Genomic DNA, 57,671 nt, shown 5'->3' with positions numbered 1-57,671 from the left:
CAGATTCTATGTATGTCTGCAAATTGGACGTTATATTATTGATGGTTTTATTGACCTCTTCCGGAATATTTTCCTGGTTCGCCTGCCAGTACATGATAAGCTCCTGAACACCGTCAACCATTTCAGGAATGCTTTCAACTAATTTGGACACCTGTTTTTGGGCAATTGGAGCAATATATGTAACTGCTAAATATCCAAATAAAATAAGCAGTAAAAATACAATAATAATGGAAATAATCCGGTTAATTTTGTATTTTTCCAAAAGATGCATAACTGGCCGGGTTAAATAATAAAGGACACCCGCTCCAATAATTGGGATTGCGACCGCACCTACATATTTAAAAATCGGATCAAAGATAAAATCAGTTGCTGAAATCAGCAGTATCAGTAAAAAAATCAGTATAAAGGTAACGAGTGTCTGAAACCACCGTTTATGCTGCACCATTATCACAACTTTCTTTTTGTTTATTAATCTCTATTTTAACCGTTTGTGACTTGAATAGAAAGTATGCTTTTTTATAATTTAGATAAAAACGGCAAAAATGGCTTGTCCATAGTATAAATAAAAAAAGTATGCTAGAATTTGAGCATATAAACCGTTATCGCATAGAGGGGGAACTTGGAATTGGGTAATTGGGAAGAAGTTTATGAGAAATGGTCATCCTTTCAGAATCTTGATGCATCATTGAAAAAGGAACTGGATAATTTGACGGGCAATAAACAGGCATTGGAGGATGCCTTTTATAAAGAGCTGACATTCGGCACTGGCGGTCTGCGGGGAGTAATGGGACCGGGGATCAACCGGATGAATATTTATACCGTTCGCAAAGCGGTCAATGGGCTTGCACAATACTTGAAAGAAAACACTGTGAACGTTTACGACCGCGGTGTGGCAATATCGTATGATTCAAGATACATGTCACTGGAGTTTGCGGTTGAGACGGCAAAAGTGCTCGGAGCATATGGGATCCGGTCATATGTTTTTGATGTGCTGCACCCGACGCCGGCATTATCATTTGCTGTAAGAAACCTTGGAACGGCTGCCGGAGTTATGATCACTGCAAGTCATAACCCGCCGGAGTATAACGGGTTTAAAGTTTATAATGAAGATGGCGGACAGATCACTCCGTCCGAGGCAGATAAAATTATCGCATTTATACAGCAGACTGAAAATGAACTGACTGTTCCGTTTTTGGAGAAAAGTGAGCTGGAAAGAAAGGAACTGCTTAACTGGATTGGCGAGGAAATTGACAATGCATATCTGGAGGAGCTTGCGCAGATTTCCAGGCTGGATGATAATGAAATTCAACATGAAAAAGACCTGCCAATCGTATTCACGCCATTGCATGGAACCGCGCTTGAGCTGGTGACGAAAGGGTTGAAGCAGCTGAACTTCACCAATGTTGATGTCGTAAAGGAACAGGCAGCTCCTGACCCTGAATTTTCAACGGTAGACTCGCCAAACCCGGAAGAACATCAGGCATTTACAATGGCAATTGAGGAAGGGAAAAAATCAGAAGCTGACATTTTGATTGGCACCGATCCGGATGCTGACAGGCTTGGTGTTTCGGCTAAAGATGGCACCGGTGCATACAAGGTGCTGACCGGTAATCAGCTTGGATCATTGCTGCTGGATTACATACTTTCACATAGTGACTATAAGATACTGGCAAACGGACGAATGATTAAAACGATTGTTACGTCAGAATTGGGCCGGAAAATTGCCGCATCGTATGGTGTTGAAACGATTGATACACTGACAGGTTTTAAATTTATCGGGGAGAAAATCCGTCAGTTTGATGCAACCGGCGAGACGTTTGTTTTCGGTTATGAGGAAAGCTACGGTTATTTAATCAGCAGTTTTTCCCGTGATAAAGATGCTGTCCAGGCAGCCGTTCTCGCCTGTGAAATGGCGTATTACTGGAAACAACAGGGCAAATCACTGCATGATGCATTGCGGGACCTGTTTGAAAAGCACGGATATTACCAGGAGGGCATGTCATCCTTAACGTTAAAAGGAAAAGAAGGCTCTGAAAAGATTGCTGCCATTATGGAAAACATCCGTAAAGAGCCACTGACAGAAATAGCGGGGCTGCAAGTGCTGGCAGTGGAAGATTACCTGTCAGGCGAACGAACTTTTCCTGAAAAAGGGTCTGCGGAAAAAATTAACCTTCCAAATGAAAATGTTGTAAAATATAAGCTTGAAAGAGACTGCTGGGTATGTCTCCGCCCGTCCGGAACTGAGCCGAAAATCAAGTGCTATTTCGGAGTGTGCAGTTCAAGCAATCAACAAAGCGTGGAAACACTTGCGAGTCTGAAGGATGAAATGGAGCGTGTGATGAATCAGGTTTGAGTTGTGATCGGCGGTGGTACAATCACTATAGTGAGGTGATACAAATGCCAGTACAAATCAAACGGATATATGACGATGCAAATCAGGATGACGGTATTCGGGTTCTGGTGGATCGTGTATGGCCAAGGGGCATGTCCAAGGAAAAGGCAAACCTTGATCACTGGATGAAGGAAATCGGGCCATCCTCGGATTTGCGGAAATGGTTTGGGCATGACCCGGAAAAATTTGCTGACTTTAAGAAAAAATATAAGGACGAACTCAGCAGCGGCACGCAGCAGGACGAGCTAAGCAAATTGAAAGACGTTACAAAAGAAAACAATAAAAACGTAACATTGCTGTTTTCCGCAAAGGATGAGAAACATAACCAGGCAGTCGTCCTGAAAGAAATACTCGATCATCAATAATGATAACCTCCACCGGATTGTGGAGGTTATTTTGGGTAGGGAAGTACTGAATGAAAAACAGCTGAACAGTAAACTGGTAATAATTGATGTTATAGTGATACAAAGTTAAATTTTTATTAGAGGTGATTATAATGGCGGAACACCAATTTGATCTGCAAGCGGACTGGCCTGGTGGACGGAACAGTACAGGCTATATCGAAGCAGGAAATTTACAGACGAAAATATCCATTCCCCCTGAGATGGATGGACCGGGTGTCGGCACAAATCCGGATGAAATGCTTCTGGGTGCAGCTGCAACATGCTATCTAATTACGCTCGCAGCAATGATGGAACGGTCAAAACTCCCATTGAAAAAAATGTCGCTGGATTCTGCGGGAATTGTTGATGTCACGGATGGCGTGATCACCTATAAACGGATTATTCATACACCGCATGTTTCATTACAGGATGATGCGGAGAAAAAACATTACCGTATGCTGGAAAAGCTGGTAGATAAAGCAGAGGAGAACTGTATGATTTCGCGGGCATTGAAAGGAAATGTGAGTGTGGAAGTCGAGCCGGATATAGTTTGAATACGGTTTGCTGAAAATCTTTTTTAACATTTTTAGAACGTAATCCCGTACCGCTTTTATAGTGGTACGGGATTATTTTTGATTCAGACTTTTTGAACTGGTTGTTAAAATTTAATTCCTTGGCACAATTTGGGCTGTCCCTGTATATCTTAAATCATACTAAAGTAATCAGGATTATATACTTGTTGTATATTATCTTTGAGTGAAGGGGGAATAAATTGTGGATACAGTTTATGTTATCATCAACATCGCCGTACTGCTTATGCTGGTTGGGGTACTGTTTTATATGCAGAAGAAGCATTTCTCGTTCAGCAAAAGAGTGTTCACCGGTTTGGGGTTAGGAATTGTGCTTGGTGCTGTACTGCAAATGATCTATGGTGCTGAATCGGAAGTGCTGGGTCAGACAGGAGCATGGTATGATATTGTTGGGAGAGGTTATGTCAGCCTGCTGATGATGATCGTTGTGCCGCTTGTCATGGTATCGATTATCCAGTCGATCATTAATTTAAAAAAATCATCAGACCTTGGCAAAATGTCCGCATGGATTATCGGTATATTGGTTGGAACAGCAATGATTTCAGCGGTGGTCGGCATCGCAAGTGCAGGATTATTTAATTTGAGTGCTGATCAGATTAATGCCGGTCAGGCAGAAAACGAGCGGGGGCAAATGTTGGAGTCAACGCTGGGTGATGTGGAAGACATGTCAACACCCGAAAAAATTCTTAGCTTTATTCCAACGAATATTTTCCTGGACATGACTCAACAGCGGCCAACATCCGTAATTGCAATTGTTATATTTTCAATCATTGTAGGGATTGCCGTTCTCGGAGTGCGAAGAAAAAATCCGGAACAGGCCGAAGCTTTCACAAAGATTGTTAATTCGCTTTATGCTGTAGTAATGCGGATCGTAACCTTGATTCTGCGCCTGACACCATTTGGGATTCTGGCATTGATTGCAAATATGACAGCGACGACAGATATCGCCGGTATACTTGAACTCGGCAAGTTTGTCATTGCGTCATATGCAGCATTGATTGCCATGTTTATTATTCACTTAGTGCTGGTAGGGGTGTTTGGACTGAATCCCATGACGTATTTGAAAAAAGTGATGCCTGTATTAAGTTTTGCATTCTCATCCCGGTCCAGTGCCGGTACGATACCATTGAATATCCAGGCGCAGAAAAATTCACTCGGTGTTGATTCGGGAATTGCCAATATGTCTGCATCATTTGGTGCAACGATCGGGCAAAACGGATGTGCTGGGATTTATCCGGCCATGCTTGCGGTAATGATCGCGCCTTCCGTTGGTATTGATCCATTCACACCGGAATTTTTAATCAAATTAGTGCTGATTGTAGGAATCAGTTCATTTGGTGTTGCTGGAGTCGGAGGAGGAGCGACTTTTGCTGCATTGATTGTGCTGTCATCTATGGGGCTCCCAGTTGCACTCGCCGGGCTGCTGATCTCCATTGAAGCGTTGATCGATATGGGTCGTACAGCACTGAACGTAAACGATGCCATGCTCAGCGGAACATTAACAGCACGGATTTTGAAAAAATTAAACTTAAAAACGTACAACGATAAAACTGCAATCGAGCAGGAGTTTTCAGCGTAATAATTGAGGGGGTGCCGGCGTTTAATAACGCGGCACCCAAAATCGTGCGACCAGATCCTAATCTAATCGATCGCACGGGCGGAACATCAACCGCACGGGAGAAACATCAACCGCACGAGCGGAACATCAACCGCACGAGCGGAACATCAACCGCACAGGCGGAACATCAACCGCACAGGCGGAACATCAACCGCACGAGCGGAACATCAACCGCACGGGAGAAACATCAACCGCATGAGCAAAAATTGAGTTCCTCCGCTTCATTCCTGACCCGGCATAAACCTATTTAATCAGCCCAATTAATTTCTCCATGTTCTGCTCAGCGCCAGCTTTCCAATACCCGGAAAATGGACATCCTTTCGTCTTCACACGATCGACAGCATTTTCAATCGTAAATAAATCCGGTGTAAGGCCTTTTTTCACTTCACTCCAAAATAACGGTGCAGCAACGGTTGCATCCGTAGACTTCCTTGGTGAGTATGGAGCAACCAGTGTTTTATCCTTGCCGTGCTGGAGATAGTCGATATACAGTTTGTTGCCGCGTTTTTCTTTTAGACGTTCAGTCGTAAATGAATCAGGGTATCTGCCCTCAATCGTCCAGGCAATCGCCTGTGTGAAAACAGCCGTCTCATCATATGTCAGACTGCCATTTGGAATGGGGATATGCACCTGCAGCCCTTTGCCCCCGGAAGTTTTTACAAATGAAGTCAGCTTCAGGTCATCAAGCATTTCTTTTAAAAGAACCGCAGCCTTAATGGCCAGCGGGAACGCTTCCCGGTCAGGCGGATCCAGATCAAAAACAATCTCACATGGAGTTTCGCTGTCAGCCGTCTGAAAAGGCACATGGAATTCAATTGCGCCGTGATTGGCGAACCATGTTAGTGAATTCAAATCTTCACAGCTGAAAAACATTTCGTCATCAACCTGAATTTCCCGTATATAATCAGGCGCGTAATCCGGAAGGTGTTTTTGGAAAAATGACGTGTCATCAACTCCATCAGGACAACGGATAACCGTTAAACGACGATTGCGTAAAAACGGCAGCATATAGGGGGTGATTTCCCGCATGTAGACGAGCAGGTCACCTTTGGTAAACCCGGGTTCGGGCCAAAAAGTTTTGTTCAAATGTGAGGGATTGATTACTTCCGGCAGCATGGAAATGTCCTGTTGAAGTTTGCTCCATGTACAGCTGTCAGCCGTCATGCCGGGCAGCAGTTGGACGAATTCAGGCTCACGGACTTCTCCGCCATGTAAATCAAGGGTATGTATTTCAGCGCAAATAGCTGGCGGCAGGCGATATCCGTCTTTTTCAGCGGCTCCTTTTGACAGAAAAAGGGACTTCAGCGTTTCCATTTGTTCGTTATCCAATCCATGCTTACATTTGCCGACTTCATGAATGCTGTTATCGTCAAAAACACCAATAGAAAAATAATCATTTCCCGGATGATAGAAGGTCATAAATACGGTGATCGTTCGCCAGTTTTTAATCTTGTACCAGTCATGATGTTTTTTCCCAATTCCGTAAGTACTGTCACGGCGTTTGGCAATCATCCCTTCTCCTTTATTTTCAAAAATTTCCTTCCATAACATATTTGCATCTTCGTAAAATGGCACATACCGCACCAGACCGTTTTCCTTCAGCGGATGCAAAATTTCCGCAAGCCGTTTTTTCCGCACACTAAAATGCGCATCATTTTCCCGATTAAACAAATCAAATGCCATGAAACTTGCCGGACGGGCATCAGCTGCGGTTGAAATTGCATCCTTATTGCTGAGACGCCCGCGCTTTTGAATCAATGAAAAATTGGCCTGCAGCGGATTGTTCAATACAACCAATTCTCCGTCCAGTTTGAGCGGCAGCTCATTTGCAATCAGCTCCTGACGTTCCTGGCAATAAGCAATAATCTCCGGGAAATTTCCTGACAGATCTGTATCGTTTCTGCTGAAAAGCTTAACTGAATTTTTTTCCCAAACAAGCACACACCGGAATCCATCATACTTCACCTCGTACACCCACTTGTCACCGTTCGGAATTTCTGTACCGGCAATCGGCTTCATTAATTTCATTTAAACATCCTCCTCACTAATAAAGTGGCTTATCCGGGGGAAAATATGACCGGAACGAAAACAACAGGAGGTAATCAAGATGCACACGATGTGGAAAGGAACCATCAGTTTCGGGCTGGTCAACATCCCGGTGAAAATGCACGCCGCTACGGAAAATAAGGATGTTAAGCTAAGACAGCTTCATAAAGAATGCCAAACCCCGATAAAATATCAGCGCACATGTCCCAACTGCGACCGTGATGTGGAAAGTGATGAAATCGTCAAGGCATATGAGTATGCAAAAAATAAGTTTGTCGTACTCGATGATGAAGAACTTGCCAACCTGAAAAAGGAACAGGAAGATAAGGCGGTCGAAATTGTCGACTTTGTAAAACTGGATGAAATTGATCCGATTTATTTTGAAAAAAGCTACTATCTTTCGCCGGGTGACGGTGGCGGCAAGGCATACGGTCTGCTGCGCTCTGCCTTGAATGAGACAGGGAAAATAGGGGTTGCCAAAATGATTATCCGGTCAAAGGAACAGCTTGCGGTTATCCGGATCTATCAGAATACACTTGTTGTGGAAACGATCCACTATCCTGATGAAGTACGGGCGGTTCAGGATGTCCCAAATGTCCCGGAAGAAACCGAAACGGCCAAGAAAGAAATTGATACCGCTAAAATGCTGATTGAGCAGCTTACAACTGAGTTCGACCCGGAAAAATATAAGGATGATTACCGTACCGCGTTACTAGAGTTAATCGAAGCAAAGAAAAATCAGGATGAAGTTACAACTGCGAAAGAAAAGCCAAAACCGGACAATGTCACCAATCTGATGGATGCCCTGGAACAATCATTGGATCGCGCCAAAAAAGACAAACCAAAAACGAAGAAGAAAACCGCATCCTCGGGCAAAAAGAAAACGGCGTCATCCTCCAAAAAGAAAACCGGATCCTGAAAAATGCTTCCGCTCTTGTCCGGAGAGGATTGATAATTGCCGGCAAACCTGTTGAACAAACGTGCGAAGTCATCAAGTAAACGTGCGAACCACTGGTCCAAACGTGCGAAGTCATCAAGCAAACGTGCGAACCACTGGTCCAAACGTGCGAAGTCATCAAGCAAACGTGCGAACCACCGGCCCAAACATGCGAAGTAAACATATAATCGTGCGAACTGACAATACTGTTGTTTTATACCCTTCTCTTTTCGGGAACAGTGAATTAAAATCTTGTTGGGAAGAAGGGAATGGGTTATGGAACAACGATTTAATACTTCAGAATATCAGCAGCGCCTGTCACAGGTGAAAGCAAAAATGGAAGAGCAGGGTGTGGACGTTTTACTGGTTTCCAACCCTTCCAATATGAATTATTTAACTGGTTATGATGCATATTCCTTCTATGTTACACAGGCTCTGATTGTTATCAAAGAGCAGGAACAGCCGATTTGGATTGGCAGGAGAATGGATGCGAACGGGGCTAAACTAACAACATGGATTGATAATGAACACATTTATTATTATACCGATGATTATTTGCATTCCGATATGAAGCATCCCATGGACGTCATCGCCCATCTGTTTAAAAAGCTGAAACAGGATCACAGACGGATTGGCGTTGAAATGGGCAGTTATTTCTTATCGGCAATGGCATATGAAACATTTAAAAGCTGGCTGCCCAATGCCACATTTTTCGATACGACAACACTTATCGGGTATGTGCGAATGATTAAATCAGATCGGGAACTGCAATATATGCGGAATGCAGCGGCCAATGCTGAGGCAGCAATGCAGGCGGGGATTAACTCCATTAAAAAAGGTATTTCCGAAAATGAAGTCGCTGCCAATATTTATTATGCTCAGATTCATGGTGTGGAAGGGATTGACGGTGACTATCCATCAATTGCTCCGTTTTTGCTTTCAGGTGTTAAATCATCCAGCCCCCATTTGACATGGAGTGGGGAGGTATTTAATGGCGATGAAATTGTTACGCTTGAGTTGGCAGGTGTTCATAAGCGGTACCATTCACCGCTTGCCAGAACAATTAAACTTGGCGAGCCTTCATCCAAGGAAAAACGATTGGGTGATGCGGTAACAGACAGTTTGAACGAAACATTAAATGCCGCCAAGCCAGGCGCAACATGTGGTGATTTAGCACTTGTGTGGAGCGATGCAATCCGCAAACATGGTTTTGAAAAGTATGACAGACTCGGATATTCAGTCGGGTTAAGTTATCCGCCAAACTGGGGCGAGCACACAGCAAGTATTCGCCAATATAATCAAACGGTTCTGGAACCAAACATGACGTTCCATCTGATTCCCGGACTTTGGGAAGATGATTGCGGGGTTGAAATCAGCGAAACATTTGTTGTTACGGAAAACGGCTGTGAAACACTTGCGAATTTTCAGCGGGAGCTGATTAAAAAGGAAAGCTGACAGGACTATCTATCCTGACAGCCTGGACGAACAACAAAATAGCTGCAACTTTTTCCTGAAAGTTTACGCGAATGTATCATTTTTTCATTCTGTTTACACCTAAATAACAACCTTATGAAATCTTCAGTTAACTATCGTATTTTTGCTTGAAGTGGGTATATCATAGTAAAGAGGTTAATTTAAAGAATAAAGGAATGAAATAGATGAACAGAAATGCGTATTTTGATAATGCGAGAGTCTTTTTAATATTTTTAGTCGTTTTCGGCCATTTGGTTCAGCCTTTTACAGATGGTTCTAACGGAATGAATACACTTTATCTATGGATTTACACGTTTCATATGCCTGCGTTCATATTCCTGGCAGGGTTCTTTGCAAAAGGGTCAGGTAACTGGAAATATATTTTCAATCTGGCAAAAAAGTTGCTGGTGCCGTACCTGATTTTTCAATTACTGTATACAGCCTACTACTTTTTTATCGGAAAAGAGGGCTGGGAAAGCGGAATTTTTTATCCGCAATGGTCCCTATGGTTCCTGTTCAGTTTGTTCAGCTGGCATATTCTGTTGATCGGCTTTAAAAAACTACCGGCCGCAGCGGGAATCATTTCAACTATTGCTATCGGATTGGTGGCAGGTTATTTCGGTGACATCGGGCACACATTCAGCCTGTCCAGAACGATTGTGTTTTTCCCATTTTTCCTGATGGGGTATTGGATGACCAAAGATCAGGTGCTTGTATTGAAACGAAAAGGATTGCAAATTGCAGCAGTGGTTGTTCTGGTTGGAGTTGCTGCCGGTATTTACATTGCACCTGATTTTAATTCGGGCTGGCTTTTGGCATCAAAATCATACGGTGATTTGGGACTGCCGGAATTCGGCGGTCTGGCAAGGCTGCTGGTCTATGGAACGTCTTTCGCCATGTCATTCAGTGTGCTTGCTCTGATTCCGCAGTCACACAGTACCGTAACAAAACTTGGTGCCAGAACATTATATGTCTATTTGCTGCACGGATTTTTTATCCAACTTTTCCGTGAGGCGAATGTGTTCGAAGTAAGCAACTTCTTTGATGTAATTGGCCTTGCTGTAATCGCAGCATTTATTGTATGGCTGTTATCAAGCAGACCGATACAGGGAATCTGGCAGCCGTTTATTGAAGGAAAAGCATCCATTTTAAAAGATGTATTCGGAGATCGCGGCAGAAAAGGAGATCAGCACTTTAATACGTGAAGCCAAAATAATGAGGGAAGGTGTCAATGATGAAAGTATGTGTATTTGGAGCGAGTGGCTATGTTGGTGCATCTGTTTTTCAACTGGCAAAAGAAATTCCAGGCGCTGAAGTGACCGGCACATATTTGGAAGAACCGGCCTTGCTTGATGATTTGTATAAACTGGACATCAACCAGCCGGAGTCGTTTTCCGAGTTTTATAAAGAAGCCGATCCCGATGTTGTAATCTGGTCTGTAATGGACGGTCCGAATGAGCATGAATTAACCGATCAGGGACTGTTGCATCTGATTACGCACTTAACGCCGCAGACAAAACTGATTTACATTTCATCTGATTTTGTGTTTACGGAAGGGAAAGGGCCGTACAATGAAGATGATGCGCTGTCGAAATTACCGGATGACCATTTATTCAGTAATTATGCAAATGCAAAGGTAAAAGCTGAGCGTTTTATCACAAATGAGCTTTCCAATTACGTTATTTTGCGTGCCGGTCCGATTTATGGTGAAAATAAAATCGGCAAACTGGACGAACGTACCGATAAACTTTCCAGCCATCTGCGTTCAGGTAAGCCGGCAGCGTATCGTGATGACCTGGTTCGCACGTTTGTTCATGTGGATGATTTGGCGAAAGTCATTCAGGAATTGATTGAAAACGATGTGACCGGTGTTTACCATACAGGTGCAACGGAAAGCAGGAGTTACTATGAATTTATGCGCGGGGCGGCTGAGCAATTCGGCTATAACAGACGGCTTGTTGAAAAAGGCTCCGAGCGGGAAAAGGTTGATCAGGAAGTACCGAAAGACACATCATTAAACACAGAAAAAATCAGGCAAATTACGAAACTTATTTTTCGCTGAGACGTATAATAAGACGACCCTCTATAGTTTGATATATTAGAAACAGCCCGCTGTCGGAATGATGGCGGGCTGTTTCAGGTTAAAAAAGCAGATGTGCAATCAGTACAATAACCGGTAATGTGATTATGGTCCGCAGCAGGAAAATAACGAATAAATTCCAAAATGAGACCGGAATTTTTGACCCGAGTAACAGTCCACCGACCTCGGACATGTAAATCAATTGTGTAACGGATAATGCAGCAATAATAAATCTGGTAATCTCAGCTTCAACCGTTGAGATCATAATGGATGGCAGGAACATGTCGGCAAATCCGATCAGAATCGTCTCAGATGCCGCCTCTGCATTAGGTACCTGCATCAGTTCAAGCAGCGGGATGAACGGAAGTCCAAGCCAGGAAAAGACTGGTGTATAGGTTGCAATGATTAATGCAATCAGCCCGAACGCCATCACAATCGGGGCTACACCCATCCACATATCGAGTATGTTCTGTCCGCCTTCTTTGAAAAATTTATATACGCTTGTCTCAGTCTTTGCCTGCTCAAGTGCTTTTTTATAGCCGAATGTGAGACTGTTGTGTCCTGTTGGAACTTCTTCCTCGATATCTCCTTCCGCTTCACTGATGTACGTATTGGCTTTTAGCGAGAGCGGAGGGATACGCGGCATAATCAATGCTGCTATGACCCCAGCAGCAATCACCGTTAGATAGAACGGGACAAACATTTGAATAAGACCGACCTGATCAATGACAACCAGTGTGAACGTAATCGAGACAACTGAAAATGTCGTACCAATTACAGCTGCATCCCGTTTCGTATAATAGCCGTCTTCATACTGCTTACTTGTCAACAGCACACCGATTGTACCGTCACCAACCCAGGAAGCCAGTGCATCGATGGAGGAACGGCCAGGCAGCCGGAACAATGGCCGCATAATTTTTGTCATTAGTGTTCCGAAAAAATCGAGCAGACCGAAATTCATCAGCAGCGGCAGGAATAGTCCGGCAAATAAAAACACGGCAAATAACACGTGCAGCAAATCTCCCAGCAGCAACTGGCCGGTGTCTGGTCCGTAAATCATTTCAGATCCCAGCCGGAAATACACCATTATCGCAAATATGGCAGCAACAATTCGTGTAATCGTCCAGAAAGTGCTTACATAAAAAAGCTGCTGGAAAAATGGTGTTTTTTGAAATGCTTCTTTGCCGGCAATTTTTGCAATCATTGTCATGATTGCAGTAACTACTATAATTATCATCATAATCATGGAAAGCTGATCTTTTAATAATGCCTGAAGCCAATTGGACAGGATAGCGATCGGAATGGTCATCCCCTGATCGGTATTGACAGGAGTCATGAACAGGAAAATACCAATTAGCGATGGAATTATAAATTTAAGATGGTCAGTCCATTTGTATGTATCTTTTTGCATTGTATCCTCCTAAAAAGTCAATTTTCATCATTATAAACGATTCTATCACATATGACTATGAGCCAACATAATTATATTGTATTTAAAACTGGTTTAGCATCCTGTTTAAATCGGGTAAAGAGTGATAGGAACATTATTTTTCAAGTCAAATCGACTGTATTTTATTCGATTGATAAACATAGACTTAGAAGGGGGTGGCAATGATGAGTGACTTTTTAAAGAAAGGCTTTTTGCTCGGTCTAGGTGCTGCAGTCAGCGGTAAAGAAAGGCTTGATAAAAAGCTGAAGGAACTTGTGGAGAAGAATGAGCTGACGCAAGAACAGGCACGGACAGTCATGCGCAATTTCGTTGAAAAAGGTGAGCAGAAAACAGATGAGTGGAGTACCAGACAAACTGAACAGACACAGGAAATGGCAACTGACCTTGGCTTAGCCACCAAAGATGATATAGATGAACTGCACCAGCGCATCGCTGTACTCGAAAACAGACTGAAACAGGAACAGGAACAGTAGCATACTGATGAACGCAGATCTCCTTGTTGGGGGTCTGTTTTTTTTGTGAATCCCAACTGCTGGTCCAGGTTCCGTTTATCCGATGCGCCGTACTTTTAACCATACCCGCCGTATATTTGATCGAACGCGCTGTATAAATGTAAAATCCCGCCGTACTTTGTGCCGCAACCGCTGTACATTCTGGCAAACCCGCCGTATCAAGACACGAATCCACTCTGCCGGAAACCTTCTAAAAGGAATGAGGATTCCCCCTCATGTTTATTCACCTGTGGAAAGGGAATATATCGATAGTACATAAGTTGGGGGTATCAAATATGGAAATTGGTTTGTTAACGGCGCTGATCATTATTATCGGGCTTATCATTGTTGTTCCGTTAATTTTACTGGTGCGTTTATATATGGTTGATGCAAGACAAAAAGAGCATTCCATTTTACGGAACTATCCGATACTGGGAAAAATCCGCTACATAATGGAAAAAGTAGGCCCGGAATTCCGGCAGTATTTGTTTTTGAACAATAATGAGGGCAGACCGTTCCACCGCAGGGAATTTGAGTACGTGTATAAAGCAGCAAAATATAACAGCCGGATGATCGGTTATGGTTCGGAACGTGATTTTGAAGATGAGGGAATGTATCTTGTTAACAATATGTTCCCAAGCCAGCGGGAAGAATTGCGAATTGACCAGAATCCGAAAGTCAGTACAAGGCTGTATACGATTGATAATGAAAAACTGATCAGCCGCAAAGAACATAGTGAAGCACAAACAATTAATCCATTCTACCTGGCAGAGGAGGATGTGATTATTCTTGGTGAAAATACTGTACGAAAGCCATTTAAGCTAAAAGGGATTATCGGGCAGTCAGCCATGAGTTTTGGTTCGCTTGGTGATCATGCCATTACCGCACTTTCCAAAGGACTGGGGATGGCCGGCGGAACCTGGATGAACACCGGGGAAGGGAGCATTTCCCCGTACCATCAAAAAGGGGATGTCGACATCATCATGCAAATCAGTCCCGGTCTGTTTGGCGTCCGTACGAAAGATGGGGAATTTTCCTGGGAAGAATTTAAAAATCAGAGTGCCATTGATCAGGTGAAAGCGTTCGAATTAAAGCTTGGACAGGGTGCTAAAACCCGCGGCGGTCATGTCGACGGGAAAAAAGTCACCGAAGAAATTGCTGAAATTCGCAAGGTAGAGCCGTGGCAGGAAATTAACAGTCCAAACCGGTTCCGTGAATTTGACGATGCACATGGTCTGCTTGAATTTGTAAATAAATTACGCGATGTTGGGGGCAAGCCAGTCGGCACCAAAATTGTCATCGGAAATGAACACCAGGCAGAGTCCTACATTAAAGCAATGAAAGAAGCGGATGTCGTACCGGACTTTATTACAGTTGATGGTGGTAACGGCGGTACGGGCGCGTCTTATTTTGAGCTTGCCGAATCTGTCGGGCTGCCGACATTTGCTGCATTACCGCTCGTGGATGATTTACTGAAGAAATATGGTCTGCGTGAGCGGACCCGCATTATTGCGTCAGGACAATTAATTACCCCGGACAAAATTGCTATGGCGCTTGCACTTGGCGCCGACATGATTAATATCGCCAGAGGCTTTATGCTGTCAGTCGGCTGTATCATGGCACAGGTTTGCCACACGAACAATTGCCCGGTTGGGGTTGCAACAACAGATCCGGATTTGCAAAAGGCATTAAGTGTGGAAGAAAAGAAATACCGTGTTTGCAATTATTTGGTTGCGCTTCGTGAAGGCGTGTTTCAGATGTCTGCAGCTGTCGGTATTAAAAGTCCGACCGAATTCACCCGCGATCATATTGTGTACAAAACCCGTCTGAGCCAGCTGATTAGGGATGAAGAGCTTTCCCGGATTGGATAATATTATCAGTAAATTGCGTAAATTTTTAAATTGGATATTGATTCCTTGACCATCATTATGTAAAATGAAATATAGGATAAATATATTGGTTCGTTTCTTTATGGGGGGATTTTTGCGTATGGAAAGTTTTTCGCAAGTTCACGAAGATACGGAAGAAAAACTGGGCAGGGAATTGGCAGAAAATGAAATGGAATTTTTACATTGGGTCTATAATCGCTATGCGGAAGAACAACAGCATGTAGGTACCTAGGAGAAATAGATGAAGGGAAGTCTTGACGATGTTCAAGGCTTTTTTTCATGTCATAATTAGTGGTATACTCTGGATATAAGGGAGTGAGCGCTCATGGCAGTTGCCAATGAAACGATAATAAAGAAAATGATTAATGAATTAAACAAGGCACGTGATGCGGATGAAAAATCGGTAAAAAATCACATTGCCAACGTTCAGCTTCTTTGTGATCTTATGCTGGAAGGTGACAAACCACAAACTGAAAAGACCAGTATTACGAACGCGGAAATGAAGGCGATGATAGGTGAAAACGGCAATCAAAAGGTGGAACCTGTACAACGCAGCACAATCAACGATGATGATGCAAACGGTGATTCGCTTTTTGACTTTTAACACCAGGATTGGGGAAGGAGCAGAAAGATGAAATTATTTCTACTGTTAGGTGTAATAAATGGATTTTTAGCAGTGGCATTAGGCGCCTTTGGGGCACATGGATTGGAAGGGAAACTGTCGGAAAAGATGCTCGGTATTTGGGACAAAGCGGTAACGTATCAGATGTTCCATACAATGGCATTGCTTGTAACCGGACTGCTCTGCGCTAAACTGCAAAGTGGTGGAATGACCTGGGCCGGCTGGATGTTCTTTGTCGGGATTATTCTTTTTTCCGGCAGTCTGTACATTTATTCGCTTTCCGGACTGAAGTTGTTTGCGATGATTACGCCGATTGGCGGTGTGGCGTTTCTGGCCGGTTGGGTATTGCTTGGCTATGCCGTTATTAAACATTTATAACTGGAAGAACAGGACAATCGTTAAAAGCAGCAGCATGGCAGCTTTTGCGAACTGTTTTAATCCTGCCGTTGTATGAAACGTGTTCATGGCGATTAATCCTTCGAAGACTAAACTGACTGCCAGGAGAAAGATACATAAGAAAATAATCAGCAAATATCCCTGGAAGATTGCAATCAGTCCAATAATCATTGCGGCTGCAAGTGTTAACAGTTCCAGTCGGATAAACTTTTCATATGGATGTCGCATATGTAATTCTCCTTTTGTTGGGACATTAGAAAAACTTGGGTAAAGGCCAAGTTTTTCTAAGCAGTTACTGCATAAGTGCAACTAAGGCATTCGCCATAAAGCTTGCACTCAAGAGCATAAGGGCTTCTAAGAAAGCAAAAAACACTTTCATAAGAATCCCTTTAGCGAATGCCAAGTTTTGTAAAGATGATACTGTCCCTTATCGTGATGGATATGTGGCCATATTTCATGAATCCCCATATGGATAGGCGTAATTAATTTCACCCTCAAACGTTATATAATCCAGATAGATCATCAGCAGCAAATAGCGCCGTCCGGTTTCGGGATCACTCAGAATGATATGATCTCTCCCCGCAGCCTCAACTACCCCCCTGAACACTTTGGAGCTCCACTCGGCATCATTTTCAAATGACATATAGACGGTAGCAACTTTCCCCTCATTCAACCGCAAAATATTTTCAATGTATGACTGTTCGGTCGGCAGCATGGGTTCGACCGCTTCCGGTGCCGGTGTTGCAGGATCCTGCTGCATCTGCGAAGGATCCATTTGTCTTGGGTCATAGGCCGGGTAATATGCCGGTGCCGCCTGCGGATAATAATAGTACGGATAATACGCCTGATATGGATTATTACCAGGATAATTTCCGTTTGGATCAAAATTACTCATCGAATACCTCCTGATTTTAATAGACTCTCGGACATTCAGATTCCAATGGATCATAGAAACAATGTGACTTATATCTGCCGGCATTCCACTGACCGTACCACTGGGCCGGACATTCTCCGGATGGTCTGAAAAACCATAATGAGTTGGTTGCCGGATGATATCGTTTTCCATTAATTACTTTACGGGCAAGCCTGATATCCTGCTGACGTGCCCTCCGGTAAAAAAAGCCTTTTTGTACTGCTTCAAAGCCTCCCGGACTTTGAAAGACCATATCTCTGATTGTACTCAGTTCTGTAAAGTCCAAACAGTTGGAAAGCACACGATTAACGCCGGTGTTTCCAACCATAAGCATTCCAAGTTTGCCGTCACCCACTGCCTCTGCGCGCATTAAACGGGCAAGCAATTGTACACCTTTTTCCGTAGTTTTAATGACAGCCACAACAAACACACCCCGTTTCTGCAGCTCATGCTGTCAGGCTACTAGATATGTGTATGCAAAATAGGCGGGAATAATGAATGTTTTTTAACCCCGTTGCTGAGCGGCATATCCTGTATTTTGGAAATGTTAATTTGTTAGGTGACACTTGAATTTTGTCGAATTTTATTTTAGAGGAAGAGGTAGAAGTGTTATACGGCACTTTGCGTGTTTGTATAAGTCCGGTCTTAATGAGCTGTAACAAAAAATCCCCCAAGCCGAAGCTGTGGGGGGGTGATCTACACGCTCAAATATTGGTCAATATCGTCTTTTAACAGTTGGTTGCCGACGAAAAATTTACCGAACTCACCGTACTTGGCACTTACTTCGTCAAAACGCATTTCATAAACGATTTTCTTAAGCTGTAAAACATCATGGGCGAACAGGGTTACGCCCCATTCCCAGTCATCAAAGCCAAATGATCCTGTAATAACCTGCTTTACTTCGCCTGCGTATTTCCGGCCTGTTTTACTGTGCTCGTACAGCAGTTTCGCACGTTCTTTAAAATCAAGCGAATACCAATTTTCTTCACCCTGACGGCGCTTGTCCATCGGGTAGAAACACATATGCTCCCACTTTGGCAGGATAGGGTGCAGACGTTCAAGTGTCCGCGGATCATCCGCCGGGCGCTGTGGTCCGTATTTGGAAAGTTCGACAACCGACACATATGAATATGAAGGTTTCAGAAACTCCGCAAATTTTGATTTATTAAATTCCGTTTCAATGTCTGTTAATTCATTCATCGTCGGACGCAGGAACATAAACATTAAATCTGCCTTCTGTCCAACTACTTTATAGAGAACATGACTGCCATTTTCATCTGCCTCAACTGCTTCCCATTTAATCAGCAGGTCTTTCAATTCATTAACCGCGGACTGGCGCTCCTCGTTCGATAGCATTTTCCATGAGATCCAGTCGATGGTCCTGAGATCATGCAGGCAATACCAGCCATCCATTGTTTCAACTGCTTCAGCTGCCATTCAATATCTCTCCTTCAATTAGAAAAAATTATCGCATGTTTTTACTATATCATAATCAGGGAACAATAATCATGGAAGACACGTTTCGTCAATGTTCTGTCAAAACTGTGCAGAATTTCAGGTTGAGTTTCTTTATATGAATGGAGCTATCGATTATCATTGAAGTTAGCAGTAATTTGAGTTTGAGAGGGGTTTTATAATGAGCGGTCTTTTTGATCAGCTGAGTGGTAAATTAGATGCTGTAAATAAATCTATTGTTTTTCCGGAAGGCACGGATGAGCGGGTGTTGACCGCCGCGAGCCAGCTGGGTGCTGCCGGTGTGCTGACTCCTGTATTGCTGGGGGATAAAGACAGAATGAGGAAGAAAGCAGAGGAAGCCGGTGTGGATATCAGTGCGTGCAAGTTAATGGATCCAACTTCATTTGCCGAGTTTGATTTAATGGTTGAGACTTTTGTTGAACGCCGTAAAGGCAAGGTATCTGACCAGGAAGCCCGGGAAATTCTTATGGATGAAAATTATTTCGGAACAATGCTTGTCCATATGAATCAGGCAGACGGCCTTGTCAGTGGAGCCGTTCATTCAACTGCAGACACGGTTCGCCCCGCACTTCAGATTATTAAAACGAAAGAAGGCATAAAAAAAACATCCGGTGTATTCGTCATGGTCCGCAATGATGAAAAATATGTGTTCGCTGACTGTGCAATTAACATCAACCCGGATAGTCAGGATCTTGCTGAAATTGCGGTTGAGAGTGCCAACACAGCGGCATTATTCGGTATTGATCCGCGTGTGGCGATGCTCAGTTTTTCCACAAAAGGATCGGCAACATCGCCGGAAACGGAGAAAGTTACGGAAGCTTTGTCAGCGGCCCGGGAAAAGAATCCCGATCTTCTAATTGACGGGGAGTTCCAGTTTGACGCCGCATTTGTTCCGGAAGTGGCAGCGAAAAAAGCCCCCGGCTCTGTACTCGAGGGAAATGCGAATGTATTTATTTTCCCAAGTCTTGAGGCTGGCAATATCGGTTACAAAATTGCCCAGCGGCTCGGAAAATTCGATGCAGTCGGGCCGATTCTGCAGGGCCTGAACAAACCGGTGAACGACCTGTCGCGCGGATGCACTGCCGATGATGTGTATAAACTTGCGATCATAACAGCCGTCCAGGCAGGGGGATCTTAAAAAGCTTGCGGTTTCGGCTGCAAGCTTTTTGTGCGTTGTTAATTTTTCAAAAATGTGCCGAACTTATTGCAGTTTCGCAATTCCTTCATTACGTTTGACCATCTGTGCATACCGCTTTTCAAACTGTTCAATCTCTGCATCGGAAAAATCTGTCGAGACGACTTCTTCGCTTATTTCCTGCAGCGTCCTAATAACTCGTTCCTTCATTTCGTCAACGGTGATCTGTTCCCCGAGAAGTTCGGATAATGATGCCATGACAGACGGGTCAACATCCGGAAAGTCAAAGTTTGTTTCCGTATCTTTCAGGCCTGTCTCATAAAAATCCCGAATCAGCGCAGCCCGTTCAAACCCTTTTCCTTCCACATCCAAGTAAATTTGAATGGCAGCGCCGTCCTTCACACGCCGCTGCGAAATACCCGCAAATTTGCGGCCGCCAATGCTTAGATCATAGTCTCCCGGACAATAGGAACCGACAATTTCATATGCTTCAATTCCATCGGTTACATCCCGCAGCATATACTGGACAAAGCCGACCATTGCTTCATAGCAATCATAGATAGAAATATGTTTCACATCAGGCAGGACCAGTGAGATATTCAGCACGCCGGCATCCAAGGCGACAGCGAGACCGCCGGAATTACGGACGACTACGTGGTAGCCTCGATCGGCAAGCAGTCGCACTCCTTCATCAATAAATGGAACGCGAGCATCGGGAATGCCCAGCACAACCGTATCCGGATGCACCCACAGTCTTACTGCCGGCGTAGTCCGTCCGCCGACAAACAGTGCCAGCACATCATCAACCGCAAATGAGGTCAGTGCGGTGTATGCTTTATGTTGAAAAGATTCTTTTCCGGAATGATCAAGGTAACGAATCGTTGCATTCCCGATGAGGTCTCGCCAGTTTTTCATAATTTTCTCCTTTTGCATGTCAAGATTGACTCTTTTTATGTTTAAACATCTATTATATAATATAATAAAAGTTGTCGAAAAGAAACGGGTTGTAAAAATGGCGTATAAAGACGAACAATTAAACGAGGAAAAAGTGTTTAAAGACCCTGTGCACCGCTATGTTCACGTGCAGGATCGGGTGATCTGGGACCTGATTGCGGCACCTGAATTTCAGCGGCTGCGGCGGATCAAGCAGCTTGGCACTACCTATTTGACGTTTCACGGTGCTGAGCACAGCCGGTTCAACCATTCGCTGGGTGTATATGAAATTGTCCGGCGCATTCTGTATAATTTCCAGGGGCGTCCGCATTGGAATCCGGATGAACGGTTGCTGTGTTTGTGTGCGGCGCTTCTGCATGATCTCGGCCATGGTCCATTTTCACATTCGTTTGAAAAAGTGTTCAAGCTGGATCATGAGTATTTTACCAAACAGATTATTGCCGGTGACACGGAAATAAATCGAATATTGGAACGCGTATCCCCCGGATTTTCTAAAAAAGTTGCCGATGTTATTAATAAAACATATGAAGACAAATTGGTTGTCAGCTTGATTTCCAGTCAGATTGATGCCGATCGGATGGATTATTTGCAGCGGGATGCCTATTTTACTGGAGTCAGTTATGGTCATTTTGATATGGAGCGGATTCTTCGTGTGATGCGGCCGATTGAGGATCAGGTCGTCATTAAGTCGAGCGGTATGCATGCGGTGGAAGATTATATTATGAGTCGCTATCAGATGTATTGGCAGGTTTATTTTCATCCGGTGACCAGAAGTGCGGAAGTGATTTTGTCGAAAATCCTGCACCGTGCCAAATACCTTTTTGAACAAAATTACACGTTTAAATTGAAGCCGATTCATTTTATTTCGTTTTTTAAAGAACAGGTGGATTTAAGTGATTATTTGAAGCTGGATGAATCAATCGTTTCCTATTATTTTCAGTTATGGCAGGAAGAAGATGACGATATTTTGCGGGATTTGTGCGAGCGGTTTGTGAACCGGCGCTTGTTTAAGTATATCGAATTCAATCCGAATCAGCAGATGAACGAATGGATGGAACTGTACCGGCTGTTTCAGGAGGCGGGAATTGACCCGGAATACTACCTGGTCGTGGATTCATCTTCTGATTTGCCGTATGACTTTTACCGTCCCGGCGAAGAGGAAGAACGCCTGCCGATCCACTTGCTGATGCCGGATGGCGGGTTAAAGGAGCTGTCGCGTCATTCGGATATTGTTGAATCCATTTCCGGAAAAAAACGGACAGATCATAAACTCTATTTTCCCAAGGATATGCTGGAAAGCCTGAAGGAGGACAGTCCTGTTAAAAGTAGAATTCGGGAGTTGTTATCGCCCGTCAGCCGGCAGTGAACCTTGCATTGAAGCAGGGTCCCTATGTCCGATATGTTCAACTAACAATCAGTGAAACACCACACTGATTGAAGTTTCACTTTTATACGGAGGAATGCGAAATGATGATGACGAATCATGCAAAATTAATGCAATTTTTTTCAGTGGCACAAGACATTAGCGGACGGAAAAAGATGCAGAAAATGATTTATATTTTACAGCAGTGTCATGTGCCATTTGAGGAAAAATATCAATTTCATTTTTACGGTCCTTACTCCGAGGAGTTGTCACTTCGTGTGGAAGAGCTGTGTAATCTCGGGTTTATCGCCGAGGAGAAAGAGGATCGGAGCAATTATTTTCAATATAATTATACGATTACAGATGACGGAAAGGCTTTTTTAAATCAATTTATGATGGATATGCCTGATATGGCAAGACAAGTAGTGCTCCTGAAGGAAAAAAGTTCCCGTTTTCTGGAACTGGTTTCGACCATGCTCTTTTTTAATGACTTACCGCACGTTCAATTGATTGAAAAAATACATACTGTCAAGCCGAAACAAAAGTATACGGATGAGGAAATCAACGATGCACAGCTGTTTATTACATCATTACGTGAGAACCCGCCTTCATGATGGCGGGCTTTTTTTCTGAAATAATGAAGAACGCTCATATGTGAAATGATCTGTTAACCTATGCTACAATTGAGCTAAAGCTTGAAGGAGGGTCCAGGTAATGAGTTCAGATCAATCTTCTGATAAAAAGAAAACCAATCAGTTTACAATACTAAAGGATGATTCCACTGATGGCCATGGCGGCTATGGCATTGGTGCCATCAGCCTGGAAAATATGTCACCGGTCATTATTGATCCAAATGAAGACCGGGCATTTGTCGACATGGGTGCGATGCACGCCCGAAGTGAAGTGGAGCGCCGAGTTAAATTTTTGCCGAACAAAGATGAAGTGCCAAACGGTAAATTATATTGGATTGTCTGGGTCACGGTGGAAAAAAGTGAAAATGGTCCTTATTTTTCCGGGGTGTGCGGAAGTGAGATTCGTGTCGACCGCTCGATTAAGCGTGCCTATAAATCAATGCCAGAACATGTGACACACATGGATAAGTCTCTGAAAGGCAAGGTGATGGTTGAACATATGGATGACCATTCCAAACAACTATTAAAAGACTTCCTTGCTGATTTTGAAGGCGGGGACTATTGGAACAACTCTAGAGATGAGCTAAAAAATACGCTTCCGGAATAGTGAACATTTTGTGACTGAATTATGAACAATAATTTAAAATGTTGTACTTTCAACCGGAAATTTGTAAAATATGTATACATGGGCTAACACATGTATTACTAGGACAAAAAAGAGGCTGACTCGCTTAATTGGAGTCGGCTTCTTTTTTGTCCTAGTAATTGTTGCATTTAAATCGAGGGAAGCTCCCTACGAAGCTGAAAGCAAATCATCGATCTCAAGCCGAAAACAATACATCAAACAATTTTTCAAAAATGCCTTTCTCCTCGTCACGAACTTCCTGGTCGGAATCCGGCTCAATATCTCCGCCATCTTCCGGCATATGTTTTGTACAATGAGTCTTTGGTGCGGTGCCTTTTTCAAAATACATAACGCGGCCTGTTTCACAGTATGGTGTTGCCCGTTTACCGGTGACCGGGTCAATCATTATGCCAACCACACCGTCCGGGGCAGCGAATCCTTCCGCGGGAATGTCCTGGTGCGCAGCTGTCATAAACCCTGCCCAAATGTTCTTCGCATAGGTTAATTCCTCTGATTTCACAATTTGATTGTTATTGTCATAGCCTGTCCACACGCCCATTACCAGTGACGGGCTGTAGCCGATCATCCAGCTGTCTGAATTGGTCGTACCGGATTTGGCGGCATAGGTTCGGTTTAATTCATCCGCGATGGATGACCCGGTCACTGACATATAACCATCCAGGGCATGATCAAAGATTCCGGTCAATAGTTGGGTCAAAACGAAGGTGGTCTGCTCATCCAGTATCTGCTCGCCGGCCGGATCTTCGCGTTCAAATACCACTTTACCACGGCGGTTAACAATCTTTTGGATGGTATGTCCTTCGATCTTATTGCCGCCATTAGCAAGCATCCCATAACCGGTCACCATGTTCTCGACCGTGACCGATGCAGTTCCGAGTGCAAGGGAAGGCACTGCCGGAAGTTTACCGTTGATACCGAATTTATGTGCGGTATCAATTAATTTTTCGGCACCAAGGTAAAGGTTTGTTTTAACTGCATAAATATTATCAGACAGTGCCAGCGCCTGTGCAAGTGATATCGGTCTGTTTGCATAGTAGCCATTAAAATTGCTTGGCTGGTACACTTCACCATCTTCCAGCTTAAACGCGGTCGGTTTGCTCACCAGCATCGTACTTGGTGTGTAGCCGTTTCGCAGTGCAGCATAGTATAAAAAAGGCTTGAAGGTTGACCCCGGCATACGTTTGGCACGTACAGCACGGTTAAACTGGCTTTCCTGATAGTTTTTGCCCCCGAGCAATGCACGGATGCCGCCTGTGTCCGGATCCATTGCCACGGCACCAACCTGGATTTCACTTGAATCGTCAATGACAGCAGCAGCGTTTTTTTCCAGCTTTTTTTGCAGCGATTTGTCCAGTGTCGTAAAAATTTTATACCCGCCGGACCGGATGGATTCCGTGCTAAGGTCAAGAACATTTGCAGCTTCCAGTAAGACCGTATCCTGAAAATAAGGAGCGGCAGCAGGATTTTCTTGTTCATCTTTTCCGGAAAAAGCCAGGTTTGCGTGTGAGGCAAGATAATATTGCTGTTCGGTAATCATGCCATTTTTCTGCATCGTTGCCAAAATTTGCTTTTGGCGTTCTTCTGCATTCTCCCGGTCATTTAACGGGGAATAATAGGACGGACCCTTTGGAATTGCCGCAAGCATTGCAGCCTCGGCCAATGTCAGGTCGCTTGCCGGTTTATCGAAAAAAAACCTGCTGGCAGCTTCAATACCATACGCACCGTGGCCATAGTAAATCGTGTTCAGATATCCCTCGAGTATTTCATTTTTCGAGTAGTACATTTCAATGCGGACCGTATAGAAAGCTTCTTTGATTTTACGGGTCCATGTTTTTTCATGGGATAAAAAAAGATTTCTGGCGTATTGCTGGGTTAATGTGCTCGCACCTTCCTCCAGGGACATGCTTTTTAAATCAGCCAGGGCGGCTCCGGCAATCCGTTTCAGGTCAAAACCATTATGTTCATAAAAATGCTGATCCTCAATCGCCAGCGTTGCATTAACGACGTATGGCGATATTTCCTCCAGATCCACCCAATACCGGTTTTCCACGCCGCTTTCTTCACCGATCACTTCATTTTCGATGCCGTAATAAATCGTATTTTGATCGGTTGTCAGTTTTGGCGGTCCGAGCAAAAAGCTGATAAAATAAACGGACACAAGCGCAGCAATGCCAAGCGTGGCCATTCCGCCAATGATATATAGAAACCAGTGCAATTTATTTTGCGGGAAAAATTTTTTCATACGGCTTTACCCCATTAATCATAGATTACTACCATTATGGGAAAAGGACGGATGAAATAAACTTAAAAGGTCGCATATTTCCATATGTCTGTGTAAAATGGTTTTGGTATTGATAAACAGGTACCATTATCGCTATAATAGGAAATTATATAAAGCGGGAGCGGGATAGGATGAACTTGGAACCAAAATCCATTACAATTGAGATGCAGACAATCATTGATAATGATGGACAAATGGAATATAACACGCTCAACGAAGCAGGTACGTACTATGAAAAGGATAATCGCTGTATCCTGACGTTTGAAGAAACATCGGATGAGGGTGCCCCGGTTAAAAACCTGATTACCATTAATCCGAACAGGGTCAGTATTAAGCGGGTTGGTCCGGTTACAATGCATCAGCAATTCCGCACCAATCAAAAAACGGAAAATGTTTTCCAGCATCCGCATGGATATATACATATGGAAACACTTACCGATACAATTGCTTTTCACTCACTGACTGATGAGCAGAACGGGTTTTTGACAATTGATTATTCGGTTAGCCTGAATGGACAGGAAGAACGGAAACACAAATTGGAATTGACAATAAAGGAGGAGGATGCCGAATGAACGTCCTGGCACAGACAGAGGATATTTTAAAACAGGAAATCGAAGCGGCGGTTTTGCAGGCTGAACTAGCATCCAAAGCGGAACTGCCGGCGATTACACTGGAAAAACCGAAAGAAAAAGCTCACGGGGATTTCGCAACCAACATTGCGATGCAGCTTGCCCGTATTGCCAAAAAGGCACCACGTCAGATTGCGGATGATATTGTACAGCATCTGGACAGTACGAAAGCGGCAGTCGACAAAGTGGAAATTGCCGGGCCGGGTTTCATCAACTTTTTCATGAAAGATGACTATCTTGGTGAACTGATTCCAACTATTTTAAGTGCCGGTGCATCATACGGCAAAACGGACACAGGGAACGGAGAAAAAGTTCAGGTCGAGTTTGTTTCCGTTAACCCGACCGGTGATCTGCATCTTGGTCATGCCCGCGGTGCGGCATTTGGGGATGTGCTTTGCAATGTGCTGGAAGCAGCCGGTTACCAAACGGAGCGGGAATATTATATTAATGACGCCGGCAGCCAGATTGATAATCTTGCTTTGTCGATTGAAGTGCGCTATAAAGAGGCGCTTGGAATTGACACAAACATGCCCGATGATGGCTATCGCGGTTCCGATATAATCGACATCGGCAAAACACTTGCTGCCGAGTACGGTGATAAATGGGTACAGACAGATGAAACAGATCGACTTGCTTTTTTTAAGGAATATGGATTGAATTTTGAGCTGGATAAATTGAAAAAAGACTTGAATGATTTTGGTGTCCATTTTGATAACTGGTTCTCGGAACAGTCGCTGTACGATGCCAATAAAGTGGAGGAAGCGGTCCAGACACTGAAAGAAGGCGGCTATGTCTACGAACAGGATGGAGCAGTCTGGTTCCGTTCGACTGCGTTTGGTGATGATAAGGACCGGGTGCTTATTAAACAGGACGGTAAATACACCTATCTGACGCCGGACATCGCCTACCATAAAAACAAATTGGAGCGCGGCTATGACCAGATTGTCAATGTATGGGGCGGCGATCACCACGGTTATATTGGAAGGATGCGTGCGGCGATCCAGGCACTCGGTTACCCGGCTGAGAAATTTGGTGTTCAAATCATTCAAATGGTTCGTTTGTTTGAAAACGGGGAACTCGTCAAGATGTCCAAGCGTACCGGGAAGATTGTGGCACTCCGGGATCTGCTGGATGAAGTCGGTGCCGACGCTGTCCGGTATTTCTTTATCATGCGTTCGAATGATACACCACTGGATTTTGATATGGACCTTGCCAAATCGGAATCAAACGACAATCCGGTCTATTATGTCCAGTATGCTCATGCAAGGATTTGCACTATGCTCAGACAGGCCGGGGATAAAGGATTCGCAGTTGATAAACAGTATAATGCTGACCTGCTGACAGCGGAAAAAGAAATGGAGCTGCTGAAAAAGCTCGGTGAATTCCCGCAGACGGTTGCTGATGCAGCGCAAAAGCAGACGCCGCACAAAGTTACGCAATATGTGTTTGATCTTGCTTCACAACTGCACAGTTTCTACAATGCGGAAAAAGTGTTAAATCCGGATGACCCGGAACAGACCAAAGCACGCATCGCCTTGATGAAGGCAGTACGCACCACGATTCAAAACAGCCTGAAATTGCTTGGTGTTCATGCGCCGGAGCAGATGTAGGATTATTTTATTTAGACTGTTTTCCATTATAATTAGTTTCAACTAAAATCAACTGAAAAGTGGCTGGGACAAATCAAAAAGTGTAATACAAAAAACGAACAATTTTAGAGACTAGCGAAGTATATTTCCGGAGCGGTTGAGTCCACCTTTTAATTCGTTTTTTCTTTGTGATAAATCACCTTTTGTCCCAGCCTCTTTCTTATAAAATAATTCCTTTCGCCTCATTCATGTAATCAACAGGGATTTCCGGTAATTAAAAGTATGACAATTATCACATTTAATAAAAAATCAGTTGACTGAATGATCATTCACTTATAAAGTATAGTTATAGACTTATCATACAAACACAGTTTTTTGTATTTCGCTGAAAAATGCAATCGCTGTCATTTTAGGTTACAATACTTACAGAGGGGGAGCGAAAGATGGACATATTTTTACTTATAAATGCACTGGCATTCACAGCTGTTGTCATCTATGGTGTATATTTGTTTGCCAAAGTTGTGACAACGCGGATCGCCTACATTAAATTGGGGAAGAAATCGGACTTTGACCGTGATTTTAAAGAACGGTTCCGCCGGATTGGAAAAATCGTTTTCGGACAGTCCAAGCTGTTGAAAGACAAAAAATCAGGAATTATTCATGTGATGATGTTCTATGGTTTTCTGCTTGTCCAGTTCGGTGCAATCGACTTATTTATAAAGGGGCTTGCTCCCGGCAGTCACTTGCCGCTCGGTCCACTGTACCCGATCTTTACGTTTTTCCAGGAGCTGGTCGTTTTAATGATTCTGGTTGCGGTGGTTTGGGCCTTCTACCGCCGTTATATTGAAAAAATTGTCCGGTTGAAGCGCGGATTTAAAGCAGGACTTGTTCTGCTGTTCATCGGCACCTTGATGTTGTCCGTTCTGGTGTCAAACGGAATGGAAATCATCTGGCTGGATGAAATCGAACCGGGAATATCCCAGCCTGTTGCCAGTTTAATAGCTTTAGCGTTCGGCTGGCTGCCTGAAACTGCTGCGATGGCACTGTTCTTTGTATTCTGGTGGGTACACACGATCACCATTCTGTCATTCCTGATCTATGTGCCGCAATCCAAACACGCACACTTGATTGCTGCCCCGGCCAATGTGTTTTTGAGTAAACGTGTGCCTGGTAAGCTGAAAAAGATAGATTTTGATATTGATGAAGATGATGATGAAGACGAAATCTCGTTTGGTGTCGGTAAAGTAGAAGATTTTGAACAACATCAGATGATCGACTTTTATGCCTGTGTGGAATGCGGGCGCTGTACGGATGTCTGTCCGGCATCCGGAACAGGAAAAATGCTGTCACCGATGGATATTATGATTAAAACGCGTGATCACCTGACTCAGAAAGGTGCAGCAGTTACCGGCAAAAAACCGTGGGTGCCAAGCTATGCATTTGCGGGTACAGCTGGTAACCAGATGGCAACTGCCGATGGCGCCGTCAGCAAAATGGAGGCTGTCAGTCTGATTGGCGATGTTATTACGGAAGAAGAACTGGCTGGCTGTACAACTTGCCGAAATTGTGAAGATGCATGTCCCGTTAACAACGAACATGTTGGTACAATCATTGACATGCGCCGCTATCTGGTTATGACGGAAGGAAAAATGGATCCGGAAGCTCAGCGTGCCGTTATGAACATTGAGCGTCAGGGTAACCCATGGGGACTTTCCAAAAAAGACCGGATCAAGTGGCGCGAACAGGATGAGGACGCGTATATCCCGACAGTAAAAGAATTGAAAAAAGAAGATAAAGATTTCGAATATCTTTTCTGGGTAAGTTCAATGGGATCATTTGATAACCGCAGTCAAAAAATTGCCCTTGCATTTGCCAAACTGATGAACCAGGCGGGTGTCAGCTTTGCGATTTTAGGAAACAAGGAACAGAACTCTGGTGATACGGCACGCCGCATTGGAAATGAATTTTTATTCCAGGAAATTGCCGAGAAAAACATTAAGGAATTCAATAAACATGATGTGAAGAAGATCGTAACGATTGATCCGCACGCATATAACATTTTCAAAAACGAATATCCTGATTTTGGCTTTGAGGCAGAAGTTTATCACCATACACAAATGCTATATGACTTGGTGATGAACGGCAAGCTGGAGACGAAGCGGGAAATTAATCAGCGGCTGACATACCACGATTCCTGCTATCTTGGACGATACAATGGGGTGTACGATCCACCACGTGAAATTCTTAAGTCAATTCCAGGACTTCAATTGATTGAAATGGAGCGCAGCAAGGAAAACGGTATGTGCTGCGGTGCTGGCGGCGGTCTGATGTGGAGCGAGGAAACAACCGGTAACCGAATCAATGTTGCCCGCACCGAACAGGCGATGCAAACAGAATCCACGATGATTTCCAGCGCATGTCCATTCTGCCTGACGATGCTGAGTGATGGTACGAAAGCGAAAGAAGTGGATGAAGACATCAGCACAATGGATGTTGCGGAAATTCTCGCATTAAGTGTTTTAACGAACGATGAAGTAAAAACAGCGTAAGTGCAAATCGGAGGGGTGAAATGCCCCTCTGCTTTTAAGCCGAATATCTGAGCGAGCGTTCAATCGTTTTTTAATTGCAACTTCACATACACGATGATATGTTTAAAGAAAGCGTTGTCACATGAAACGATAAATCTAGTAAAAAAAAGGGAGCTGAGGAAATGCGTAAAACCGTTATTGTATCAGGTGCCAGAACACCATTTGGGAAATTTGGGGGAGCGTTGAAATCCTTTACCGCCGCACAGCTTGGCGGAAAAGCAATTCGCGAAGCATTGGATCGGGCCGGACTCGATGAAAAGGAAATCAATGAAGTGATCATGGGAACTGTTCTGCAGGGCGGCCAGGGTCAGATTCCGTCCCGTCAGGCAGCACGCGAAGCTGGCATTCCATGGGATGTAAAAACCGAAACAATTAATAAAGTATGTGCATCCGGAATGCGCAGTGTAACACTTGCCGATCAGTTGATTCGCGCCGGCGACGAAGATGTAATTGTAGCAGGCGGGATGGAGAGCATGAGTAATGCGCCGTATTACCTGCCGGATGCACGTTGGGGCAATCGTATGGGCGATAAACGTGTTGTCGATATGATGGTTCATGACGGGCTTACTTGTTCGTTTAACAATGTACACATGGGAAGCTATGGAAATGGTACTGCAGAAGAATTTAATGTATCCCGCGAACAGCAGGACGAATGGGCTTACCGCAGTCATCAGCGGGCAGGGAAAGCAATCGAGGACGGTAAATTTGCTGAAGAAATTGTGGCACTCGAAGTTCCACAGCGTAAAGGTGATCCACTTGTTGTTGATACAGACGAAGCACCCCGGAAAGATACAAGCGTTGAAAAACTCGGGAAACTGCGCCCGGCTTTTGACAAAGACGGTACTATCACTGCTGGTAATGCGCCTGGTGTCAATGACGGTGCAGGTGCATTTGTTGTTATGTCCGATGAAAAGGCGGAGGCACTCGGCAAAACACCGATGGCAACTGTGCTCGGGCATGCTGAAGTGGCGGTGGATACAAAAGACTTTCCGCAAACCCCGGGTCTCGTTATCAATAAATTACTTGAAAAAACCGGCTACGCGAAAGAAGACATAGATTTGTTCGAAATTAACGAAGCGTTTGCGGTCGTGTCACTTGCCAGCGGAAAAATTGCCGGCATTGATCCGGAAAAAGTGAACATCAATGGCGGAGCAGTCGCGCTTGGACATCCGATTGGTGCAAGCGGCGCAAGAATTATTTTGACATTGATTCACGAACTGAAGCGCCAAGGCGGCGGACTTGGCATAGCAGCTATTTGCAGCGGAGGCGGCCAGGGAGACGCTGTTTTGATTGAAGTACCGAAGCAGTAGTCTTTCGCCTCTGTCTGTAACTGATTTTTGATGGAAAATTCGTTGAACTGTTAGAGTTTTCGTGTGAAGTGCCAGAGTTTTCAACTGAGGCGCTAGAAGTTTACGGGTCAAGTGCTAGAAGTTCACAATGGAAGTGTTAGAAGTTCACAATTTTTTTGAGGCAACACGATTTATATGGAAATAAAAACATTTCCTGCTGAGACATAGAAATAGGTTATTAGTTTTCAATCAAGGAGGCGGCAAAACATGGCAATCGAAAAAGTAATGGTCATTGGGGCCGGACAAATGGGTGCTGGCATTGCCCAGGTATGTGCGCAGTCAGGCTTCAAGGTTCTTTTAAATGATGTTAGTGAAGAGGCGCTGGATAAAGGAATGAAAAATATTGAAAAGCTCCTTTCACGCGCTGTTGAAAAAGAACGTATCAGTGAGTCAGATAAAACAGATACCATTAACCGGCTGACACCTTCAACAGAAATAAAGGATGCCGGGTCATGTGATCTGGTAATTGAAGCTATCGTTGAGAATATGGACGTAAAGACAAAAGTGTTCAGCGACCTTGATGCGTTTGCTCCAAAACATGCGATTTTGGCATCCAACACATCATCACTGCCGATTACGGAAATCGCAGCAGCTACCAACCGTCCGGAACAGGTCATCGGGATGCATTTCATGAACCCGGTTCCCGTCATGAAATTGGTCGAAATAATCCGCGGCATCCAAACGAGTGATGAAACCTATCAGGTTATTGAAGAGATGACGAACCAATTGTCGAAAACGCCAGTTGAGGTGAATGATGCACCCGGATTTGCAGCGAACCGTATTTTAATGCCGATGATTAATGAAGCGATTTTTGCAGTTCACGAAGGCGTTGCATCTGTTGAAGATGTTGATACGGTGATGAAACTTGGTATGAACCATCCAATGGGGCCACTGACATTGGCGGACTTTATCGGACTCGATACATGCCTTTATATCATGGAAGTGCTGTACGAAGGTTTCGCTGACAGCAAGTACCGTCCATGTCCACTGCTCAGAAAATATGTGAAAGCCGGTTGGCTGGGCAAAAAATCAGGCCGCGGCTTTTATCAGTACAGTTAATTTAAACCACCAGGAAAAACAGGAAGGAGGGCAAACAGAATGAACCTGAATTTTACCGAAGAACAGGAAATGATGCGGAAAATGGTTCGCGACTTTGCCCAAAAGGAAGTAGCGCCTCGGATTAAACAAATGGAGGAAGAAGACCGCTTTCCGGAAGAAATTATTCAAAAAATGGGGGAACTCGGGCTGATGGGAATCCCGATTCCCGAAGAATATGGCGGAAGCGGAATGGATTTCACATCATACATTATTGCCATCAATGAACTGGCAAAGGTTAGTGCCACGGTCGGTGTTATTTTGTCTGTTCATACATCTGTAGGAACAAGTCCGATTCTGTATTTCGGAAATGAAGCACAAAAAAAGCATTACATTCCTAAATTGGCATCCGGGGAATACCTGGGTGCGTTTGCTGTGACAGAGCCTGGCGCAGGATCTGACGTGGCAAGTATGAAAACCAGAGCGAAAAAAGATGGCGATCATTATATTCTGAACGGCTCCAAAATCTTTATTACAAATGGCGGATCGGCTGATACATTTATTACCTTTGCCCGTACGAATGGTGAAGAGGGCTCACAAGGTGTCAGTGCGTTTATCATCGAACGGGATACACTAGGCTTTGAAATCGGTAAACCGGAAAAGAAAATGGGGCTGCACGGATCCAGTACCGTTCAAATTAATTTTGATAACTGCAAGGTGCCAAGAGAACAGTTGCTCGGTGAAGAGGGTGAAGGGTTCAAAATTGCGATGGCTAATTTGAATGTCGGCCGGATTGGTATTGCTGCACAAGCGCTCGGTATCGGTGAAGCAGCACTTGAACATGCCACCTCCTATGCGAAGGAGCGGAAGCAATTCGGCAAGCCAATTGCTGCAAATCAGGGTATATCTTTTAAACTGGCAGATATGGCAACAGAGGTTGAAGCAGCAAAACTGCTGGTCTATAATGTTGCTTCACTGGTAGAACGAGACATTCCGGCAGGCAAACAAGCATCAATGGCCAAAATGTATGCATCAAAAACGGCCCGAAAAGCTGCCATCGAAGCGGTGCAGGTTTTCGGTGGATACGGCTATACCGAAGATTATCCGGTTGAGCGCCTTTTTCGTGATGCTAAAGTTACCGAGATTTATGAAGGTACGAATGAAATACAGCACATCGTAATCGCCAAAAATCTTTTGAAGGAATAAGGAGGAAGACAAAAATGGATTTTCAACTAACCGAAGAACAGGAAATGCTGCGCAAAATGGTCCGTGATTTTGCCAAGAATGAAGTGGAACCTACTGCGGCTGAGCGTGATGAAGAGGAGCGTTTTGACCGGAAAATTTTCGACAAGATGGCTGAACTGGGACTGACCGGAATTCCGTGGCAGGAAGAGTACGGCGGAATCGGTGCAGACTTTGTGAGTTATGTCATCGCAGTTGAGGAACTGTCCCGCGTCTGTGCATCAACTGGCGTAACATTGTCGGCACACCTGTCACTTGCCAGCTGGCCCATTTACAAATACGGAAATGAAGAACAGAAGAAAACATTCCTTTACCGTCTTGCAACCGGTGAGGCCTTGGGCGCATATGCCCTTTCCGAACCAGGTTCAGGCAGTGATGCGGCAAATATGAAAACCGTCGCTAAAAAAGATGGTGATGATTATATTTTAAACGGCAATAAAGTCTGGATTACCAATGGCGGCGTAGCAGATCTGTATCTTGTTTTTGCCATAACTGATCCGGAAGCGCGCCATAAAGGAATCAGCGCGTTTATCGTCGAAAAGGGAACAGAAGGCTTCACATTCGGTAAGAAAGAAAAGAAACTCGGTATTCGTTCATCCCCGACAACCGAACTGATTTTTGAAAACTGCCGGGTGCCAAAAGAAAACATGCTTGGTGCAGAAGGTGACGGGTTTAAAATTGCCATGACGACACTTGATGGAGGCCGTAACGGTATTGCCGCGCAGGCACTGGGAATCGCTCAGGGTGCACTTGATGCCGCGACAGATTACGCGAAGGAGCGTGAACAGTTCGGCAAACCGATCGCAGCAAACCAGGGTATTTCCTTCAAGCTTGCTGATATGGCAACAGAAGTCGAGGCATCACGTCTTTTGACTTACCAGGCAGCATGGCTCGAATCAGAGGGCAAGCCATACGGAAAAGCATCCGCTATGTCGAAATTATTCGCGGGTGATGCCGCAATGCGCATAACGGTTGAAGCCGTGCAGGTATTCGGCGGCTACGGGTACACGAAGGATTACCCGGTTGAACGCTACATGCGCGATGCGAAAATCACGCAGATTTATGAAGGAACGAACGAAATCCAGCGTTTGGTTATTGGCAGGATGCTGACGAAGTAGATTGATTTAAGTAATACGCCAAAGCTCATAACTTCCCGCGCCGCAGTCCCTAAATGGGAGAGAGCGACACCTAAACGGGAGAGAACAGAACTCAAATGGGAGACCCCAGCACCCAAGCAGGCGGCGCCTCAAAGGCAGAAAGGATGATCAAACATGTACCCACTCGTTGAGCAGATTAAGGAAAAAAACATACGCGCACTGGCCCGGGCCATCACAATGGTGGAAAATGATCATCCTGAGAAGCTCGATATGCTGAGTGATGTTTTTGCAGCAAAAAAACATGCGCGGTATGTGGGTTTAACCGGATCGCCCGGTGCCGGAAAAAGTTCGCTTGTTAACCGACTCATCACCCATATCCGCAACGAAGGGAAGACGGTTGCGGTTATTGCGGTGGATCCGACCAGCCCGTTCAGCGGGGGTGCACTGCTCGGTGACCGGGTCCGGATGAATGAACATTTTACCGATGACGGGGTGTACATTCGGAGCATGGCGACGCGCGGCAGCCTCGGCGGTTTGGCCAGGGCGACTAAAGATGCAGTTCGTATTTGTGATGCGTATGGTTTCGATGTTGTGCTTGTGGAGACGGTCGGAGTCGGTCAGTCTGAGCTTGATATTATGAAAATTGTTGATACAACGGCACTTGTATTAACCCCGAACAGCGGGGATGTGCTGCAGATCTTCAAAGCAGGCATCATGGAAATTGCCGATTTGTTTGTTATCAACAAAGCGGATTTGCCAGGATATGGGAAGCTCAAGGCACTGTTAAAAGAACTTGTCATGATGACGGCAAAAGGCGACCAGGAGACACAAATCGTCAAAACGATAACGACGGAAAACAAAGGCATCGACAAATTGTGGCAAAAAATAAATGAGCATCATGACTTTTTATACGGCACCAATGAAGGAAAAAAACGCCGCCAATTTCAGCAGGAGCTGGAGGTTTACGAACTCGTTCGTGAGGAAATCTGGCGCGAAGTGAAAACATACGCTGAAAAAAATAAGACTGACATACCAATCGAAGCTGACAGCGACCCATATCAGCTCGCACAAAATATTTTTGAAAAATGGAAGGAGGACAACGGATGAAGCAAAATAAAATCCTTTCTTCTGTAAAAGATGTGGATCTTGTTGAAAAACGCCGCAATCAAATGATCAAGGGAGCTATTACCCTCTTTAAGGAAAAGGGTTTTCACCGGACAACAACACGGGAAATTGCCAAAGAATCAGGCTTCAGTATCGGCACTCTTTATGAATATATCCGAACAAAAGAAGATGTGCTGTTTCTTGTTTGCGATGCGATTTATCAACAGGTGAGAGAGCGGCTTGAAGCGACAATCGATCTGAAAAATCCGTCCGTTGATAACCTGGAAAACGTCATCCGCTCCTATTTTGAACTAATGGATGACATGCAGGAAGAAGTTATTATCCTGTATCAGGAAGTTAAATCGATGAAAAAAGAAACACGTGAATATGTCCTGCAAAAGGAACGCGATATGGTTGGTATGTTGGAAGAAGTGATTGTATCGTGTGTCCCGACTGATCTGGCAAAGCAGGATGTAAAACTTTTGGCTAATAACATTTTTATCCAAGGACAAATGTGGGGATTCAGACGGTGGATGCTGCAGAAGCAATTCACCCTTGATGAGTACATTGAACGTCAGACCTGCTATCTTATGCAGGCGCTGGCAATTCATAAAAATACGAGCGACAGGAGGATGGATGATGGAACAAGTGCAACTGTATAAACCGGAAAATCCCGTTCGTTTTGTGACGGCATCAAGTTTGTATGATGGCCATGATGCCTCCATCAATATTATGCGCCGGATTCTTCAGGCAAGCGGGGCGGAAGTGATCCATCTTGGTCACAACCGGTCTGTTGAAGAGGTCGTCCACGCAGCCATTCAGGAGGACGCGCAGGGTATCGCCATTTCTTCTTATCAGGGCGGTCATGTCGAATATTTCAAGTATATGATTGACCTGCTGAATGAATTGGGTGCACCCCATATCAATGTATATGGCGGCGGTGGAGGAGTCATCATCCCGCGGGAAATTAAAGAATTGCATGATTATGGTGTGTCACGGATTTTTTCACCGGAAAACGGCCGTGAACTGGGGCTTCAGGGCATGATTAACGAGATGCTCGAGCAATGTGATTTTCTTCCGCCAATCGACTTGAAAAAGGATCAGGAAAAATTGACTGCAGGCGAGCGGCAGGCAATCGCCCGATTCATTACGTATATGGAAAGCAGTCAGGAAGAAGATGCTGAAAAACAGGGCATCCTGGAAAAACTACAGGGGCAATCGAATCATGCGCCGGTCATGGGGATTACCGGTACGGGCGGTGCGGGAAAAAGTTCCCTGACCGATGAGCTGATCCGCCGCTTTATCAATGAAGTGCCTGACAAAAAAATTGCCATTATCTCGATCGATCCGACAAAAAAGAAAACCGGCGGCGCATTACTTGGGGACCGGATCCGGATGAATGCCATTTTTACTGATCGTGTTTATATGCGTTCATTGGCAACACGTGATTCAAGAAGTGAGTTGTCCAAGGCGATTCAGGATGTCATTGATGTTGTGCGCGCGGCAGACTATGATTTTATCATTGTCGAAACAAGTGGTATCGGACAGGGGGATGCTGCGATTACCGATGTGACGGATCTGTCCATGTATGTGATGACCGCTGAATTTGGTGCCCCGTCACAACTGGAAAAAATCGATATGATTGACTTTGCTGATTTTATCGTCATCAACAAGTTTGAGCAAAAAGGTTCTGAGGATGCCCTGAATCAGGTTCGCAAACAATACGAGCGCAGCCATATGCTGTTCCATGAGGATAAAACGAAATTTCCTGTCTACGGGACCATCGCCAGCCAGTTTAATGATGCCGGCACAAATTCGCTGTTTGCTGCGATCATCGATGTATTACATGAAAAATATGACTGGGACGATACGGTTGATTTTGAGCGTAATGTTATCGCGCAAAAAGACAATATGATCATTACCAATGAACGCCGGCACTATTTGCGTGAAATTGCCACACATGTCCGCAATTATCATACGCATGCCGATAAACAGAGTGACATTGCCCGGAAGCTTTATCAACTGGAAGGTGCAAAAGACGCACTGGAGGATGAAAGTGCAAAAACGGTGATTGATCAATCCATTGCAACTTACCAGGAAGAACTCGATCCGAAAGCGAAAAAGCTGCTTGACGGATGGGATGAAACGAAAGAACGCTACAGTGGGGATAAATTGACATATAAGGTCCGTGATAAAGAAATTGAAATCGACCTTACAACAGAATCGCTGGCCGGTCTGAAAGTTCCTAAAGTGGCCTTTCCGAAATTTACCGACTGGGGCGAGCGTCTGACCTGGCTGATGAAGGAAAATGTGCCAGGTGTATTCCCATTTACGGCAGGAGTTTTCCCGTTCAAACGAAAAGGGGAGGATCCGACCCGTCAATTTGCCGGTGAAGGAACACCGGAACGGACGAACCGCCGTTTTCATTATTTATCAAAAAATGAAGACGCCAAACGATTGTCCACAGCATTTGACTCGGTAACATTATACGGCGAGGATCCAGCTGAACGTCCAGATATATATGGAAAAGTCGGCGAAAGTGGTGTCAGTATTTGTACATTGGATGATATGAAAAAGCTGTACAGCGGTTTTGATCTGATCGATCCAAAAACGTCCGTGTCGATGACGATTAACGGACCGGCACCGATTATTTTGGCGATGTATTTCAACACTGCAATTGATCATCAGGTTGCTAAATTTAAAGAGGAAAACAATCGCGAACCGAACCAGGAAGAATACGAAGCAATCCGCGATGAAACGGTTTCCGTTGTGCGCGGTACAGTTCAGGCGGATATTTTGAAAGAAGACCAGGGCCAGAACACCTGTATCTTCTCAACGGAATTTGCGCTGAGGATGATGGGTGATATCCAGCAATATTTTATTGACAAACAAGTGCGTAACTATTATTCCGTATCGATTTCCGGCTACCATATTGCCGAAGCGGGAGCAAACCCGATTACACAGCTTGCTTTTACGCTGGCTAACGGATTCACGTATGTTGAGTACTATTTGAGCCGCGGAATGGACGTCAACAAGTTTGCCAAAAATCTGTCGTTCTTCTTTTCCAACGGACTCGATCCGGAATACACGGTTATCGGACGCGTGGCACGCCGCATCTGGGCTGTAACGATGCGCGATAAGTATGGCGCCAATGAGCGCAGTCAGAAACTGAAGTATCACATTCAGACATCTGGCCGTTCCCTGCATGCCCAGGAAATTGATTTTAATGATATCCGGACAACACTGCAGGCATTGCTGGCAATCCAGGATAACACGAATTCCCTGCATACGAATGCATATGATGAAGCAATCACGACTCCGACGGAAGAATCGGTCCGGCGCGCGATGGCGATTCAGATGATTATCAATAAAGAATTCGGTCTGACCAAAAATGAAAACTCGCTGCAGGGTTCATTTGTTGTGGAAGAGCTGACCGATCTTGTCGAAGAAGCCGTTCTGCAGGAATTTGAAAAGATGAATGACCGCGGTGGTGTGCTTGGTGCAATGGAGCGTCAGTATCAGCGCGGAAAAATCCAGGAAGAATCACTGTATTATGAAGGTAAAAAACATTCCGGTGACCTGCCGCTTGTTGGCGTGAATACGTATATCAATCCGAATCCGCCATCAGAAGATCAGATTGATTCGATGGAGCTTGCCCGTGCATCGAAAGAGGAAAAAGAACATCAGATTACTGAACTGCACAAATTCCAGGACACGAACAACGATCAGACTGAAGCAGCATTGTCACGACTGAAAGAAGTTGCGGCATCCGGCGGAAATATTTTCGTCGAACTGATGGAAACTGTCAAAGTTGCCAGTCTCGGTCAAATTACCAACGCACTTTACGAAGTTGGCGGACAGTATCGAAGGAATATGTAACACTAAAAAAACATCTACTGTATTCCATTGCTATCAATATCAGTTTATCAAAACCAAGCGGAGGAAATACGCTGAGACTCCTGTGGGAGCAGAGGCCTAGATGAGACTCCGTAGCGCGTTAGCGATCTTTTTTGCGAGGAGTGGAACACCGCTGAATATGCTTGCAACACGACGAGCACAAGGGAGGCTCATCAGCCGCCCACGGTAAAGAAGACACTGCGAAAGCTTGCTTGAGCAGATGTCGCACTTATGCTCGAAAGTGAAAGTGAAGTGTATTTCCGCAGCGGTGGATTAACATCTTCATAATGTTAAACTGAGGTGCGAAAGTTTGACTTGATTGAAATAAAAAGTTGAGAAAACAAGTTTTTCTCAACTTTTTTCAGGTAATACTGGCATATTGGATTCAGATTTGTTTATAATGGATGGTATGAATTATATAGTACATCTGCTGGAAAAACATACGAACACGATGAACAGATACCATCGTCTTAATACATGAAAAAAGGGAGTGCGGTAGCATGGGTTTGAACGATTACAGCCGCGAGGAAATGCAAAGAATGCCAATGGTTGAATTGGCACATAATATTTTATCAGATAAACAAAAAGCTGCTCATTACAGTGAATTATATGACCAGGTTGCCGAAATGAAAGGCTTTACCGAAGAACAAAAAGAAGGTTATCTTTCTCAGTTTTACACAGATTTGACGGTTGACGGCAGATTGATTACCACAGGCTCCGGCATCTGGGGGCTGAAGCGCTGGTACCCTGTCGAACAGATTGATGAAGAAGGGGCAGCACCAAAGAAGAAAAAGAAAAAAAGTACGAAAAAGAAAGCAACAAAAAAGAAACAGCCAGTAAAGCAGGAAGAACCTGAGTCAGATGATCTCGAAGTGCTGACGGATAAGTTTGAAGATGAAGTGCATGATGATGAAGAAGATCATTTTGGTGACGACTTTGATGATGAACGTGATGATTATGAAGATGATGAACATGATGAAGATGAAGAATACGAGGACGATGAAGAGGACAAAAAGAAATAAAAAGCGTGCTTGACTTTTTCATAACGTATGCGTACAATTTTTATTGGGCTCTTTAATTTAAAAGATACAAAGCGTTTCCCCTTACCAATATGGGGGAGCGCTTTTTTTGTTTTTTTGTCCATTTTGTAACATAACAAAGCTTTTTATGATTTATTTTTAAACAAACGAACATATTAACAGATAGAAAGAAGAGGGATGTAACATGACGAAATATATATTTGTAACCGGGGGCGTTGTTTCATCGTTAGGGAAAGGGATAACTGCTGCTTCACTGGGCCGGTTATTGAAAAACCGCGGTCTGAAAATTACTATCCAAAAATTTGACCCGTACATTAATGTGGACCCGGGTACGATGAGTCCGTATCAGCACGGCGAAGTTTTTGTAACCGAAGACGGTGCAGAGACTGACCTTGATCTGGGCCATTATGAACGGTTTACCGATATCAACCTGAACAAATACAGCAACATTACAACGGGAAAAGTTTATTCGAGCGTTATCAAAAAAGAACGCCGCGGTGATTATCTGGGCGGTACGGTGCAGGTTATCCCGCATATTACCAATGAAATTAAAGAACAGGTATTCCGGGCCGGCCAGGAAACGAAGGCTGATGTCGTCATCACTGAAATCGGCGGAACAGTCGGTGATATTGAATCATTGCCATTTTTGGAAGCGATCCGCCAGATTAAAAGTGACATCGGCAGAGACCATGTAATGTACATCCATTGTACACTTGTCCCGTACATTAAGGCGGCAGGTGAAATGAAGACCAAGCCAACCCAGCACAGTGTAAAGGAATTGCGCTCACTGGGGATTCAGCCGGATGCAATTGTACTGCGGACAGAACTCCCAATCAGTACGGAAATGAAAGAGAAAATTGCCCTATTCTGTGATATTGATGAAAAGGCAGTAATTGAAATGATTGATGCGGATACATTGTATCAAATCCCTGTATCATTGCAGGAGCAGCAGCTCGATCAGCTTACCTGTAATCACTTCGGACTTGATTGCGGTCCGGCAGATATGGATGAATGGATGAAACTGGTCAATAAAGTCCGTGGACTTTCCAAAACCATTACAATCGGTCTTGTCGGAAAATATGTGGAACTGCCGGATGCGTATCTTTCGGTTGTGGAATCGTTAAAACATGCTGGGTATTCTTATGATTCCAATGTGGAAGTAAAATGGATCAATGCCGAGAAGCTGGATGAGGAATGTATTAAACAGGAACTGAAACAGGTCGATGGCGTTCTTGTCCCGGGTGGATTCGGTGATCGTGGAATTGAAGGAAAAATCGAAGCAATTCGTTACGCCCGTGAAAATAACGTTCCATACTTCGGCATCTGTCTGGGCATGCAGCTGGCAACGGTGGAATTTGCCCGAAATGTACTTGGAATGGAAGGTGCGCATTCGGCTGAAATTAATCCGAACACACCATATCCAATCATTGACCTGCTTCCGGAGCAGAAAAACATTTCTGATATGGGCGGTACATTAAGGCTTGGTATTTATCCATGCAAGCTGGTTGATGATACGAAAACAAAAGCTGCATACCGGAATGAAGATATTGTTTATGAACGGCACCGTCACCGTTATGAATTTAATAATGAGTACCGTGAGCAAATGGCTGATAACGGATTTGTTTTTTCCGGGACAAGTCCGGATGGCAGGTTGATTGAGACAATCGAAATTGCAGATCATCCGTGGTTTGTGGCATGTCAGTTCCATCCGGAGTTCAAATCACGCCCGACAAATCCGCAAGCATTGTTTGAGGGCTTTATTGGTGCGGCTTTCAGCCAGCGGAGTAATAAATAGGATGTAAGACCTGCGCAAAGTGTATTTATCGACGTTTTGTGCAGGTCTTTTGTAATGCTTCCATACAAATTGCTTATTTCTCGATGAAAAGTTCTTACCCGGGAGGATATTTTAATTTTATGTAGAACTTATTATAATGGCGAAGATAGATATCAGGATAAAAATATATGACTATTTTGAAAACGGGGATGGGGATGGTTAAAAACTATGACACGAAAGATTCTTGTCGTAGATGATCAGCCTGGGATTCGCCTGCTTTTGCAGGAGGTTTTTACTAATGAAGGCTATCATGTAACGACTGTGACAACTGGAAAAGAAGCACTTGATAATTTGTTCAGTACAGAGTTTGACTTGATCATGCTGGATTATAAATTGCCCATAGTTGATGGGGTTGAAGTGTTAAGAAAAATGAATGATCGTGATATCACAACACCGGCAATTATTATGAGCGGCCTTCCGGAAGACATCAGTACCGAAACCGAGCAGTTAAGTCCCGTAAAAAAAATCCTGGCCAAGCCTTTTAATGTACAGGAAGTGTGTGATTTTACCAGAAGTTTGCTTGGGTAACACTTGGAAAAACTTCGCATTCGCCTTATCATACAGCGAGTGCCGAAGTTTTTTAGCAGTTAAGAAAGTATAAAATCCTTTCTTACTGCATAAGTGCAACTATGGCTGTCACCTAAAAGCTTGGTGACAACCAAGTTTTCTAATATGGTAATTCTTAATTGACGTTACAACCCAAAACAGCTGATGATCGGGTCACCGGCTGTTTTTTTATGAAGAATGGGAGCTGCGGGATTTGTTCTTGCCACTTCCGTCAGTAGTTGGTATTCTATTATTGTGGCAAAAATATAGACTGTTGGATACGGTTTTTGAGTTGTGTATCCGGTTAACCGGACTGACATTACGTCATGTCCTTATTGACGAAAAAAGCCGTCGAACCGTTGTACTTTTATGGTGTTATTGTCAAAAGTAATCAGAGCGTAACCCAGTTTAAATGTGTGCACTCGGTTCATATGAGCAAAAATTAGTCATAGGCATAAATTATGCAGGAAAGCGAGGTAAATAAATATGAAATTTTTTATCGATACAGCGAATATTGATGAGGTGCGTTCCGCGAATGCTCTTGGAATACTCGCTGGTGTAACGACAAACCCGAGCCTGGTGGCCAAAGAGGGTGTTTCTTTCCATGACCGTTTACGGGAAATCACCAGTGAAGTGGATGGTTCGGTCAGCGCGGAAGTAATTGCCGAAGATGCGGAAGGCATGATCAAGGAAGGTAAGGAGCTTGCCGCGATTGCACCGAATATCACGGTCAAAGTTCCGATGACACTAGAGGGCTTAAAAGCAGTTAAGGCGTTCAGTGATCTTAATATTAAAACAAATGTAACACTTATTTTTAATGCGAATCAGGCATTGCTGGCAGCGCGTGCAGGTGCGTCATACGTGTCACCATTCCTCGGCAGACTGGATGACATTGGTCAAGATGGAATGGATCTGATCGCAACCATCTCGCAAATTTTCGACCAACATGGCATCGAAACGGAAATTATTGCAGCCTCGATCAGACACCCATTGCATGTTACGGATGCTGCAGCAAATGGAGCACATATTGCGACCATCCCATATAAGGTACTGGGACAGCTTGTCAAACATCCATTAACAGATCAAGGGATTGAAAAATTCCTGAATGATTGGAATAAGCAAAAATAAGTACATGAAAATGGAAAATTTGTGCAAACTATGGTTGAATATGGATGGAATTGAGAGGCAGTGCAATGTCAGCCTGCATCAGTAAGTCCTGTAACAAACAAAGTGGGGTGCTCCAAAGTGGAAAAGATGTTAGTTGAAGGCGGTCATTTGTTAAATGGAAAAGTTCGGATCAACGGTGCCAAAAATAGTGCAGTAGCATTACTTCCGGCTGCACTGATGGCGGATTCCGAGGTAGCTATCGAGGGACTCCCGGAAATATCGGATATTTATACCCTCGGTGGTTTGCTCGAGGAAATCGGCGGCAAAGTCAGCTGGGACGGACAAACGGTATACATTGATCCTCAACACATGGTTTCAATGCCATTGCCAAATGGTAAAGTCAAAAAACTGCGGGCATCCTACTATTTTATGGGTGCGATGCTGGGCAAATTCAAGCAGGCAGTCATTGGGCTGCCGGGCGGCTGTCATTTAGGGCCGCGTCCAATCGACCAGCACATTAAAGGATTTGAAGCGCTCGGAGCGGAAGTGACCAATGAACAGGGTGCTATTTACCTTCGTGCGAATGAATTGAGAGGCGCGAGAATTTATCTCGATGTGGTCAGTGTAGGTGCAACCATCAACATCATGCTGGCTGCTGTCAAAGCGAAAGGTAAAACAGTTATTGAAAATGCTGCAAAAGAACCGGAAATCATTGATGTGGCTACCCTTTTAACGAATATGGGGGCGAACATCAAAGGTGTTGGAACGGATGTCATCCGAATTGAAGGGGTGTCTTCACTGAATGGCTGCCGGCATACGATTATTCCGGACAGAATTGAAGCGGGCACATATGCGATTGCCGCCGCTGCGCAGGGTGACGAGGTTATTATTGATAATGTGATTCCCCAACATCTCGAGTCCGTGCTGGCAAAATTGCGTGAAATGGGTGTCGATATTGAGGAAGGTGATGAGCAATTACTGATCTCACCAAAAAAACCACTCAAAAGTGTCGATATCAAAACATTGGTTTATCCTGGTTTTCCGACGGACCTGCAGCAGCCGTTCACGACGCTTTTAACGAAAGCAGTTAATACCGGTGTTATTACAGACACGATTTATTCAGCAAGATTAAAACATATTGATGAATTACGTCGAATGAATGCTATAATAAAAGTTGAGGGTGGCTCAGCCATTATATCCGGTCCTGTTGAGCTGCAAGGTGCAAAAGTGAAGGCAAGCGACTTGCGCGCAGGTGCAGCGCTTATCATTGCCGGGTTGATGGCCAACGGAGTAACAGAGATAACCGGCCTTGACCATATTGACCGCGGGTACGAAAAAATAACAGATAAATTAATTACCCTCGGAGCCAATGTCTGGCGTGAGGAAATGTCCGAAGAGGAAGTGCGGCAATTTCAAAATTCCTAGCACTATTCTCTAAAAATATCTTCGTGGGATGAGGGTATTTTTTAAAAGGAGAGGTTTAAAAATGGAGAGAAGTTTAACAATGGAAATCGTACGCGTTACCGAGGCAGCAGCCCTGAAATCAGCACGCTGGATGGGTCGGGGCAAAAAGGAAGAGGCGGATGATGCCGCAACTTCTGCCATGCGCGACGTGTTTGATACCATCCCGATGAAAGGACGGGTTGTCATTGGGGAAGGTGAAAAAGACGAAGCACCAATGTTGTACATAGGCGAAGAACTTGGTACTGGCACTGGCCCCAGTGTAGATGTCGCTGTAGACCCGCTTGAAGGAACGAACATCGTTGCTCAAGGTACATGGAATGCACTGGCAGTCATTGCGATTGCTGATCATAAAAAGCTGCTGCATGCACCGGACATGTACATGAAAAAAATTGCAGTAGGACCGGAAGCGGTAGGAAAAGTTGATCTCAACGCATCCACGGCCGATAATTTGAAAGCTGTTGCCGAGGCGAAGAATAAAGCAGTGGAAGATTTGGTCGTTATTGTATTGGATCGGCCGCGCCATAAGGAATTAATCGAAGAAATCCGGGAAGCTGGTGCCCGCATCAAACTTATTCCGGATGGGGACGTGGCAGCAGCGATGAATACTGCTTTTGATGATACGGGAGTGGATCTCCTGCTTGGAATTGGCGGTGCTCCGGAAGGCGTACTCAGTGCCGTTGCATTGAAATGCCTTGGCGGTGAAATCCAGGGAAAACTGCTTCCAAAAGATGAAGCGGAACGTGAGCGCTGTACTAAAATGGGTATTTTGGATGCCGACAAAGTTCTTCACATGGAAGATCTATGTGGTGGTGACGATGCCATTTTTGCAGCTACCGGCGTAACAGATGGTGAATTGCTGCAGGGTGTTCAGTTCAAAGGTGAAAAAGCTACGACTGAAACTGTTGTTATGCGTGCCAAAAGCGGAACAGTTCGCTTCATTGATGGAAAGCACAGTCTGGAGAAAAAACCCAACTATGTTATAAAACCATAAATAGCTGCAGGGAAGCCGGAAAAATTCAGGCTTCCCTCTCTATTATTTATATCATTTTTTTGATCAAAACCGCAGCATGGCAAGGCGAATGCTGTGTTTTTGAATATTGGTATTGAAACTTACGAGGTTAAAGGGTATTATGGTAGATGTTTACTACTAGTTTAGTTTGGATAATATAGTTATAATGTGTACAAACTTCTATTCTAGCTCCCGGTAATTCTTCATTTCATATAAACTGACCATCTAACAGGAAATTTAAATGAATTTAAACATATCTTTATCAATAATCAAATTAGTAAAAATGAATAGGCGTGGTGAATTGAATGGCAGCATTAACAATATCTCATTTAGAGACACTGACATTAAAAGAAGTATATGCATTAGCGCGTGAATATAAGGTTTCCTATTATGCAAAACTGACAAAACGTGAACTGATTTTTGCTATTTTAAAAGCGCAGGCGGAAAAAGACGGGTACTTATTTATGGATGGAATTTTGGAGATTATTCCGTCAGAAGGATTCGGATTCCTCCGCCCGATTAATTACTCCCCGAGTGCAGAGGACATTTACATTTCTGCTTCACAAATCAGACGTTTTGATTTGCGTAACGGTGATAAAGTTTCCGGTAAGGTCCGTCCTCCGAAAGAGAATGAGCGCTACTATGGCTTGCTGCACGTGGATGCGGTTAACGGAGAGGACCCTGAAACAGCGAAAGAGCGTGTTCATTTCCCGGCACTGACGGCACTTTATCCGGATCGTTTAATGCAATTGGAAAAAGAAACGAAACGGTTGTCCACTAGGATTATCGATTTGATGACACCGGTCGGCTTTGGACAGCGCGGACTGATTGTTGCACCGCCAAAAGCAGGGAAAACGGTACTGCTCAAAGAAATTGCCAACAGCATTTCCGCCAACCATCCGCATGCGAAACTGATTATTTTGCTGGTGGACGAGCGGCCAGAAGAAGTTACCGATATCGAACGGTCGGTTTCGCCGGATGTTGATGTGGTCAGCTCAACTTTTGATGAAGTTCCGGAAAGTCATATCAAAGTTTCCGAACTAGTCCTGGAGCGGGCGATGCGCCTTGTCGAGCACAAACGTGATGTCATCGTGCTGATGGACAGCATCACTCGTTTGGCCCGTGCGTACAACTTGGTTATCCCGCCGAGCGGACGTACACTTTCAGGCGGTATCGACCCGGCAGCATTCCATCGTCCGAAACGATTCTTCGGGGCAGCCCGGAATATCGAAGAAGGCGGCAGCTTTACGATTTTAGCAACTGCGCTGGTTGACACAGGTTCACGCATGGATGACGTTATTTACGAGGAATTCAAAGGAACCGGTAATATGGAGCTGCACCTTGATCGCAGCCTTGCTGAACGCCGGATTTTCCCGTCGATCGACATTCTGAAATCCGGCACTCGGAAAGAAGAACTGCTTGTTTCGAAGGGGCATCTTGATAAAATCTGGGCAATCCGCAAAACGATGCAGGACTCCCATAACTTCCTGGACCGCTTCTTGAAGCGAATGCGTGCATCCAAGAACAATGATGAATTTTTCCAGCAGATGGATGAGGAAATGACCCGTAAAGGTGTAAAAAAATAGCCGGCAATAAATAGCTATTGCAATCGATGGTGCAGACTGTTATAATTTTTTTATGTGAGTTTAGATAAGGTCTTGTACCTGTGACGGCTCTTACAATAACTCTGTCTCCATGGGATTCAGGGCAAAAAGGAGTGGAAGTAATGAAGAAGGAAATTCACCCGGAATACAGAAAAGTTGTGTTTTTGGACACAAGCTCAGATTTTAAATTCTTGAGCGGCTCAACACAAAATTCAGAAGAAACAATCGAGTGGGAAGATGGCAACTCATACCCGCTGATTCGTGTTGAAATCAGTTCAGATTCACACCCATTCTACACTGGGAAACAAAAAGCTGACAAAGTTGGCGGACGTGTAGACCGATTTAAGAAAAAATATAATATGAAATAAGTCCAAAAAGTGAAGAGGGCTTGTCCTCGGAACTGGATTAATACAGGCTGAGGCGGCAGAATCGCCCAGCCGAAATTGTATAAGCAAAAAACAGGCAAAGTGTCTAAATCGTTGCCTGTTTTTTTACTTTCAATTTTAAATGAAAATTTGTCGAAAAAAGTGTTAAACTATAGAAAAGCAGAAATGTGGTTGAATGCCACAGATGCACATATGCAGTAACTGCAAACATAGGATAAGAACGCTGAAGGGAGATCCACTTATGTATGTTATGAAACAAAGCGGCTGGGTTGAGGTGATTTGCGGAAGCATGTTTTCCGGGAAATCTGAGGAACTGATACGGAGGGTGCGCCGCGCTACATTTGGACACTTGTCCATCCGTGTTTACAAGCCTGCGATCGACGACAGGTATTCCGATGACTCCATTGTTTCGCACAATGGCAATTCGACCATTGCGCGCCCAGTCAAAACCTCCGATGATATTCTGGCTGACATTGAGGACGATTCGAACGTGGATGTGATTGGAATTGATGAGGCGCAATTTTTTGATGAAAATATTGTCGCCGTGGCCGATGAACTAGCCAATGAAGGCATCCGTGTCATCATCGCCGGACTTGACACTGACTTCCGCGGCGAGCCATTCGGGCCGATGCCTAAACTGATGGCACTTGCCGAATCAGTCACCAAACTGAATGCTATTTGCCCTGTCTGCGGATCTCCCGCCAGCCGTACGCAGCGTTTGATTAACGGCAAACCGGCATCATACGACGACCCGATTATCATGGTCGGCGCATCCGAGTCTTATGAACCAAGATGCCGCCACCATCATGAAGTCCCAAACAAACCCAGTAGTGTAGCATTAACTGCTGGATTGAAAAGTGCACAACGCTAATGAAAGAGCGCCCTGAGGGGGTGCTTTTTTAATTTTGGGGAAAAAGTTAATTTAATATAAAAAAGTCAGTTGAAAATTGATTTTCTCTTGTAGCTTTGTATGAAATCTGTGCTGAATTATGGGATGAAATTTAATTTTAGCTAATATCCTATGTACTAGGGCGTGTTGTACAATAATGGCAATCATAACAATTGAAAGGTTGTGAATCGATGCCACTTATACAGCACGAACGCTCCGATTATTTGCCAAAGTTGGAAGCCCTCCATCGGCGCCTTCCAGCAAGGCATCCATTGAGAAATAAAATAAATGATGAGCTAATCAAAGAAAAGACAGGACTAAAAGGTGAAAACGATGTACAGTACATGCTTCGATTTTTGCCACCTGACGACCACTATCATCACCGAAATCCTCGCATACCCTGTACAGACAGTCATTTCGAAATTGATAATCTGCTGATGTACCCGATGCTGTTTTTGGCAGTTGAGGTCAAAAACTGGTATGGAACGATATTTTTTGACGGGGATAAACAGGTGATCCGCCGCGATGACAATGGAGTTGACACGGGCATGTTGAACCCGATCCCACAGGTCAAACTGCAGATGCACCGATTGCGCCTTTTATTGAATAAAATGGGTCTTCCGCATATCCCTCTTCATTATTTTGTCGTTTTCAGCTCCCCTAAAACGATTATCAAACCGCTATATCCGGAGACCCCAGTCTCGAAAAAGGTTATCCACGCCAATCAATTGTTCTTTAAAATAAATGAACTGCTGAAAGAGAACACGTCTCTGGTGCTGGGTATGGATACCATTGCAAAGATATCGGATCGGTTGATTGAGGAGCACACTCCGAAAAAAGTTGATATTCTGGATAAGTTCGGTATCAAGCCGAGCGAACTGATCCACGGTGTTTTTTGCCCGGCGTGTGATGCGGCGCCGATGAAGAGGGAGTACGGGAAATGGCGATGCCCATTTTGCCGTTACGTTTCCAAAAATGCGCATCTTGCCGCATTGAATGATTATTTACTGCTGGTTAGCGATGTAATTACGAATGCCGAGGCAAGGGCTTTTTTAATGGTTGAGTCAGCAGATATAGTAAAAAAAATATTGCAAAAAGAATACGCGTGTTATGGCACAAACCGAAGTCGAAAATACATGCTGAAGTTGAAATACTGATAAAAGTGTGAAAGTGACTGATAAATTCATAAAAGTGACCGATAAATATACGAAAGTGACTGATAAAACTGTAAAAGTGACCGATAAAAGTGCCAAACTGACTGATAAACCTATCTGCCCTTATTTCTTCACGTATAACTTTGACCACTTCCCCCGAGTATACTATAATTAGACTGTTAATCGAAAAAGAGGTGACGGTTTTGTTAGAACGTTTGCAATCATTGGAAGATCGATACAATAAATTGAATGAACTGCTTAGTGACCCGGATGTAATCAGTGATATGAATAAATTGCGTGAATATTCCAAGGAACAGTCTGATCTGGAAGATGTTGTTCAGGCGTATCGTGAGTACGAAGATGTGAGGCAGCAATTGAAAGATGCCCGGGAAATGCTTGATGATGATTTGGATAATGAGATGTATGAGATGACGAAAGAAGAAATTTCCGACCTCAGTAAACAGCAGGAAGAACTGGAGGAGAAGTTGAAGGTTCTCTTGCTTCCTAAGGACCCGAATGATGACAAAAACGTTATCATGGAAATACGCGGGGCTGCCGGTGGTGATGAGGCTGCATTGTTTGCTGGCGACCTTTACCGGATGTATTCCAAATTTGCTGAGAACAAAGGTTGGAAAACCGAAGTTATCGAAGCGAGTTCCACAGGTGTAGGCGGTTACAAAGAGATTATTTTCATGGTTAATGGGAATGGTGCGTATTCCGAGCTGAAGTTTGAGAATGGTGCGCATCGTGTGCAACGCGTTCCGGAGACGGAATCCGGCGGGCGGATCCATACATCGACTGCGACTGTCGCGGTTTTGCCGGAAGCGGAAGAAGTGGAAGTCGATATTCATGAAAATGATATTCGCGTGGATACGTTCGCATCAAGCGGTCCTGGCGGCCAAAGTGTTAACACGACCATGTCTGCTGTCCGTCTTATACATGAACCAACCGGCATTGTTGTGTCCTGTCAGGATGAAAAGTCACAGATTAAAAATAAGGAAAAAGCGATGAAAGTGCTGCGTGCACGCGTCTATGATAAATTCCAGCAGGAGGCACAGGCGGAATATGATGAGAATCGTAAATCCGCGGTCGGAACAGGTGACCGGTCTGAGCGGATTCGTACGTATAATTTTCCGCAAAACAGGGTGACAGATCATCGCATTAACCTGACCATTCATAAGCTCGATCAGATTATGGAAGGAAAAGTCGAGGAATTCGTTGAAGCGTTGTTAATCGAGGAACAAACGAAAAAACTCGAACAAATTGGTGAATAGCATGATAAATGAATCGAAGCAACATGAAGTCCTGCGCCGGGCTTCTCTTTTTTTAGAAAAACATCATCGTGAGCCAAAGGTGGCGGAACTGCTGTTGCAGCATTATCGCGGTGTTTCCAGGTCGGCATTTTTCATGGATATGCAGGAACCGGTTCCACGGGAAGTTGAAGAACAGTTTCAACAGGCAGTAGAAAAACATGCGAAAACCGGTATGCCGATCCAGCACATTACTGGAAGCGAAGAATTTTACGGAAGAAAATTTCAGGTAAATCGGCATACGCTCATCCCAAGGCCGGAAACGGAGGAGCTTGTTCAGCAGGTGATTCGGTCGACCCCCGCCAACAAACCGCTCACGATTGTCGATGTTGGCACTGGGAGCGGAATTATCGCCATTACACTTGCGTTGGAACTGAACCAAGCCACTGTTTATGCAACAGATATATCTGAACCGGCGCTGGAAATGGCAAGAAAAAATGCAGCAACACTTGGGGCTGATGTTCATTTTCTTCACGGTGATTTTCTCAAACCTGTTATGGAAAAAAACATCCATGCTGATATCATTGTTTCAAATCCACCGTACATTTCCGTGGCCGAAAAAGCTGGACTCGCTGATACGGTGAAAAACTTTGATCCGGAGCTTGCTTTGTTTGCCGAAGAGAATGGTCTGGGAGCTTATAAAAAAATCATTGCCGATTTGCCGTATGTAACGGAAACACATGGTCAGGTTTTTTTCGAAATCGGCCATGAGCAAGGCGCCCCCGTCAGCAAGCTGTTAACCAGTACCTTGCCTGACAGCACGTCTGAAATCATTAAAGATATCAACCAGAAAGACCGGATTCTGAAAGGAACCTGGTAAACAGGCAGTACAGCTGTATCTGCTAAAATATACGAGATTCATAGTTTAAATCTATTAACCCCTGTCCATACTGTTTGATAAATCGGTTGGAGAGGGGTTTTTGACGGTGAAGAAATTTGTTTTTGGCGCTATTATTATTTTTATTATTCTATTTTCCATGCCAATCAAAAGTTTAAGTGAAGATAACAGTTCAAAATTGGATGTGAAGGTTATTCCGGACGAAGCAATTCGGCTCAGAATTCTTGCTAACAGTGACAGCCCGGCCGATCAGGCGCTTAAAAGAATGGTCCGGGACGAGGTCAGCGATGTCATTTCCAAATGGGTCAAGGATATTACGGATATTGATGAGGCAAGAAGGATGATTGAAGCACGGATTCCTGAAGTTAAGCAAATTGTCGGTGACGTACTTAAAAAAGAAAATAAGCAGTCCGGGTATGATGTAAAATACGGTAAAAATATATCATTTCCCGCCAAACTTTACGGAAATTATATGTATCCGGCCGGCAAATATGAAGCGGTGCTGATTACACTTGGTGAAGGAAAAGGCGCCAATTGGTGGTGTGTATTGTTTCCGCCGCTCTGTTTCCTGGATTTTTCAAATGGAACGAGTGTAGCCGAGGCGTCACCGGCTTCGGAGAAAGAGAAGAAAGAGTTGGAAGAAGAGGAAGAGCCTGTTGAGGTAAAGTTTTTTCTGTTTGAGTGGTTTGATTGGTTATAGGTTTGGAAGTTTCCGCATAAGATGATAGAAATACAATATTATCTTAAGAGGTGATGAGGATGAAACTTGTACCAGCAAATAAGGCACCGAAAAAAGATTTGGAACGATTTTTGAATAAAAATGAAAATGTGGACGGGGACATTCTTGTGGATAAAGGGTATGCCGTCGACGTGGATGGGCAAATTGAAGGGTGTTTTGTATTGGATGCTGTGGAGGACGGAATCTATTGGTTAAAACAGCTTTATATTACGAAAGACGCTGCGGCCAAGCTGCCTGTGCTGCTGGAGGCTATTTTAACCCTGGCAAAAGAAAAGCAGGCGCAGAAAGTATATGTCCACAGCCATCAACCAATGGTGGATATCTTATTGGAAGCTTTGCAATTCCATCCACAGGCTGGGAGTGAATGGGTGGATAAGTACCCGATTGAAAAGGGAAATTGGTGGACATATAACGTTTCATAATTTATACACAAAAATCTGTGGATAATATGTGTGGAATCTGTGTATAACAATCGATAGTTATGAACATAGCAATTATATCAATAGGTGTTTTGTGGATAGTCTGTGGATAATCGTCCATAGACTATTTATTTTGCTAAAAAAAAGCCCTTGGACTAGAATAAATTTACACGATAAGATAATCAGAGTTAGCGAGGTACGAGCATGCGTGAAACAAAACGATGGAATATGAAGACAGACAGCAATGCAATTATGGAAGCTGCTGCCTTGTTAAAACAGGGAAAAACGGTGGCATTTCCGACTGAAACGGTCTATGGTCTCGGAGCGGATGCGACCAGCCAACAGGCGGTATCTGGAATTTTTCAGGCAAAAGGCCGGCCTGAGGACAACCCGCTGATTGCCCATGTGGCCACAAAAGAACAATTGCGTAAATTGGTAACCAGCTTGCCGCCGCTTGCGGAAACCTTAATAGATGCTTTTACACCAGGGCCGCTGACGATGATTCTGCCGTCAAACGGAACCTGTGCAAAAAATGTAACGGCCGGGTTATCCACAATCGGTGTCCGAATTCCAGATCATCCGGTTGCGCATGAATTATTGAAAACGTGCGGAATCCCGGTCGCCGCTCCAAGTGCCAATATCTCCGGAAAGCCAAGCCCGACCAGTGCAGACCATGTATGGGCGGATTTGCATGGAAAAATTGACGGCCTTGTGGACGGCGGACCGACCGGAGTGGGTGTGGAATCGACAGTTGTGGATTGTACACAGGAAATTCCTGTCGTTTTAAGACCGGGCGGCATTACTAAAGAACAAATTGAGCAGATCACTGGCACCGTCATGGTTGATCCGGCACTTGCCGGATCAGCTGACAGACCGAAAGCACCCGGCATGAAATATACCCACTATGCGCCGGAAGTTCCGATGTGGCTTGTGGAAGGATCCCCTGAAAAAATTCAGGCAGTTATCAACAGGGCACAAAATGAACATAAACGCGTCGGTGTCATGGCATGCAATAGAACAGCAGAAAACCTGCAAGCGGACCGGATTATATCGCTGGGAAGCGATCTGCGGGAAATCGCCGCCAATTTATATGATGCATTGCGTGAATTTAAAAACGGGGATACGGATTTGATTCTTTGCGAAACGTTTCCAACTGAAAATATTGGCCAGGCAGTTATGAATCGCTTGGAAAAAGCCGCTTCGGATTATATTCCAGAGTAGCCGGGACCCGGGTCAGCTGAACCCATCGACCGCGAATCATATTCACCTTTGGACATGCATAAAGTGTATTAGTATGGATGTCCGGGGGAGGAATGTGAATGTCGGCATATCAGATAGGGGAGTTGGCTTCCCTCATATTCATGGCCATTGCGCTTGGGATGGATGCTTTTTCGGTCAGTCTTGGACTGGGGATGCGGGAAATCCGCCTGAAGCGCATTGCTTTAATTGGTATGGTTATTGGTCTGTTTCATATGATTATGCCATTTATTGGAATAATGCTGGGACAAGTTATTTCACAGCAAATTGGTCAGTATGCGGTACTTGCAGGCGGTTTGCTGCTTGTGGGAATCGGTGCACAAACTGTTTTTTCAGCGTTTAACCATGAAACCAGGAAATTTGTCCAGCCGGTTGGAGCCGGGCTCTTTATTTTCGCATTAACTGTCAGCCTGGACAGCTTTTCAGTTGGGCTCAGCCTGGGTATGTCTCAGGTGAAAGCGGTGATTGCACTATTGTTGTTCGGGACCGCCAGTATGATTCTGACATGGGCCGGTATGATTCTGGGACGAAAAGTACATGGACTGCTCGGCGTCTACAGTGAAATTTTAGGCGGCAGTATTTTGTGCGGATTCGGTTTGAACATGCTTTTTTAATGACGAAAGGATTTTCTGCAGCTGAGCGGGAAATCTTTTTTATTGCAATTTAACCCTGTGTTAAACTGCCAACTGCACTTTTGTCAATTTCTTGACTATTTTTTCTGACACGTAAAATTTTCTATGGTATAGTTTGTGTTATGGAAGTTATAAAATGGGGGATCCCAAATGAACATTTTATTCGTTTGTACCGGAAATACGTGCCGAAGCCCGATGGCCGAGGCGTTGATTCGTCATATAATACCGGATGTCAATGTGCAATCGGCGGGGATTTTTGCTGTCGATGATCAGCGCCCGAATTCGAAAGCAATCAAGGCGCTGGAACATAAAAATATCCCGATTGATTCCAGGTCACAGCCTGTTACCGACATTTTACTGGACTGGGCAGATCTTGTGATTACGATGACCACACAGCACAAGCAATCGCTGATTATGCAGCACCCTGACTTCCAGGAGAAATATTTTACATTAAAGGAATATGTTTCTGAATCTGATAAGAAAATATGGAATGAACTGACCAAAGCATATGCAGATTTGGAAGAGAAACGATCCAAAATCATTCAGGAGAACCAGCATCAGATCAGCAATCCGAAGCTGGAAAAAAAGCTGGCTGAAGAGCTGGAAGCTGACATAAATAACATCCGTTATCTGGAAGCGAATATTATTAATTATGATATTTCCGATCCGTTTGGCGGCAGTCTGGAAACGTATCAGAAAACACTTGAAGAGTTGGAGAAATATGTCGGGCTGCTTGCAAAGAAAATAAAGTGAATCTTCAATTGGCGAGTGCCGTACAGCAAGTTTCGTGCAAAAACTCGTGCGAACTCCGGGTCAAACGTGCGAACTACCGCTAAACTCGTGCGAACATCGGGTCAAACGTGCGAACTACCGCCAAACTCATGCGAACAATATGGGACATAGACAGAAATACTTAAAATTTAAGCAAAACTGATGCATAATGGAGATAGATTGGAAACTACATCGAGAGGAGCGTTCGAATCATGAAAGTCATTTTAACCTCAGACCATGCAGGCGCGAAATTGCGTGAAGAAGTACGAAATCTGCTCGAGGAAATGAATATCGACTATGAAGATACCGGCTGTACATGTGAGACATCTGTTGATTATCCGGACTATGCACTGCCTGCTGCTGAACGCGTGGCCA

At 44.3% G+C, this 57,671-nt stretch carries 56 protein-coding genes (2 of these 56 running past the window's edge); 47 read left to right on the top strand and 9 right to left on the bottom strand.

The window, feature by feature from the left end; translation table 11 throughout:
• Positions 1–445, bottom strand: partial view of an AI-2E family transporter gene (locus HUX68_RS11670; protein ID WP_174614993.1) — the start only. It extends 635 nt beyond the left edge of the window; the window shows 445 of its 1,080 coding nt (coding positions 1–445); it begins with the start codon at positions 443–445; the stop codon falls past the left edge of the window.
• Between the two features lie 180 nt (positions 446–625).
• On the opposite strand from HUX68_RS11670, the gene HUX68_RS11665 reads away from it, so the two are divergent.
• The 5 genes from HUX68_RS11665 (at position 626) to HUX68_RS11645 (ending at position 5,234) form a co-directional block, all read left to right on the top strand.
• Positions 626–2,353, top strand: a complete 1,728-nt coding sequence (locus tag HUX68_RS11665; protein WP_174614992.1) for a phospho-sugar mutase — start codon at positions 626–628, stop codon at positions 2,351–2,353.
• Between the two features lie 44 nt (positions 2,354–2,397).
• Positions 2,398–2,757, top strand: a complete 360-nt coding sequence (locus HUX68_RS11660) for a DUF488 domain-containing protein (protein WP_174614991.1) — start codon at positions 2,398–2,400, stop codon at positions 2,755–2,757.
• 131 nt (positions 2,758–2,888) lie between these two features.
• The gene (locus tag HUX68_RS11655; RefSeq protein ID WP_174614990.1) at positions 2,889–3,329 is read left to right on the top strand and encodes an OsmC family protein; all 441 of its coding nucleotides are present in this window, start codon (positions 2,889–2,891) and stop codon (positions 3,327–3,329) included.
• A 220-nt stretch (positions 3,330–3,549) separates the two neighbouring features.
• Positions 3,550–4,944: an L-cystine transporter gene (locus HUX68_RS11650; RefSeq protein ID WP_217424804.1), complete on the top strand. Its 1,395-nt coding sequence runs from the start codon at positions 3,550–3,552 to the stop codon at positions 4,942–4,944.
• 44 nt (positions 4,945–4,988) lie between these two features.
• A complete protein-coding gene (locus tag HUX68_RS11645) occupies positions 4,989–5,234 on the top strand; it encodes a hypothetical protein (RefSeq protein WP_174614989.1) in 246 nt (81 codons plus the stop codon).
• Here the strand turns inward: HUX68_RS11645 and ligD are convergent.
• Entirely contained in the window at positions 5,227–7,011 is a 1,785-nt protein-coding gene (gene ligD, locus HUX68_RS11640; protein WP_174614988.1) for a DNA ligase D, read from the bottom strand. The two genes, HUX68_RS11645 and ligD, sit on opposite strands and share 8 nt — an antisense overlap.
• Before the next feature lie 79 nt (positions 7,012–7,090).
• Here ligD and ku point away from each other — a divergent pair, with 79 nt between their 5' ends.
• The 5 genes from ku (at position 7,091) to HUX68_RS11615 (ending at position 11,501) form a co-directional block, all read left to right on the top strand.
• Positions 7,091–7,948, top strand: coding sequence for a non-homologous end joining protein Ku (gene ku, locus HUX68_RS11635; RefSeq protein ID WP_174614987.1), 858 nt, complete (start codon positions 7,091–7,093; stop codon positions 7,946–7,948).
• Between the two features lie 36 nt (positions 7,949–7,984).
• Complete coding sequence (locus HUX68_RS11630; protein ID WP_174614986.1) at positions 7,985–8,146, top strand: hypothetical protein; 162 nt, start codon at positions 7,985–7,987, stop codon at positions 8,144–8,146.
• A 96-nt stretch (positions 8,147–8,242) separates the two neighbouring features.
• Positions 8,243–9,421, top strand: coding sequence for a M24 family metallopeptidase (locus HUX68_RS11625; protein ID WP_174614985.1), 1,179 nt, complete (start codon positions 8,243–8,245; stop codon positions 9,419–9,421).
• Between the two features lie 203 nt (positions 9,422–9,624).
• Positions 9,625–10,644: an acyltransferase family protein gene (locus HUX68_RS11620; RefSeq protein WP_174614984.1), complete on the top strand. Its 1,020-nt coding sequence runs from the start codon at positions 9,625–9,627 to the stop codon at positions 10,642–10,644.
• Positions 10,645–10,670: 26 nt separating this feature from the next.
• The gene (locus HUX68_RS11615) at positions 10,671–11,501 is read left to right on the top strand and encodes a sugar nucleotide-binding protein (protein WP_246206670.1); all 831 of its coding nucleotides are present in this window, start codon (positions 10,671–10,673) and stop codon (positions 11,499–11,501) included.
• Between the two features lie 79 nt (positions 11,502–11,580).
• Here HUX68_RS11615 and HUX68_RS11610 read toward each other — a convergent pair whose 3' ends face one another.
• Entirely contained in the window at positions 11,581–12,930 is a 1,350-nt protein-coding gene (locus HUX68_RS11610; protein ID WP_174614983.1) for a YjiH family protein, read from the bottom strand.
• Positions 12,931–13,133: 203 nt separating this feature from the next.
• Here HUX68_RS11610 and HUX68_RS11605 point away from each other — a divergent pair, with 203 nt between their 5' ends.
• The 5 genes from HUX68_RS11605 (at position 13,134) to HUX68_RS11590 (ending at position 16,349) form a co-directional block, all read left to right on the top strand.
• Positions 13,134–13,442 (top strand): phasin family protein, encoded by a 309-nt coding sequence (locus HUX68_RS11605; RefSeq protein ID WP_174614982.1) that lies wholly within the window; start codon positions 13,134–13,136, stop codon positions 13,440–13,442.
• A 314-nt stretch (positions 13,443–13,756) separates the two neighbouring features.
• Positions 13,757–15,331, top strand: coding sequence for an FMN-binding glutamate synthase family protein (locus tag HUX68_RS11600; RefSeq protein WP_174614981.1), 1,575 nt, complete (start codon positions 13,757–13,759; stop codon positions 15,329–15,331).
• A 118-nt stretch (positions 15,332–15,449) separates the two neighbouring features.
• The gene (locus HUX68_RS19455) at positions 15,450–15,581 is read left to right on the top strand and encodes a hypothetical protein (protein WP_281355738.1); all 132 of its coding nucleotides are present in this window, start codon (positions 15,450–15,452) and stop codon (positions 15,579–15,581) included.
• Positions 15,582–15,674: 93 nt separating this feature from the next.
• A complete protein-coding gene (locus tag HUX68_RS11595; RefSeq protein WP_174614980.1) occupies positions 15,675–15,953 on the top strand; it encodes a YwdI family protein in 279 nt (92 codons plus the stop codon).
• A gap of 27 nt (positions 15,954–15,980) precedes the next feature.
• Positions 15,981–16,349, top strand: a complete 369-nt coding sequence (locus HUX68_RS11590) for a DUF423 domain-containing protein (protein ID WP_174614979.1) — start codon at positions 15,981–15,983, stop codon at positions 16,347–16,349.
• On the opposite strand, the gene HUX68_RS11585 is transcribed toward HUX68_RS11590, so the two are convergent.
• The 4 genes from HUX68_RS11585 to hemQ form a co-directional block, all read right to left on the bottom strand.
• Positions 16,344–16,595 (bottom strand): hypothetical protein, encoded by a 252-nt coding sequence (locus tag HUX68_RS11585; RefSeq protein WP_174614978.1) that lies wholly within the window; start codon positions 16,593–16,595, stop codon positions 16,344–16,346. The genes HUX68_RS11590 and HUX68_RS11585 overlap by 6 nt on opposite strands.
• A 226-nt stretch (positions 16,596–16,821) precedes the next feature.
• A complete protein-coding gene (gene gerQ, locus HUX68_RS11580; RefSeq protein WP_174614977.1) occupies positions 16,822–17,262 on the bottom strand; it encodes a spore coat protein GerQ in 441 nt (146 codons plus the stop codon).
• A gap of 16 nt (positions 17,263–17,278) precedes the next feature.
• A complete protein-coding gene (locus HUX68_RS11575; RefSeq protein WP_217424803.1) occupies positions 17,279–17,701 on the bottom strand; it encodes a cell wall hydrolase in 423 nt (140 codons plus the stop codon).
• Between the two features lie 275 nt (positions 17,702–17,976).
• Positions 17,977–18,717, bottom strand: a complete 741-nt coding sequence (gene hemQ, locus HUX68_RS11570) for a hydrogen peroxide-dependent heme synthase (RefSeq protein ID WP_174614976.1) — start codon at positions 18,715–18,717, stop codon at positions 17,977–17,979.
• 199 nt (positions 18,718–18,916) lie between these two features.
• On the opposite strand from hemQ, the gene pta reads away from it, so the two are divergent.
• The gene (gene pta, locus HUX68_RS11565) at positions 18,917–19,894 is read left to right on the top strand and encodes a phosphate acetyltransferase (protein WP_174614975.1); all 978 of its coding nucleotides are present in this window, start codon (positions 18,917–18,919) and stop codon (positions 19,892–19,894) included.
• Between the two features lie 63 nt (positions 19,895–19,957).
• Here the strand turns inward: pta and HUX68_RS11560 are convergent, their stop codons facing one another.
• Positions 19,958–20,806 (bottom strand): lipoate--protein ligase family protein, encoded by an 849-nt coding sequence (locus tag HUX68_RS11560; RefSeq protein WP_174614974.1) that lies wholly within the window; start codon positions 20,804–20,806, stop codon positions 19,958–19,960.
• 97 nt (positions 20,807–20,903) lie between these two features.
• Here HUX68_RS11560 and HUX68_RS11555 point away from each other — a divergent pair, with 97 nt between their 5' ends.
• From HUX68_RS11555 to HUX68_RS11545, 3 genes are all read left to right on the top strand, one after another.
• Entirely contained in the window at positions 20,904–22,211 is a 1,308-nt protein-coding gene (locus HUX68_RS11555; protein WP_174614973.1) for an HD domain-containing protein, read from the top strand.
• Positions 22,212–22,315: 104 nt separating this feature from the next.
• On the top strand, positions 22,316–22,822 hold the full coding sequence (locus tag HUX68_RS11550; RefSeq protein ID WP_174616440.1) for a YwgA family protein: 507 nt from the start codon (positions 22,316–22,318) through the stop codon (positions 22,820–22,822).
• A gap of 100 nt (positions 22,823–22,922) precedes the next feature.
• Positions 22,923–23,447 (top strand): YwhD family protein, encoded by a 525-nt coding sequence (locus tag HUX68_RS11545; protein WP_174614972.1) that lies wholly within the window; start codon positions 22,923–22,925, stop codon positions 23,445–23,447.
• 214 nt (positions 23,448–23,661) lie between these two features.
• Here HUX68_RS11545 and HUX68_RS11540 read toward each other — a convergent pair whose 3' ends face one another.
• Complete coding sequence (locus tag HUX68_RS11540) at positions 23,662–25,728, bottom strand: transglycosylase domain-containing protein (protein WP_174614971.1); 2,067 nt, start codon at positions 25,726–25,728, stop codon at positions 23,662–23,664.
• 170 nt (positions 25,729–25,898) lie between these two features.
• Between HUX68_RS11540 and HUX68_RS11535 the strand changes: the two genes are divergently transcribed.
• The 28 genes from HUX68_RS11535 to rpiB all read left to right on the top strand — a co-directional run.
• Complete coding sequence (locus HUX68_RS11535; RefSeq protein WP_174614970.1) at positions 25,899–26,339, top strand: YwiB family protein; 441 nt, start codon at positions 25,899–25,901, stop codon at positions 26,337–26,339.
• Positions 26,336–28,006 carry an arginine--tRNA ligase gene (gene argS / locus HUX68_RS11530; RefSeq protein WP_174614969.1) on the top strand — a complete coding sequence of 557 codons (1,671 nt, stop codon included), beginning with the start codon at positions 26,336–26,338 and terminating at the stop codon, positions 28,004–28,006. Before HUX68_RS11535 ends, argS begins: the two co-directional genes overlap by 4 nt.
• 422 nt (positions 28,007–28,428) lie before the next feature.
• Complete coding sequence (locus tag HUX68_RS11525; RefSeq protein ID WP_174614968.1) at positions 28,429–30,534, top strand: heterodisulfide reductase-related iron-sulfur binding cluster; 2,106 nt, start codon at positions 28,429–28,431, stop codon at positions 30,532–30,534.
• 161 nt (positions 30,535–30,695) lie between these two features.
• Positions 30,696–31,883, top strand: a complete 1,188-nt coding sequence (locus HUX68_RS11520) for an acetyl-CoA C-acetyltransferase (RefSeq protein WP_174614967.1) — start codon at positions 30,696–30,698, stop codon at positions 31,881–31,883.
• 246 nt (positions 31,884–32,129) lie between these two features.
• On the top strand, positions 32,130–32,981 hold the full coding sequence (locus tag HUX68_RS11515; protein ID WP_174614966.1) for a 3-hydroxybutyryl-CoA dehydrogenase: 852 nt from the start codon (positions 32,130–32,132) through the stop codon (positions 32,979–32,981).
• A gap of 39 nt (positions 32,982–33,020) precedes the next feature.
• Positions 33,021–34,163: an acyl-CoA dehydrogenase gene (locus HUX68_RS11510; RefSeq protein WP_174614965.1), complete on the top strand. Its 1,143-nt coding sequence runs from the start codon at positions 33,021–33,023 to the stop codon at positions 34,161–34,163.
• 14 nt (positions 34,164–34,177) lie between these two features.
• Positions 34,178–35,317, top strand: coding sequence for an acyl-CoA dehydrogenase (locus HUX68_RS11505; protein ID WP_174614964.1), 1,140 nt, complete (start codon positions 34,178–34,180; stop codon positions 35,315–35,317).
• Between the two features lie 153 nt (positions 35,318–35,470).
• Entirely contained in the window at positions 35,471–36,403 is a 933-nt protein-coding gene (meaB, locus tag HUX68_RS11500) for a methylmalonyl Co-A mutase-associated GTPase MeaB (protein ID WP_174614963.1), read from the top strand.
• Positions 36,400–37,062 carry a TetR/AcrR family transcriptional regulator gene (locus HUX68_RS11495; protein ID WP_174614962.1) on the top strand — a complete coding sequence of 221 codons (663 nt, stop codon included), beginning with the start codon at positions 36,400–36,402 and terminating at the stop codon, positions 37,060–37,062. Before meaB ends, HUX68_RS11495 begins: the two co-directional genes overlap by 4 nt.
• Positions 37,040–40,279 (top strand): fused isobutyryl-CoA mutase/GTPase IcmF, encoded by a 3,240-nt coding sequence (icmF, locus tag HUX68_RS11490; RefSeq protein WP_174614961.1) that lies wholly within the window; start codon positions 37,040–37,042, stop codon positions 40,277–40,279. Before HUX68_RS11495 ends, icmF begins: the two co-directional genes overlap by 23 nt.
• A 518-nt stretch (positions 40,280–40,797) precedes the next feature.
• On the top strand, positions 40,798–41,319 hold the full coding sequence (gene rpoE / locus HUX68_RS11485; RefSeq protein WP_174614960.1) for a DNA-directed RNA polymerase subunit delta: 522 nt from the start codon (positions 40,798–40,800) through the stop codon (positions 41,317–41,319).
• Positions 41,320–41,521: 202 nt separating this feature from the next.
• Entirely contained in the window at positions 41,522–43,132 is a 1,611-nt protein-coding gene (pyrG, locus tag HUX68_RS11480) for a CTP synthase (RefSeq protein WP_174614959.1), read from the top strand.
• A 207-nt stretch (positions 43,133–43,339) separates the two neighbouring features.
• Positions 43,340–43,699 (top strand): response regulator, encoded by a 360-nt coding sequence (locus tag HUX68_RS11475; RefSeq protein WP_174614958.1) that lies wholly within the window; start codon positions 43,340–43,342, stop codon positions 43,697–43,699.
• A gap of 504 nt (positions 43,700–44,203) precedes the next feature.
• Positions 44,204–44,845, top strand: a complete 642-nt coding sequence (gene fsa / locus HUX68_RS11470; protein ID WP_174614957.1) for a fructose-6-phosphate aldolase — start codon at positions 44,204–44,206, stop codon at positions 44,843–44,845.
• Between the two features lie 117 nt (positions 44,846–44,962).
• On the top strand, positions 44,963–46,249 hold the full coding sequence (locus tag HUX68_RS11465; RefSeq protein ID WP_174614956.1) for a UDP-N-acetylglucosamine 1-carboxyvinyltransferase: 1,287 nt from the start codon (positions 44,963–44,965) through the stop codon (positions 46,247–46,249).
• A 61-nt stretch (positions 46,250–46,310) separates the two neighbouring features.
• Positions 46,311–47,279: a class II fructose-bisphosphatase gene (glpX, locus tag HUX68_RS11460; protein WP_174614955.1), complete on the top strand. Its 969-nt coding sequence runs from the start codon at positions 46,311–46,313 to the stop codon at positions 47,277–47,279.
• Between the two features lie 323 nt (positions 47,280–47,602).
• Positions 47,603–48,883: a transcription termination factor Rho gene (gene rho, locus HUX68_RS11455; protein ID WP_174614954.1), complete on the top strand. Its 1,281-nt coding sequence runs from the start codon at positions 47,603–47,605 to the stop codon at positions 48,881–48,883.
• Positions 48,884–49,023: 140 nt separating this feature from the next.
• Complete coding sequence (locus HUX68_RS11450) at positions 49,024–49,269, top strand: type B 50S ribosomal protein L31 (protein WP_174614953.1); 246 nt, start codon at positions 49,024–49,026, stop codon at positions 49,267–49,269.
• 259 nt (positions 49,270–49,528) lie between these two features.
• A complete protein-coding gene (locus HUX68_RS11445) occupies positions 49,529–50,158 on the top strand; it encodes a thymidine kinase (protein ID WP_174616439.1) in 630 nt (209 codons plus the stop codon).
• A gap of 209 nt (positions 50,159–50,367) precedes the next feature.
• A complete protein-coding gene (locus HUX68_RS11440) occupies positions 50,368–51,333 on the top strand; it encodes a nuclease-related domain-containing protein (RefSeq protein ID WP_174614952.1) in 966 nt (321 codons plus the stop codon).
• Between the two features lie 200 nt (positions 51,334–51,533).
• Positions 51,534–52,604, top strand: coding sequence for a peptide chain release factor 1 (gene prfA / locus HUX68_RS11435; RefSeq protein WP_174614951.1), 1,071 nt, complete (start codon positions 51,534–51,536; stop codon positions 52,602–52,604).
• 1 nt (position 52,605) lies between these two features.
• The gene (gene prmC / locus HUX68_RS11430) at positions 52,606–53,460 is read left to right on the top strand and encodes a peptide chain release factor N(5)-glutamine methyltransferase (protein WP_174614950.1); all 855 of its coding nucleotides are present in this window, start codon (positions 52,606–52,608) and stop codon (positions 53,458–53,460) included.
• A gap of 106 nt (positions 53,461–53,566) precedes the next feature.
• Complete coding sequence (gene spoIIR, locus HUX68_RS11425) at positions 53,567–54,178, top strand: stage II sporulation protein R (protein ID WP_174614949.1); 612 nt, start codon at positions 53,567–53,569, stop codon at positions 54,176–54,178.
• Positions 54,179–54,237: 59 nt separating this feature from the next.
• On the top strand, positions 54,238–54,639 hold the full coding sequence (locus HUX68_RS11420) for a GNAT family N-acetyltransferase (RefSeq protein ID WP_174614948.1): 402 nt from the start codon (positions 54,238–54,240) through the stop codon (positions 54,637–54,639).
• Positions 54,640–54,840: 201 nt separating this feature from the next.
• Positions 54,841–55,857, top strand: a complete 1,017-nt coding sequence (locus HUX68_RS11415) for an L-threonylcarbamoyladenylate synthase (RefSeq protein WP_174614947.1) — start codon at positions 54,841–54,843, stop codon at positions 55,855–55,857.
• A gap of 98 nt (positions 55,858–55,955) precedes the next feature.
• Complete coding sequence (locus tag HUX68_RS11410; protein ID WP_174614946.1) at positions 55,956–56,507, top strand: manganese efflux pump MntP; 552 nt, start codon at positions 55,956–55,958, stop codon at positions 56,505–56,507.
• Positions 56,508–56,675: 168 nt separating this feature from the next.
• The gene (locus HUX68_RS11405; RefSeq protein ID WP_174614945.1) at positions 56,676–57,278 is read left to right on the top strand and encodes a low molecular weight protein arginine phosphatase; all 603 of its coding nucleotides are present in this window, start codon (positions 56,676–56,678) and stop codon (positions 57,276–57,278) included.
• 230 nt (positions 57,279–57,508) lie between these two features.
• Positions 57,509–57,671, top strand: partial view of a ribose 5-phosphate isomerase B gene (gene rpiB / locus HUX68_RS11400; RefSeq protein WP_174614944.1) — the start only. 275 nt of this gene lie beyond the right edge of the window; 163 of the gene's 438 nt are visible here — the first part of the coding sequence; it begins with the start codon at positions 57,509–57,511; its stop codon lies off the right edge, out of view.

The organism is Virgibacillus ihumii (assembly GCF_902726655.1).
Taxonomy (GTDB): Bacteria; Bacillota; Bacilli; order Bacillales; family Amphibacillaceae; genus Lentibacillus; species Lentibacillus ihumii.
The sequence above is the reverse complement of the archived record's forward strand: the minus strand, read 5'-3'. Positions and strand labels throughout refer to the sequence as shown.

Coding starts and splice junctions, on each gene's coding strand:
- HUX68_RS11660 (WP_174614991.1), top strand. CDS start 2,398: ATGCCAGTACAAATCAAACGGATATATGACGATGCAAATCAGGATGAC.
- HUX68_RS11655 (WP_174614990.1), top strand. CDS start 2,889: ATGGCGGAACACCAATTTGATCTGCAAGCGGACTGGCCTGGTGGACGG.
- ligD (WP_174614988.1), bottom strand. CDS start 7,011: ATGAAATTAATGAAGCCGATTGCCGGTACAGAAATTCCGAACGGTGAC.
- ku (WP_174614987.1), top strand. CDS start 7,091: ATGCACACGATGTGGAAAGGAACCATCAGTTTCGGGCTGGTCAACATC.
- HUX68_RS11625 (WP_174614985.1), top strand. CDS start 8,243: ATGGAACAACGATTTAATACTTCAGAATATCAGCAGCGCCTGTCACAG.
- HUX68_RS11620 (WP_174614984.1), top strand. CDS start 9,625: ATGAACAGAAATGCGTATTTTGATAATGCGAGAGTCTTTTTAATATTT.
- HUX68_RS11615 (WP_246206670.1), top strand. CDS start 10,671: ATGATGAAAGTATGTGTATTTGGAGCGAGTGGCTATGTTGGTGCATCT.
- HUX68_RS11610 (WP_174614983.1), bottom strand. CDS start 12,930: ATGCAAAAAGATACATACAAATGGACTGACCATCTTAAATTTATAATT.
- HUX68_RS11605 (WP_174614982.1), top strand. CDS start 13,134: ATGAGTGACTTTTTAAAGAAAGGCTTTTTGCTCGGTCTAGGTGCTGCA.
- HUX68_RS11600 (WP_174614981.1), top strand. CDS start 13,757: ATGGAAATTGGTTTGTTAACGGCGCTGATCATTATTATCGGGCTTATC.
- HUX68_RS19455 (WP_281355738.1), top strand. CDS start 15,450: ATGGAAAGTTTTTCGCAAGTTCACGAAGATACGGAAGAAAAACTGGGC.
- HUX68_RS11595 (WP_174614980.1), top strand. CDS start 15,675: ATGGCAGTTGCCAATGAAACGATAATAAAGAAAATGATTAATGAATTA.
- HUX68_RS11590 (WP_174614979.1), top strand. CDS start 15,981: ATGAAATTATTTCTACTGTTAGGTGTAATAAATGGATTTTTAGCAGTG.
- HUX68_RS11585 (WP_174614978.1), bottom strand. CDS start 16,595: ATGCGACATCCATATGAAAAGTTTATCCGACTGGAACTGTTAACACTT.
- gerQ (WP_174614977.1), bottom strand. CDS start 17,262: ATGAGTAATTTTGATCCAAACGGAAATTATCCTGGTAATAATCCATAT.
- hemQ (WP_174614976.1), bottom strand. CDS start 18,717: ATGGCAGCTGAAGCAGTTGAAACAATGGATGGCTGGTATTGCCTGCAT.
- pta (WP_174614975.1), top strand. CDS start 18,917: ATGAGCGGTCTTTTTGATCAGCTGAGTGGTAAATTAGATGCTGTAAAT.
- HUX68_RS11560 (WP_174614974.1), bottom strand. CDS start 20,806: ATGAAAAACTGGCGAGACCTCATCGGGAATGCAACGATTCGTTACCTT.
- HUX68_RS11555 (WP_174614973.1), top strand. CDS start 20,904: ATGGCGTATAAAGACGAACAATTAAACGAGGAAAAAGTGTTTAAAGAC.
- HUX68_RS11550 (WP_174616440.1), top strand. CDS start 22,316: ATGATGACGAATCATGCAAAATTAATGCAATTTTTTTCAGTGGCACAA.
- HUX68_RS11545 (WP_174614972.1), top strand. CDS start 22,923: ATGAGTTCAGATCAATCTTCTGATAAAAAGAAAACCAATCAGTTTACA.
- HUX68_RS11540 (WP_174614971.1), bottom strand. CDS start 25,728: ATGAAAAAATTTTTCCCGCAAAATAAATTGCACTGGTTTCTATATATC.
- HUX68_RS11535 (WP_174614970.1), top strand. CDS start 25,899: ATGAACTTGGAACCAAAATCCATTACAATTGAGATGCAGACAATCATT.
- argS (WP_174614969.1), top strand. CDS start 26,336: ATGAACGTCCTGGCACAGACAGAGGATATTTTAAAACAGGAAATCGAA.
- HUX68_RS11525 (WP_174614968.1), top strand. CDS start 28,429: ATGGACATATTTTTACTTATAAATGCACTGGCATTCACAGCTGTTGTC.
- HUX68_RS11520 (WP_174614967.1), top strand. CDS start 30,696: ATGCGTAAAACCGTTATTGTATCAGGTGCCAGAACACCATTTGGGAAA.
- HUX68_RS11515 (WP_174614966.1), top strand. CDS start 32,130: ATGGCAATCGAAAAAGTAATGGTCATTGGGGCCGGACAAATGGGTGCT.
- HUX68_RS11510 (WP_174614965.1), top strand. CDS start 33,021: ATGAACCTGAATTTTACCGAAGAACAGGAAATGATGCGGAAAATGGTT.
- HUX68_RS11505 (WP_174614964.1), top strand. CDS start 34,178: ATGGATTTTCAACTAACCGAAGAACAGGAAATGCTGCGCAAAATGGTC.
- meaB (WP_174614963.1), top strand. CDS start 35,471: ATGTACCCACTCGTTGAGCAGATTAAGGAAAAAAACATACGCGCACTG.
- HUX68_RS11495 (WP_174614962.1), top strand. CDS start 36,400: ATGAAGCAAAATAAAATCCTTTCTTCTGTAAAAGATGTGGATCTTGTT.
- icmF (WP_174614961.1), top strand. CDS start 37,040: ATGGAACAAGTGCAACTGTATAAACCGGAAAATCCCGTTCGTTTTGTG.
- rpoE (WP_174614960.1), top strand. CDS start 40,798: ATGGGTTTGAACGATTACAGCCGCGAGGAAATGCAAAGAATGCCAATG.
- pyrG (WP_174614959.1), top strand. CDS start 41,522: ATGACGAAATATATATTTGTAACCGGGGGCGTTGTTTCATCGTTAGGG.
- HUX68_RS11475 (WP_174614958.1), top strand. CDS start 43,340: ATGACACGAAAGATTCTTGTCGTAGATGATCAGCCTGGGATTCGCCTG.
- fsa (WP_174614957.1), top strand. CDS start 44,204: ATGAAATTTTTTATCGATACAGCGAATATTGATGAGGTGCGTTCCGCG.
- glpX (WP_174614955.1), top strand. CDS start 46,311: ATGGAGAGAAGTTTAACAATGGAAATCGTACGCGTTACCGAGGCAGCA.
- rho (WP_174614954.1), top strand. CDS start 47,603: ATGGCAGCATTAACAATATCTCATTTAGAGACACTGACATTAAAAGAA.
- HUX68_RS11450 (WP_174614953.1), top strand. CDS start 49,024: ATGAAGAAGGAAATTCACCCGGAATACAGAAAAGTTGTGTTTTTGGAC.
- HUX68_RS11445 (WP_174616439.1), top strand. CDS start 49,529: ATGTATGTTATGAAACAAAGCGGCTGGGTTGAGGTGATTTGCGGAAGC.
- HUX68_RS11440 (WP_174614952.1), top strand. CDS start 50,368: ATGCCACTTATACAGCACGAACGCTCCGATTATTTGCCAAAGTTGGAA.
- prmC (WP_174614950.1), top strand. CDS start 52,606: ATGATAAATGAATCGAAGCAACATGAAGTCCTGCGCCGGGCTTCTCTT.
- HUX68_RS11420 (WP_174614948.1), top strand. CDS start 54,238: ATGAAACTTGTACCAGCAAATAAGGCACCGAAAAAAGATTTGGAACGA.
- HUX68_RS11415 (WP_174614947.1), top strand. CDS start 54,841: ATGCGTGAAACAAAACGATGGAATATGAAGACAGACAGCAATGCAATT.
- HUX68_RS11410 (WP_174614946.1), top strand. CDS start 55,956: ATGTCGGCATATCAGATAGGGGAGTTGGCTTCCCTCATATTCATGGCC.
- HUX68_RS11405 (WP_174614945.1), top strand. CDS start 56,676: ATGAACATTTTATTCGTTTGTACCGGAAATACGTGCCGAAGCCCGATG.